Origin of the sequence: Streptomyces sp. 4N124, assembly GCF_052245395.1 — a bacterium.
Taxonomy (GTDB): Bacteria; Actinomycetota; Actinomycetes; order Streptomycetales; family Streptomycetaceae; genus Streptomyces.
In genome coordinates this window covers 1-56,186 of sequence record NZ_JBQQBS010000029.1, presented here as the reverse complement: position 1 = coordinate 56,186, position 56,186 = coordinate 1, and the positions used below count along the sequence as shown (strand labels likewise).

Here is a 56,186-nt window from a genome sequence, read left to right as displayed (position 1 = left end):
CGCCGTCGTTCGTCCCCGGCTGGGCGCCGGCCTGCGCGGCGCTCTTCGGCGGCACCAGCTCGCCCACCGGCTGCACCTTGCCGGCCGCCTTGAACCCCCAGTCGAAGAGCGCGGCGGTCTCCTTGTAGACCTCGTTCTGCGCGTCCTTCTCCGGGTTCATGACGGTGACCAGCAGCACCTTGCCATTGCGCTCGGCGACGCCGGTGAAGGTGGAGCCGGCGTTGGTGGTGTTGCCGTTCTTGACGCCCGCGATGCCCCGGTACTGGGCGAGGCCGCTGTCGCCGGTCAGCAGCCGGTTGGTGTTCTGGATCTCGAAGGTCTCGCGGACCGTCTTGCCCTTCTTGTTCTTCGTCGTCTTGCCCGGGAACTTCGCGGACACCGTGGAGCAGTACTCGCGGAAGTCCTTCTTCTGCAGCCCGGAGCGGGCGATCAGCGTCAGGTCGTACGCGGACGAGACCTGCTCGGGGGCGTCGTAGCCATCGGGGCTGACCACGTTCGTGTCGAGGGCCTGGAGCTCCTCGGCGTGCTCGTTCATCTCCTTGACGGTGTCCGCGACGCCGTCGTTCATCGCGGACAGCACATGCACCGCGTCGTTGCCGGAGCGCAGGAAGACGCCGAGCCACAGGTCGTGGACCGTGTACGTCTCGCCCTCCTTGATCCCGACCATGCTGGACCCGGTGCCGATGTCGGCCAGGTCGCTGGGCGCCACGGTGTGCTTCATGGTCTTCGGGAACTTCGGCAGCACGGTGTCCGCGAACAGCATCTTGAGTGTGCTCGCCGGGGGCAGCCGCCAGTGCGCGTTGTTCGAGGCCAGCACGTCACCCGACTCGGCGTCGGAGATGATCCACGACCGCGCGGACAGATCCTTGGGGAGCACCGGCACCCCGCTCGCGAGATTGACCTGCGGCCCCGCCTTCCCGAGCCGTGCGCCGCCCACGGTCGACATGTTCGCCGGTGGAGTGGCCGAGGGCGAGGGCGTCGGCTTGGGCGCCGCGAGAACCGGCGCGGCGGTCAGCGAAACGGACAACAACGTGGCGGAAGTGACCAGCAGGGATCGCCTGGCGGTCTTCATGGGTGCGGGCACGATCGAGAACGTACCTGTCGCGGGCCGGGAAGTCCCACCGCCCGCCCCACCCCGGCGGCGGATCCGGACAGGTGGCGGCGATACTGAAGGCATGAAGCTCAGCCGCCCCCTCTCCTGGTTCCTGCTCGCCTTCGGGGTGTGGAGCTGGATCATCTGGATCACTTTCGTCAAGAACCTCGTCAAGGACGGCAGCGGGCTCGCGTTCGACGACGCGGGCGACCCGACCGCGTACTTCTGGGTGCACCTGCTGCTCGCCGTCGTTTCCTTCGTATTGGGGACGGTCATCGGCGGCATCGGGTTGCGCGGAATTCGCGCACTGCGCCGAACGTCATAGTTGATAAGCCGTACGGCACCGTCGACAACTGAGGGATACGACACCGTGGTCATCGTCTTCGCGCTCGTGGCGCTGCTCGTGCTGGGCGCGTTGGTGACGGGCAACTGGTTCGTCTGGCGCCGCCTGTTCCGCGACACGACACGCGGTCCGGGCCTGGTGCGGCGTACGGGCGCGGTGGTGATCGCCGGCGGCTGGACCCTGACGGTCACGGCCTTCGTGGCCGAACGCTCCGGCGCCCCGTTCTGGCTCCAGCAACTCCTGGCCTGGCCGGGCTTCCTTTGGCTGGCGCTGTCGATATATCTGCTTCTGGGTGTGCTGGCGGGGGAGCTCGTACGACCGTTGCTGCGGCGGTGGCTGGAACGGCGGGCGTCCGCCGAGACGGCCGTATCGCGGGAGGAGCCGGTGCCGGTGGGAGCGGCCATCGGTGTATCCGGCCCCCCGCAGGACCCGGCAGCCGACGTGCCCGCCTCGGAGCCGGTGCCCGCCCCCTCCCGCCGCCTCTTCGTCTCCCGAGTCATCGGCGGCGCCGCGGCCGCAGCCGCCGTCGGTACGGTCGGAGTCGGTACGTACGGCGTCCTGAACGGCCCCAGTGTGAAGCGGGTCACCGTCCCGCTGGCCAAACTCCCGCGCGCGGCGCACGGTTTCCGGATCGCCGTCGTCAGTGACATCCACCTGGGCCCGGTCCTCGGCCGGGGCTTCGCGCAGAAGGTCGTCGACACGATCAACGCGACCCAGCCCGATCTGATCGCGGTGGTCGGCGACCTGGTGGACGGCAGCGTCAAGGACCTGGGCCCGGCGGCGGCACCCCTGGCGCAGCTGACGGCACGGCACGGCGCGTACTTCGTCACCGGCAACCACGAGTACTTCTCCGGCGCCGAGCAGTGGGTCGAGGAGGTACGCCGGCTCGGCCTGCGCCCGCTGGAGAACGCCCGTACGGAACTGCCCCACTTCGACCTCGCGGGCGTCAACGACGTCGCGGGCGAGAGCGAGGGCCAGGGCCCCGACTTCGCGAAGGCGCTCGGCGACCGGGACACGGCACGCACGTGCGTGCTTCTCGCCCACCAGCCCGTCCAGATCCACGACGCCGTCGACCACGGCGTCGACCTCCAGCTCTCCGGCCACACCCACGGCGGCCAGCTCTGGCCCGGCAACCTCATCGCCGCAGCCGCCAACCCGACCCTCGCGGGCCTGGAGCGCTACGGCGACACCCAGCTCTACGTCACCCGCGGCGCGGGCGCGTGGGGGCCGCCGACGCGGGTGGGGGCGCCGTCGGACATCACGGTGGTGGAACTGGCGTCACGCCAGGCATAACCGCCCCTTCGGGGCGCTGGATCTGACGCGATCTCGTTGCCTTGTCTTGTGCGCAAGTGACTCCGGGCAGCTTCTCTACACAGCACCATGTGACGGAGGTGTGTGGGATGAGGAGCAGACGTGGTGAGACGCAACTCCTTCCGGCTGCCCCGGCATCCGGCTTCCGTCGGTCTCGCCCGGCGGAGGGTGCGGGACCATCTGGCCGACTGGGGACACGGTCCGCAGGACCCGGCGCTGGCCGACGCGGTCCTGCTGGTGTCGGAGCTGGCCACCAACGTCGTACGCCACGGTCCTTTGCTGGAGCGGGAGTTCGAGGTGGCGGTGACCGCTCTCGCCGACGGCTCCTGCCTGATCGAGGTGTCGGACGAGGGCCAGGTGGAGCCCCGGCTGCGGGTGGTGGGCGAGGGGGAGGAGACCGGCCGCGGGCTCCAACTCGTGGAGAACATCGCGGCGGCATGGGGGGTGTGGAGCCGCGGCAGACACGGCAAGACCGTCTGGGCGCTGGTCCCTGCCCACTCCTAGGCGCTACGACGGTATGGGCGCCCGCACCGGCAGGGTGACCGTCACCGCCAGCCCCTCACCCGGCGCCGTCCGCACCGCCACCTCGCCCCCGTGCGCCCGTACGACACCCTGCACGATCGCCATCCCCAGCCCGCTGCCCGCGCCGCCCCCGGCCCGGAAGAACCGGTCGAAGATCCGGGCCGCGTCCTCCTCGGCGAGCCCCGGCCCCTTGTCCTCGACGCGCAGCCGTACGACGCCGTCGCTCCGCTCGACACCCAGCCGGACCGGCACATCGGCCGCCGTGTGCGTGCGTACGTTGCCCACCAGGTTGCCCAGCACCTGCCGCAGCCCCGACTCGTCGGCGTGCACCAGCAGGGAGCCGTCGGCGTCGACGCCGATCGGCCGGTCCGGCTGCTGCACCCGCAGATCCTCGGCCGCGTCGCGCACCAGACGGCTCAAGTCGACGTTCCTCAACCGCAGTTCGGGCTGCTGGTCGAGGCGGGCGAGGGTGAGCATTTCGTCGACGAGCCGCCCCATCCGGTCGGACTCCGCCATCACCCGCTCCCCGGCACGCTTCCGCTCGGCGGGGTCGGTCAGCATCCCCTTGTCGAACAGCTGGAGATAGCCGCGTATCGCGGACAGCGGGGTGCGCAGCTCGTGCGAGGCGTCGGCGACGAAGCGGCGCAGCTGGGCCGCGCTGCGTTCACGCGTGAGATACGCCGACTCGACCTGGTGGAGCATGGAGTTGAGGGCGAGCCGCAGCTGCTCCACCTCCATCGTGGCCTCCCGGCTGGACGGCACACGCCGGGTCAGGTCGCCCTCGGCGATCGCCGACGAGGTCTCCACCATGTCCTCCAGCGGCCGCATCCGGCGGCTCACGCTGAACATGGTCAGACAGGCGAGCAGCGCCAGCAGCAGCGTGCCGAAGGCGAAGTCCATCTTGAGCGCCTTGGCCATGCCTTCGTGCAGGGCCTCGGTGGAGGTGGCGATCAGCACGACCGTGCCGTCGGACAGCTTCGCCCCGACCATCCGGTACGACTCGTCCCCGACCCGCACGTCCCGCGGTTCCGTCTCGGCGGCGAGCGCGGCCGGGTCGTCCGCGGCCTCGGCGACCGCCCGCTGCCGCTCCGTGGGTGCGAGCGGCCCGAGCGCCACCGGGCTGCCGGTGCCGTCGACGGCGACGAACACCGAGGCCGCCGTATTGGGCAGCGCGTCGGTGTCGTTGGCGGTGAAATTGTCGAGGGCGACGGCCATTTCGCCGAGCGACTCGATCTGCTCCATGTTGAAACCGGCGCTCTGCAGCGAGGTACGCTCGCTGATCAGCTCGGAATCCACCTTGTCGAGCAGATAGTGCCGTGCGGCCATCAGGCTCACCGCGGTCGCCATGACGATGCCGAGCGCCAGCAGCGCCACGTTCGCCAGCGTCAGCTTGGCGCGCAGCGAGTGCATCCCGCCGCGCTTGCACCTGAGCGGCCCGACTGTCATGCCAGCCCGTATCCGACGCCCCGCCGCGTGGTGATCACCGGCGCGCCCAGGGCGTCCAGCTTGCGCCGCAGATAGCTGATGTAGGTCTCCACCACGGTCGATTCGGGCGGATTGTGCTCGTACTGCCAGACATGGCGCAGGAGTTGCTCCTTGGGGACGATCCGGCCGCCGTTGCGCACCAGGAAGCGCAGCAATGCGTACTCGGTGGGGGTGAGCTCGACCGTCCGGCCCGCGCGGTGCACGCAGTACGTCGTCTCGTCCAGCTCCAGATCGCCGTACCGCAGTGGTGGGCGCTGCGGGAGGACGTCCGACGAGCGGGTACGCCGCAGGACCGCCGCGATCCGTGCGACGACCTCGTCGATGTTGAACGGCTTGGTGATGTAGTCGTCGCCGAAGCCGAGGGCGCCGACTATCTCGGCGGGCGAGTCGCGTGCGGTCAGGAACACCAGCGCCAAATCGGGCCTCTTGGCCCGCAGTTCACGGCCCAGCGCCCGGCCGTCGCCGTCCGGCAGCATCACGTCGAGCAGGGCGGCGTCCGGACGCGTCCGCTCGGCGAGCGTGAGTGCCTCGCGGACGGTGCCCGCGATCATCACCTCGAACCGGTGGTAGCGCAGCGCTATGGCGAGGACGTCCGCGATGCTCTCCTCGTCCTCGACGACCAGCACAGTGCCTGGAGCCTTCGACATGCCCCCAGTATCGGCGCGGGCACCGACAACGGGGCCGGTTCCGGTCTTTGGAGTTCCTTGAGAGTCATGGGCGGGTCATGTCCACGCACGCGTGCGCCGCCAATCCTGTTGCCCAGGACCTGGGGGACCAACCGAACCGAGCGACGAAGGAGCTTGAGCGTGGCGGCATTGGCACGCTGGTGCTATCGGCACCGGCTGGTGGTCCTGTTGCTGTGGGTGGGGGCACTGTTCGGCGTGGGCTTCGCGGGATCGGCCGCGGGCACGGACTACGCGAACGTCTTCTCCCTGCCCAACACGGACTCCAAGAAGGCGTACGACCTGATGGAGAAGGCCTTCCCGGAGAGTTCCGGCGACACCGACACCATCGTGTGGAAGGTGGATGGCAAAGACGGGGCCTCGGTGCGGGACGAGACCGTACGGTCCCGGATCGAGCCCGCGCTGAACGAGATCGCGGGCATGGAGGGAGTCGGCGAGGTCACCAGCCCGTACGCGGCTGAGGGCGGAGCGGCGCAGATCAGTGAGAACGGGCGGATCGCCTACGCCCAGGTCACCTTCACCGAGCAGGCGAACGCCGTACCCAAGGAGCTGGTGGAGGACGTCGTCGACACGGCGCAGGACGCCGAACGCGCCGGCTTGCAGGTGGAGTTGGGCGGCCAGGCGATCACCCGGGTCCAGGAGGCGGCCCAGGGTACGTCCGAGCTGGTCGGCGTCCTGGCGGCGGCGATCGTCCTCTTCCTCACCTTCGGCGCGTTCTTCGCGATGCTGCTGCCGATCGTCGTGGCGGTCGTCGCGCTGGGCATCGGCATGATGGGGACGGGGCTGCTCAGCCATGTCACGAACGTCCCCGATGTCGCCCCGCTGCTCGGCTCGTTGATCGGCCTGGGCGTGGGCATCGACTACGCGTTGTTCATCGTCACCCGGCACCGGCGCGGCATCCTGCGCGGGATGAAGCCGGAGGAGGCCGCGGTGAAGGCTCTCAACACCTCGGGACGTGCCGTGTTGTTCGCGGGTGGCACCGTGGTCATCGCTCTCGCCGGCATGCTGGTGATGAACCTGCGCTTCCTGGACGGCGTGGTCATCGCGACGTCCCTGACGGTCGTGCTGGGCGTGCTGGCCGCGGTCACCCTGCTGCCGGCGCTTCTCGGACTGCTCGGCATGCGGGTCCTCAGCCGTCGGCAGCGGCGCCGGCTCGCCGCGGCGGGACCGGAGCCGGAGCACGCGAGCGGGCCCGCGGCGCGCTGGTCGGCGTTCGTCGAACGACGCCCCCGCTCCATCGCCGCTGTGGCCCTCCTCGTCATGGTGGGCCTCTCGATCCCCGTCCTGTCGATCCGGCTCGGCACCTCCGACCAGGGCAATCACCAGGAGTCGACGACGACCCGGCAGGCGTACGACCTGCTCGCCGAGGGCTTCGGGCCCGGCTTCAACGGGCCGCTCCAGGTGGTGGTGGACGGCGAAGCCACGACAGGGCTCGTCTCGAGCATCGAGTCGACCGAGGGCGTGGCGGCGGTCGCCGCACTGCCGCCCGCGAACGGCATCTCCGTGATCCAGGTGGTTCCGACCACGTCACCACAGGATGTGGAGACCGACCGGCTGATCGACCGCTTGCGCGAGGACGTCATCCCCGCTGCCGACGTCGAGGCGCACGTGGGTGGGGTGACGGCGGTGTCCAAGGACTTCGCGTCGGTGACCGCCGACCGGTTGCCGTACTTCATCGCGGCGATCATCGCGCTGGGCTTCCTGCTCCTGATGGTGGCCTTCCGTTCGCTGGTGGTGCCCCTGACGGCCGCGGTGATGAACCTCGTCGCGGCGGCCGCGTCCTTCGGTGTACTCGTGGCGATCTTCCAGTGGGGCTGGGGCACCGAAATCCTCGGCCTCGGCAAGGAGGGCCCGATCGCCGCCTTCCTGCCGGTGATCATGCTGTCCCTGCTCTTCGGCCTCTCGATGGACTACCAGGTGTTCCTGGTGAGCCGGATGCACGAGGAGTGGGTGCACACCAAGGACAACGCGCGCGCGGTCCGCGTGGGCCTGGCGGAGACCAGCCGCGTCATCAACGCCGCGGCCCTGATCATGATGTGCGTCTTCAGCGCCTTCATCCTCAGCGGTGAGCTGGAGGCCGCGATGGCGGGCGTCGGCCTCGCGGGAGCGGTCGCCCTCGACGCCTTCATCCTCCGCACGGCCCTGGTACCGGCCGCGATGCATCTGCTCGGCAACTCCAACTGGTGGTTGCCGGCCGGCCTGGAGAAGCGGCTGCCGCATCTGGCGGTGGAACCGCGCGAGGAAGAAACGGAGACCGCCATGGAGGGTGGTTCCTCAGTCGTCCACGGCTTCATCCGCACGGCCGACGGCGAACCGGTCGCCGGCGCGGCGGTGACGCTCCTCTCGAAGGGCGGCCGTCAGCTGGACCGGGTGACCTCTCTGGCCGACGGTTCGTACATCCTGTCCGTCCCGGCGCCGGGGGCGTATCTACTGGCGACGACTGCGGCGGCGTACGGGTCGCGGGCACGGCATGTGGTGGTGGAGGACGGGCCGTTGGTGTTCGACGTGGAGCTGGCGGAGGGGGAGGTGGACGCGGTCAATTAGTCCTTGGCTGACCGGCTTTGAGGATCTCGTCGACATCGAGGGTGACCTTGGCGCCGAGGGTGTCGGGGAGGGTGGCGATTTCGCCGGGGACGTACGGGCGATGGTTCTCGTACGTGTCCCCGGCGGGGTCGGTGAGGACGTGCAGGCGCTGGTGCTTGCGGTTGACGATGACGTAGACCGGAATCCTTGCCTGGGCGTAGGCCTTGACCTTGGCGCGCAGGTCGGCTTGCCAGTTGCTGGAGGTGACCTCTAGCACGAGGCGGAAGGCAGCCGGGTCGTAGCAGTTGTTCTCAATGAGCTGGTCGTCGATGTCGGCGTCCACGACACAGAGATCCGGGATCGCATAGTCCTCGGGGCCGTCAGGCAGCCAGACGCCGATGCCCTGGTGTACTTCGGTCTCGTCTTCGTCGAGCCCGGCGGTCTCGAACGGGCGGGCCAGCTTCTTGAGCGCTCTGGCATGACCGAGGTCCGGGGGTGGGGTCACGACGATCAGCCCTTCGATGATCTCGACGCGTTGGCCCCGGAGGCGTTCCATGACGCGATTCGCCTCCGCGATCAGCGGCCTATCGTCATGTGGCTGCTCGACAGGTGCTGCGGACATCACGTGCCTCCCAAGGGCTGGTGTCGAGAGCATCATCGTAGGCAGGCCGGGCGCCCGATGTCCCCTTCGAACCCGTTCACCCGAAAGTGATCACTCGCCCTGTCGCCCCTTGCCTCCCCCCGGATCCGGCAGCACCTTCGTCATCCCGGGAAGGAAGTCCGTGAACAGCTCATGCACCTCCCGCACCAGCGGCCGCAGCATCCGGAACCGGGCCAGCGACACACCGCGCGCGGTGAGCCGTGCCCCCCGCTCGGCGAGCCGATAGCTGCGCTCGCGTCCCTCGGTCCGGTCGAAGATCCAATACAGTACGAGCCCCATCTGGGAGAGCCACATCAACTCGGGGAGGATGTCCCGCAGTTCCTCCGGGACCTTGGTCTTCGTGGCACCGGCGAGCACCTCGCGGTGGACGGAGATGGCCTCCACGCGCGCGTGCTCCGACTCCGGGGAGAAGGGGCTGAGCGGGCTGTCGGGATCGGCGGCGTTCTTGAAGAACTGCACCGCGAACTCGTGGTACGGCTGCGCGACGTCCAGCCACGCCTTCAGGACGCCCGCGAGCCGTGCCTCCAGGTCGGTCTCCCGGTCCAGGACCTCCCGGACCGCCACCTGGTGCTCGGCGGCGATCCGGTCGTAGAAGCCCTGGATCAGGTGCTCCTTGCCGGCGAAGTAGTAGTACGCGTTGCCGACGGAGACCCCGGCCTCCTGGGCGATGGCCCGCATGGTGGTCTTGTCGTATCCCCGCTCCTGGAAGAGCCGCATCGCCGTCTCCAGGATCACCGCGCGGGTCTGCTCGGACTTGCTCGGGGTACCGCCCTCATCGGGGCCGTCGTTGTTCGCAGGCACGGAACAAGAGCCTAATCAGCGGCGCAGGCACCGTCGGCGCACCCCGGCGGATTGTAGAACCACCCGAGGTTCGGCTCGTAGATCCATCCGTCCGCGCGACGGTACCCGCTGCCGCCCCACTGGCTCCCGCCCGCCTGACCACCGCCCCACTTGGCCCCGCCCCACTGGCCCCCACGCCATTTGGCGGCGGTGAGCACCGCGCCCCTCGCCAGCCTCGACCCGGTCGGGGTGCTCAGCCGATGAGCGAGCGGCCGGTGCTCGCGCAGCGCCCACAGGACGACGATCCAGGCGGCGGTGTCCCGGTAGACCTGTCCGGAGTCGCCGACGACGGTGATCTCCTCAAGGGTCGCGCGGTGATCGAGCCCGGGAAACCGCCCTCGGGCCTCCTGCGATCCCGCCGGCACCATGTCCAGCGCCACCAGCTGCGGCTGCCGTACGAGCCAGTCGCGCAGGAAGGTGCACAGGGAGCACTCGGCGTCGTACAGGACGGTGAGCCGGCGGACCGGGATCCGGTCCGCCGTATCCGCCGTCATGCCTGGACCCAGTCCTGTGGTGCGACCGGCGGCACCTGCTCCCGCTCCATGACGCCCCGCCGCCGGATCCGGTTGAGCACATACACGTTGCCCAGGTGCATGACCCCGAGCACCAGCAGCACCACGCCCACCTTGGTGGACAGAGCCTCGAAGATCCCGCGGGTGTCCGCGATCGTCTCGTCGCCGCTGAGGTACAGCGCGACGAACCCGAGGTTCACGAGGTAGAAGCCGACCACCAGGAGGTGGTTGACGGCGTCGGCGAGCTTCTCGTTGCCCTTCAGCACGTCGGCGAGGAAGATCCGCCCGTTCCGGCTGAGGGTGCGGGCCACCCAGACGGTGAGCGCGATGCTGACGAGCAGGTAGATGACGTAGGCGACGACCGTGCGGTCCATGCGCCTCCCCCTTCTTGAACGCGTTCAAAACGCTGACAGGAGAGACTGTAGACCTGCTTTTGAACGTGTTCAACTCGCTTGCGGGGGAGCTGCGTCACACCTTCCGTGCCGCCTCAGGCCCTCCGTGCGAGCTCGGGCCGTTTCGTGTAGTCGGTGAACCCGATGACGTTCCCCCACGGGTCGGCGACCTCGACGGTCCAGCCGGTGGCCACGGAGAACGGCTCGTCGAGCAGGGCGATACCGGCACCGAGCAGTGCCTGAGCGGCGACCCGGGCGTTCGGCACCTCCAGCCACACCTTGGGCGAGGGCCACGTCGGCGGCCGGTGCCCGAACTCCTCCTCGGCCCGCAGCAGAATCCCCGGCGTCTCGCCCCCGACCTTCAGCAGGGCGATCCCGGCCTCGTCGAACCGGAACGCCACCGCGAACCCGGCCCGCTCATAGAAGTCGACGGCCTCACCGAGGTCCCCGACGGGCAGCAGCACGTTGTCGAACCCGAGCAGTTCGTACGACTCGTCATCTGACATGCGATCAGATTAGGTGCGGGGGGTCCGGTGCTGTCGGGGGCTGACCGAGGGGTCACTCGGCTGGGGGAGGAGGCCGACCGTCACGTGCGACGGGCGGCCATACTGATGGGCGTCATGAGACGTAAGGGGTAAGCGGGGCGCAGGGGAGGCGGCTTCGTGCGGCGGCTGCTGACAGTCGGTTTCCTGCCGTGCGGGCTCTTCATCACCTGTCTGTGGGCTCTTGTGCGTGCCGGAAGTTTCACCGGGCGCGGTCGCTGGGACCAGGTGATGCCACAGGGTGCCGGGCACACGGCCGTGATGTTGCTTGTCCTCAGTGCGGGCGCGTCGCTTCTTGCGGTGCTCCTCCAGCCGTTCCAGGTCCGGGCCGTACGTGTGCTGGAGGGCTACTGGGACCGGTGGCCGCTGACAGCGGGGCTGGCCACTGTGCTGATCGACATGCAGCGGCGGCGCTGGGAGTCCCTGCGAAAACGTGCCGTCATGGCGGCGGACGCCGATGCGACGACGAGACGTGTGCGGGCCGATGCGGCACGACGGCTGAGTGCCCGCCCGCCCATGGATGTCCTGATGCCGACGGCGCTCGGCAATGCGTTGCGCGCCGGCGAACTGAGGGCCGGTGAGCGGTACGGCCTTTCCACCCTCGCGTCCTGGTCACGCATCCATATGCAGATCTCGGATCGCGCAGCCGAAGTGCTGCACTCGACGAGGGACGCCCTCGACGCGGCGGTCAATCTCTGTTGGTGTCTTCTGGCACTGACTCCACTGTCGTGGGCTGCCTTGTACGACGAGCCCGGCCTGTGGTGGGTGTGCGCCTGCGTGCCCTTTCTCGCCGCTGTCGCCTACAAGGGGGCTGTCACCGCCGCCCAGGCGTACGCCTCGCTGATGTACGTGGTGTACGACCTCCACCGGTTCGACCTGGCGGAAGCGCTGCACTACCGGCTTCCTGCCGGCCCGCAGGACGAACGCGAGCTGTTCGGCCGGGTGTCCGACCTGCTCAGCGGTCGTGGCATGCCCGATCTTCCGTACGAGCACGGCGCCGCTCCGGACACGAACGACTAGGGCCTGTCCTGCTGCCTGGCCTCCCACAGCCTCCTGCGGACACGGTTCGCGATCGTGATGTCCCGTTGCCACAGCGCGATGGGCGGGAGGTCGGCATAGGGGCAGGTGGGCGTGTGATTGCCGGTTCTGTCATGGGAGTCCCGGAAGACATGGTCCGCACGTACACCGCGGGTGGGCAGGTCCCTTTCCCAGGCCTCCAGTTCTCCTTCGGCATAGCTCGTCCAGTCCGCGTCCGTCGGAAAGATCAGTTCCATGCACCCGATGCAGCGCGGCCGGAAGTCTGGGGGCGGGAATCCCGGGAGTTCGGTCGACGTCAGCATGGTCAGCCCCTTCCGATGAGGTGACGAAGAGCGTGCAGGATCCTGCTCGGGCGGTGGGCCACCTTCAACTGCAGATAGGTGATCCATATGGCGTCGGCGACGGTGGCTATCAGCACCACGACGGCAGCGGTCCAGCGCCATTCGGTCTGCATGCTGCACTTGGGGGGCACCAGAGCCGCGGCGATCCCGACGCCCAGCAGTACGGTCCCCGTGTTGAAACAGCGCACCGCCAGGGAGTTGTACGTTTTCCACTGTTCCTGGGCCTCGTGCTGTTTCTGGTACAGGACCAGCTTGTTCTTCTCGACGAAGTCGTCGGAGTACCAACTCACGAGATCATCGTGCGAGTACAGATAGAGGCGACCGTGGTAGTTGATCTGGATGCTCGCGACCAGCGCCAGGGCCGCGAAGACGAGGATCAGCAGAATCGGACCGGGCCAGCGAAACTCGTCGTCCGCCCCACCCACCACACCCGCCAGCGAGAGAGCGGCCGCGGTCAGCAACGGAGCGGCGATGAACAGGGCAGCCGCGTCCGCCTGCGCATATCCCAGTGGAGCCGGCGCGTTCCAGGGAATGTCCCCCGGTCCGGGATCTCTGTACTCCCCCACGTCACCCCTCTCCGGAAGCGTCGGTGCGCACGCGTATCGGAGTGTGACGGCGGAATCCTCAGCTCGGTAGGACGGCAAACCGGCCAAAAACACCAGAGGGCCCTGTTCCCGAAGTGACGGAAACAGGGCCCTGATGCGGAGCTGGAAAGCTCAGAACCGCCGGGTGATCAGCGCCTTCTTGACCTCCGCGATCGCCTTCGTGACCTCGATACCGCGCGGGCAGGCGTCCGTGCAGTTGAAGGTCGTGCGGCAGCGCCAGACGCCGTCCTTGTCGTTGAGGATCTCCAGGCGCTGTTCGCCCGCCTCGTCACGGCTGTCAAAGATGAAGCGGTGGGCGTTCACGATCGCCGCCGGGCCGAAGTACTGGCCGTCGTTCCAGAACACCGGGCACGAGGAGGTGCAGGCGGCGCAGAGGATGCACTTCGTCGTGTCGTCGAAGCGTTCGCGGTCCTCGGCGGTCTGCAGGCGCTCGCGCGTCGGCTCGTTCGTGTCCTTCGTGATGAGGAAGGGCATGACGTCGCGGTACGCCTGGAAGAACGGCTCCATGTCGACGACGAGGTCCTTGAGGACCGTCAGGCCCTTTATGGGCTCGACCGTGATCGGCTTCTCCGGGCTGAGGTCCTTGATCAGCGTCTTGCAGGCCAGACGGTTCTTGCCGTTGATCCGCATCGCGTCGGAGCCGCAGATGCCGTGGGCGCAGGAGCGGCGGAAGGTGAGTGTGCCGTCCAGCTCCCACTTGATCTTGTGCAGGGCGTCGAGGACGCGTTCCTTCGGGTCGATCTCCACCTGGAAGTCTTCCCAGGCCGCTTCCGCCGAGACCTCGGAGTTGAAGCGGCGGATGCGGAAGGTGGCCGTGATGTACGGGGAGTCGGCGAAGCCGGGCTCAGGCGTGCCGGCCGCGTCCGCCTTGTCCAGGGTCGGGGTTGCCATCAGTACTTACGCTCCATCGGCTGGTAGCGGGTCTGGACGACCGGCTTGTAGTCGAGACGAATGGACTCCGTGCCGTCGTCGCCCACCTCGCGGTACGCCATGGTGTGGCGCATGAAGTTGACGTCGTCGCGGTTCGGGTAGTCCTCGCGGTAGTGGCCGCCGCGGGACTCCTTGCGGGCCAGGGCGGAGACCGCCATGACCTCGGCCAGGTCCAGGAGGTTGCCGAGTTCGATGGCTTCCAGCAGGTCCGTGTTGAACCGCTTGCCCTTGTCCTGGATCGAGACGTTCTTGTAGCGCTCACGCAGCTCCGCGATCTTCTCGACCGCCGTCTTGATCGTCTGCTCGGTGCGGAACACCATGACGTTCGCGTCCATGGTCTCCTGCAGCTCGCGACGCAGGGTCGACACACGCTCCGTGCCGGTGGAGGAGCGCAGGTGCTCGACCTGCTCGACGACCAGCGAAGCCGGGTCCTCGGGCAGCTCGACGTGGCCGACCTTCTGCGAGTAGTCGGCGGCGGCGATGCCGGCCCGCTTGCCGAACACGTTGATGTCCAGCAGGGAGTTGGTGCCGAGGCGGTTCGCTCCGTGCACGGAGACACACGCGACCTCGCCCGCCGCGTACAGGCCGGGGACGACCGTCGTGTTGTCGGCCAGCACCTCACCCTCGACGTTCGTCGGGATGCCGCCCATCGCGTAGTGCGCCGTGGGCTGGATCGGGATCGGGTCCGTGTACGGCTCGATGCCCAGGTAGGTGCGGGCGAACTCGGTGATGTCGGGCAGCTTGGCGTCCAGCTGCTCCGGGGGAAGGTGCGTCAGGTCCAGGTAGACGTGGTCACCCTCGGGGCCGCAGCCCCGACCCTCGCGGATCTCGGTGTAGATCGACCGCGACACGACGTCACGCGAGGCGAGGTCCTTCATCACCGGCGCGTACTTCTCCATGAAGCGCTCGCCGTCCTTGTTGCGGAGGATGCCGCCCTCACCGCGGGCGCCCTCCGTCAGCAGGATGCCCATGCGCCAGATGCCGGTCGGGTGGAACTGGAAGAACTCCATGTCCTCCAGCGGCAGCCCGCGACGGTAGACCGCCGCCTGGCCGTCACCCGTCAGCGTGTGCGCGTTCGACGTCACCTTGAAGAACTTGCCGCAGCCGCCGGACGCGTAGATCACGGCCTTCGCCTGGAAGACGTGGATCTCGCCGGTCGCCAGCTCGTACGCCACCACGCCGGCCGACCGCTTCACGCCGTCGACCTCGGTGATCAGCTGGTCGAGGACGTAGAACTCGTTGTAGAACTCCACGCCCTCCTTCACGCAGTTCTGGTACAGCGTCTGGAGGATCATGTGGCCGGTGCGGTCTGCCGCGTAGCACGAGCGGCGGACCGGGGCCTCGCCGTGGTTCCGGCTGTGACCGCCGAAGCGGCGCTGGTCGATCGTGCCGTTCGGCGTGCGGTTGAACGGCAGGCCCATCTTCTCCAGGTCGAGGACCGAGTCGATGGCCTCCTTCGCCAGGATCTCGGCGGCGTCCTGGTCGACCAGGTAGTCACCGCCCTTGACCGTGTCGAAGGTGTGCCACTCCCAGTTGTCCTCCTCCACGTTGGCCAGCGCGGCGGCCATGCCGCCCTGCGCGGCGCCCGTGTGGGAGCGGGTGGGGTAGAGCTTGGTGAGGACGGCGGTGCGGCTGCGCTTCGTCGACTCGATCGCGGCGCGCATACCGGCGCCACCTGCGCCGACGATGACTGTGTCGTACTTGTGGATCTTCATGAGTGGTTCTCTCAGTCCCTCAGTCCCGTGCGCCTAGCGGATGTTCGGGTCGAAGGTGAAGATCACCAGCGTGCCCAGCAGGATGGTGAACACCGTGGCGGTGTAGAGCAGGCCCTTCAGCCACAGCCGGGTGTTCGCGCGCTCCGCGTAGTCGTTGATGATCGTGCGCAGGCCATTGGCGCCGTGCAGCATCGCCAGCCACAGCATCAGCAGGTCCCAGACCTGCCAGAAGGGGCTGGCCCAGCGGCCGGCCACGAAGGCGAAGCCGATCTTCGAAACGCCGCCGTCCAGCACGAGCTGGATCAGCAGGTGGCCGAGGACCAGGACGACCAGCACCACGCCGGACAGGCGCATGAACAGCCAGGCGGCCATCTCGAAGTTGCCCCGTGTGGACTTCGGGGTCTTCTTGGTCCGCTTGCGCGGGGCTTCGATCAGCGGCGCCGGGTTGTCGACGGTGTAGAGGGACTCGCCCTCTACGGGGCCGATCCCGGCAGCGGTCTTTTCGGTGGTGGACATACGCGTCAGCTCCCGAACAGTTCACGAGCGGCGTGACCGAGGACGGGGTAGATCGCCCCGAGCATCAGTACGAGCCACAGGCCGACGACGGACCAGAGCATCTGCTTCTGGTAGCGCGGACCCTTGGACCAGAAGTCGACGGCGATGACACGCAGGCCGTTGAGCGCATGGAAGAGGATGGCGGCGACGAGGCCGTACTCCAGCAGCGCGACGAGCGGCGTCTTGTACGTGGCCACGACGTCGTCGTAGGCCTCGGGAGAGACACGGACGAGAGCGGTGTCCAGCACGTGAACGAACAGGAAGAAGAAAATGAGGACGCCGGTGACTCGATGAGCCACCCAGGACCACATTCCTTCCCGGCCGCGGTACAGCGTTCCAGCCGGCACGGAAGTTCCTCCGGGAGCGGGGATTGGGGCCGCGCCGGCTTGTGCTGTCGGTCGGGCCCGGCCGGGTACGGTCCACCGGCCCCCAGCATCGTAGCGACGGTTGCCTGCGGCGCTTACGCCGGGCCCGTCGGTGTGATCAATGTGGCAGGCGAACGGGCTATTGGGGGTGGTGTGTGCGGTTATGTGCCGGGTGCGGCGGGGTGGGGGCTGGTCGCGCCCACGCGGCGGAGCCGCAAATTGTCACAGCCCCGCGCCCCTCAGGGCGTCTCTCAGACGTCCTCTTGCCAGGCGGCGGAGTTCCTCTGCTGCCACTACCCGTTCCTCCTCCGGATCGTTTGTCAATCGTGACCGGATTCCCGCCAGGATCTGGTCGAGGACTTCGGTGGGTGGCAGGTGGTCGACAGAGATGATGAACGCGTGTCCGAATCGCGCCTCGTACGCGGCGTGCGCGGCGCTCAGTGCGGTGTGGGCGGCTGAGTACGTTCCGTGGGGGAGTTCAGGAAGCGTTTCTGCTGACAGTGCCGCTGCCAGGTCTGCCGCCGTCAGGTCGTACGCCGCTTCGTCGGCGGCGGCCAGGAGGGACTCGAGGTCCGGGTAGGGGCGGTGGTCGGCTACCCGGTGGGCCCAGTGGGGGCTGTGGAGGCAGGTCAGCAGGGTGTGGTGGACGTCTTCGAGGGGGGCCGTGTTGAAGCGGCCCAGCGGGGAAGACGTGTCCCGGGTCTGCTCGGGTATGGCGACTTGGCCAGGGAGGTGTGTGGGCGTCACGTGATTCGGCAGGGGATGGTGTGAGAGATGTGCCACCACGTTATCGAGAACGGACATGACGTGTCCGACGGATGCCCGAATTTCACCCGCACGGGAGAGTTTCGGAACGCGTGGTGGACGGATGTCGCGTGACTCAGGCCCTAGGTTGGCGCCCGTGAGTCAGCACAGGCGCAGGATCTCGGCATGGACGGACAGGCGGCGGATGCTCGTTGCGGCGGCGACCGTGATGGCGGTCGGGCTCGGTCTCGGGATCTGGGCGGCCGCGGGGGACGAGGGTGATCCCGGGCCGGGTTCGGCGTCCCGGCTGCCCGCGGCCGGAACGACGACGACGTCCGCGGCGGCCCCGTCGGAGAAGCCCAGTCCCCGGCCCAGCCCGAGCCGCACCTACCCGTTGTCGAAGACGCCCCGCACCATCCCCGCCGTACGCGCGCACACTCCCGCCCGTGGGCCCGGCTGGAAGCCGGCGCGCGGTCAGCGGGTGGTCGTGAACGACGCCGAACTCGTCGACGAGGGGCGGCTGCTCGCGGGTGAGCTGGGGCTGTCGTACGCGGGGGAGAAGGACGACGTGCGCGCCGGGGACGTACGGCTGGCGCTGAACGACGACGAGGGCGCGGATCCGGAGTCGTACGCCATGACCGTGCGCGGCGGGCGGGTGAACATCAGCGGGCCCGCGGACTCGGGCGTGTTCTACGGCACCCGGACGCTCAAGCAGGCGGTGCGCGGCGGTGGTACGGCGCCGGAGGGCGTCGTACGCGACGAGCCGGCGAAGCCGCAGCGGGGGCTGATGGTCGACATCGCCCGCAAGCACTTCACGGCCGGCTGGATCGAGGACCGGGTGCGTGAGCTGGCGGACCTGAAGTTCAACCAGCTGGGGCTGCACTTCTCGGACGACCAGGGGTTCCGGATCGAGTCCGACAGCCATCCGGAGATCGTGTCCAAGGAGCATCTGACCAAGGCGCAGGTGAAGAAGATCGTCGAGCTGGGGGAGCGGCTGCATGTGACGGTCGTGCCCGAGATCGACTCTCCGGGGCATCTCGGGGCCGTGATCGCCGCGCATCCCGAACTGCAGCTGCGCAGTGCGCAGGGGGCGGCGCCGCGGGGTGCGATCGACATCTCCAAGGACGAGGCCGGCGCCATCGTCGACGATCTGCTGAACGAGTACGCCGACCTGTTCCCGGGCGGCTACTGGCATCTCGGCGGAGACGAGTACGCGGCGTTGACGTCGGACAACCCCGAGGCCGCCTATCCGCAGCTGGCCTCCGCCGCCACCGAGGCGTACGGCTCCGGCGCCACCGTGGCCGACCTCGCCACCGGCTGGCTCAACGACCGCGCGGACACGATCCGTACGCACGACCGGACGATGCGGGCGTGGAACGACGGCTTCTACGCCGGTACGTCCGTCGAGGCGGCCGAGGATCTCCAGGTCGCCTACTGGACGGGCAAGGAGATCGGGGCGCGGCTGCCGGTGGAGTATCTGAGCGCCGGGCGCGACCTCGTCAATTACAACGACGAGTTCCTGTACTACGTCCTCGGTCAGCCGCAGACCTTCGTCTATCCGACGGGGCAGCGGATCTACGAGCAGTGGACCCCGCGGGTGGTGCGCGGTACGCAGGCAGTGGCGGTGCGGTACGAGGACAAGATCCTCGGCGGCTCCTTCGCCGTGTGGTGCGATCTCGCGGACGCGCAGACCCAGGACCAGGTCGCGGCCGGGATCCGGATGCCGCTGGCGGCGACGGTGCAGAAGCTGTGGAACCCGGGCCGGCCGCAGCTGTCCTGGGCGGAGTTCAAGGCGCTGGCCGAGCGGGTGGGATGACGCCTGGAGTTGTGCGGACACGCGCGAATTGTCCGGTGCTGCTGCGAACTCCCGTGCGACTGTGATGTATTCGGCGCGAGTCGAAGCCAGGAGGGGGCCGGGATGGGTTACTGGGGGTACTTCGTCGTGGGTCGCAGCGAGCGGCCGCTCGAGGAGTTGGCGGCGCTGTCCAGCGCGAGAGGGATGAGCTTACGGGCGTCCGCGCCCGGGGGCTGGCAGGTGTGGGAGTACCCGAGCGGGGACGGCGACGTCGGGAGCATGAACGCGCTGGCCCAGGAGAGCGGGGCGCCCGCGCTCTTCGGATACGTCATGGACAGCGACTGTGTGGTCATCGAGGCGGCGGGGCCGGAGAGCGGGGCGTGGTCGACCTGTCTCGCGCGGGGCGCGATGGCCGGGTACCTCGGCGCCGACGACGAGGGGCTCATGCTGGAGGACTACTTCCTCGAGCCGCGTGACGCCGCCGAGCGGGCCGTCGCCTGGGCCGCGGAGGCCGGGCACGAGGTGTCCGACGGGCCGTTGCTGGACGTTCTCACCGCCGATGCCGATCCGTTGGCCGAAAATCTATTCTTCCGTATGCTCGACCGGCTCGGCGTCGTCCCCCTGTGACACTCCCGGGCCGTCGCACGCAGTAAGGGGAAGTGCGGGCTCCGTAAAGGTAGGCGCCCCGCGAAGCCCCGCAAGGGAGGCGTGGATGAGCCTGGTGGAACTGATCGCGCAGGCCGACGAACGCGGCCTGGCGGCCAGCGGGTTGGCTTGTTTGGATCGCTGCGTACCGCTGCTGGGCGGTGACGACGAGGTGCTGCGGCCGTTGTGGGGGAACCTCGCGGACGGCGGGGACTCCGCCGCGTGGGGCGAACTGCTGGAGCAGGCGCGCGGAAAGCTGGGCATCTCGGATGTCGTGGACGATGCGGATGTCGAGGACGAGGCCGCGCTGCTCGTGAGGCGCATGCTGGCCGCCGCGCCGGCCGTCCGGTCCGCCGCCGAGGCGCGGATGTGGGCCGACGCCTGCTCCGTCGCCGCCCTGCAGATCCACCGGCTCCTCGACGTCGCGGACGACGACGCCTCGCTCGACGCCCGCCGCGAGGGCCGTACGGAGGGCATGCCGCCGCTCGTCGCCGCCGAACTGCGCCGCCAGGTCGCCGTCCTGGAGCTGCTCGCCGGGCATGGCGCGAGCGGCCTGCGCCATGCGCTGGAGGTGTCGACGGAGGGGCGGCGCGTGCTGCGCGCGGTCGTGTCGCGGCGGGCGCGGGGGCGGCGCTGAGCGTTCGGCTCAGGTGACCAGCCACTTCACCACCGCGTCGCCGTACTCCGCCGTGCGGGTGTAGAACGCCGTCAGATCGCGGTGGGACGCGGCGAAGACGCCGTGGACTTCCGGCTCCGTGTCGGGTCCGCCGTACCGCGGCAGCAGCTTGTCGCGCACCGGCCGCCACAGGGCGTCGAAGTCGGCACCCGTGAGGAACGCGGCGACCCGGGCCACCTGCGCGGCGGTCAGCATCAGGAACGGGGGCCTGTCCGGCTCGGGATGGAGCACCGGCCGGCCGCCCAGGACCACATGGGCCCAGGGTCCCTCCTCGGCGTGGTGCGGGGGCGTGCAGGCGTAGAGGAGCTGGTGGTCGAGGTAGTGCTTGTCGAGCATTTCCTCGCGGTGCCGGTCGAGGCGCCGGCGCACGGTGTCCCAGTCGTCCTCGAAGAGCTTCTGCTGCCAGGTGGCGCTGTTGCGCAGGGCCGCGGGTGGTACGGCGCGCAAGTGGAAGTACATGCTCATCGGTGACAAGAGCGCACGGACGCCCCGAATCGTCACTGGGGCGTCAACCTGTCTCACTGAGCGAATCCTGTGCGGGTCGTGCAGGCGGTGGGGCGGTCCTGCACCGGTCTCGCGCAGTGGCCCGATCAGCGTGACGAAATACTCGCTGACCTCGCTCTCCCGTATGTGACGACACAGCAGGAGAGCAGGCCCCACGCTGCGGCGAAGCCGGTGCGGTGGGCGGCGGACGCGGTCGCGACCATGCGCGAGGGCGCGCGGCTGCGGCTCGACTACTCGGCGCAGAGCCTGTGGCGCGTCGACCGGATGATCGAGGAACTGCGCCGCGAGGGCACGCCGTACCCCGCCGTGGAGACCATGCTGCGCGGCTTCGGGGCGTACGCCGGTGAGGTCGTCGTCCGCCAGACCGGCGCCGAGTGGTGGGCGGGCGGCGGCGACCACTGGGTCCGCACGCCCGACGGCCGGCTGTGGGACCCGATCGACGAGGCCCGGCGCTGTTTCGCCGGGGACGGCTCGCTGCGGCTGCTGTGCCGGGACGCGACCCGCGGAACGGCACGCAACTGAGACCGGCCGGGGCCCTGCCCACTGCACAGGACCCCGGCCGACCCGCCTTGCCTACGGCGCCAGCGTCTGGCCCAGCCGGCCGCCCGTCGGCGTGCCCAGCGCGGACTTGCTGAACACGGCCGTCGACGAGTACCCCAGGCCCGCGCTGTTGCTCGGGGTGTACATGAGGATGCCGTCACCCGCGTCCTCGCCCGCCACGCCGAACGTGAGGTCGGCCCGCCCGAACCCGGACAGGTCCGTCAGCGACACCGACGTACCGAACGCGTCGCTGCTCTCGGTGGAGCCGGGCACGCCGGTGGTGTCCTGCGAGATGCCGACCGAGCCGGAGCCGGTGAGGCCGGACGCGCTGCCCTTGATCAGGAGCGCCTGGCCCGCGTTGACCTGGTTGACGCCGCCGCGGGTGATGTCCTCGTTCGGGACGCCCGCGAGCGCGTCGGCGTAGCCGTCGGCGTTGAAGTCGCCGACCGAGACGGAGACGCCCATCGCGTCGTTCGTCTCGTCGGCTCCGGGAACTCCCGTGCTGTCCTGGTGGATCGTCGTCATCCCGGTGGTGGTGAAGCCGGTGGACGAGCCCGGGACCATCGTGACCTGGCCGCCGGTCCTGCCGCCGGACTCGGCGGCGATGGGCTGGCCGATGACGATGTCGTCGTAGCCGTTGCCGTTGACGTCGCCCGCGGTGATGGAGCGACCGCCCTTGACGGAGATCACGCCCACCTTGGCCAGGCCGGTGGCCGAGCCCGCGAAGCGGACGACGCGGCCGATGCCGCCGGTGTCGCGGTAGTTGAGCGCCACGTCCGTGTAGCCGTCCCGGTTGAAGTCGCCGGTCGCGGCGTCCAGGTAGGCGAGCGAGCCGGATGCGGTGGTGAGGGTGCCGTACTTGTACGCGCCGCCGGTCTGCCGGACGTTCCAGTTGCCGCCCTTACCGGTGCCGGCCGAGAAGACGTCCGCTCTGCCGTCGGCGTCGAAGTCGCCCACGGCGACCGTCGTGCCGAGCTTGGCGCCCGCCGCCGTGACCCCAGTCGTGGTGTACGAGAAGCCGGTTGTCAGGGCGGGGCCGTACATCACCGTGACCTGGCCGCGGTCGGCGTTGCCGCTGGTGTCGTCCTCGCCGGGGGAGCCGATCGCGAGGTCGGCGTGGCCGTCGCCGTTGACGTCGCCCCAGGCGGTCGCGGTGCCGAAGGCGTCGCCGGTCTCGGAGGTGCCGGGGACGCCGGCGCTGTTCTGGGTGAGGCCCAGCTTCGCCGTGGCGGCGGGGCCGTCGATGCCGCCCGGGACCACGGTCACCCGGTTCGCCTTCGGGGTGCCGGCGACCAGGTCGTCGATGCCGTCGCGGTTGAAGTCGGCGGTCGGGATCGCGGAGTTCTTGCCCGCGCTCGCCGCGAAGCGCCGGATCTCGGCCAGCTTGGCGTAGAGGTTCTTGCCCGGGCAGGCGGTGGCGAAGCCGTCGCGGTGACCGGAGATGGTGTTGAGCGTGGCCTGCTGGCCCTCGTCCCAGACGCCGGTGTCGGCGCCCGCGGTCAGCGTGACCTTGCCGGTCGGGTTGCCGCCGTACTGGCCGAGCTTCCAGGCGGCGACGCGGGCCACGGACTCCAGGGTGGCCCGGGTCGGCCGGCCCGCGGGCTTCGCGGGAGTGGTGGCCGTGGCGGCGGCGCCCTCGAAGTCGCCGAGGACGGCGATGCCCGTCGAGTCACCGTTGAAGCCGTACGTGTGCGCGCCGCGCACCGGCAGGTCGACGCCGCCCGCGCGGCCCTCGAAGATCCGGCCGCACTTGTCGACCAGGAAGTTGTAGCCGATGTCGTTCCACTGCTCGGTCTCGACGTGGTACGCCATGATGCCGCGCACCAGCGAAGCCGACTCGGCGCAGCTGTAGTTGTTCGTGCCGACCGTGTGGTGCACGAAGACCGCGCTGACCTTCTCGATGTACTCCGCCGGGTCGTCGACCATCGACTCGTCGGCGCCCCACTGGGCGCGGGAGATGATCGGCGGCCGGTGGACGGTGGAGGGCGGAGCGGTGGGGACGGTCGCCGTGGGAGTCGGGCTGGCGCTCGCGCTGGGGCTCTGGCTCGCGCTCGGGCTTGAACTCTGGCTCGGGGACGGGCTGTTGCTCTCAGCTGGGGAGGTCGAGGCCGACCGGGACGGTGATCCGGTGTCGGACGGCGACCCGCTCGGGTCCTCGACGACGAAGGCCGCGGCCTCCATGTCGGAGCCTGAGCCGTCGAGCGCCTTGTTCTTCGCCTCCGCGGCGGTCACGCCGGGGTCGACGAGGTTGATCTCAAGCCCCTTGGGCAGACCGGCACTCGCCGATCCGTCCGCCGCGACGACACGGGCCTCGACGCCGTCGGACGGCCCGACCCAGAGCGGTTCGGAGCCGCCACGGGCGTCCTCGGCGCCGGGCTCGGCGCGGTCGACGGGGTGCGCCTCGTCGACGTCCAGGTCCTGCCAGCCGGTCCACTCGCCGGTCTCGACGCTCCGGGTCCGCACCTGCGCGGTCCCGTCGAGCGCCTGGGCGTCCTCGGCCCAGGTGACGCCGAGCAGCGAGAACTGCTGGGTGCCGGTCCTGGCGAGTGCCCGCTTGCCGGTGCCGGCGGCCTTCATGGTGAGGTCGTGGACCCGCACCGGCCGCTTGTCGCGGGCGACTTGGGCCGCCTCATCGGAACTCGGTTCGGCGACCGCGTAGGTCACGACTCCCGCGCCCCCCAGTACCACTGCCCCGATGGTGAGCCACGCTCTTCGCTTGAGGCTCAGTGGTTTGTATGCATGGGTCGTCTTGCGACTCAAATGTCCCACCCCTAGGAATCAACACAAGGCCCACCCGTCACACAGGTCGGCGATCCTTACAGCGCCTGACGATCTGTGAACATCACGGGATGGGGATGTGTCCTGCGTCACTCCCTTCACCGGCGGGACGCCGGAGGCGCTGTGACACTTCTGTGAAGCCCGGCGCTGATGACCGTGGGGGCTGTTCGCGCGGCGGTGACGTCGCGCCGGGCGGTCCGCCACGGACTCGGTACGAACGAGGACAGTTCTTGGGCCAGGGAAAGGAACCCCGCCGCGTGCACGCGTACGACGGGGAACTGGGCGTGGCCGTCGCGCGGGCCCAGGACGGTGACGAGGCCGCTTTCGCGGTCGCGTACCGGATCGTGCAGCCCGGACTGCTCGGCTATCTGCGCGGGATCGTCGGCGACGACGCGGAGGACGTGGCCTCGGACGCGTGGCTGGAGATCGCCCGGGACCTCGGGCGGTTCCAGGGCGACGGGGCCGGGTTCCGGGGCTGGACGGCGACCATCGCCCGGCACCGGGCGCTGGATCATCTGCGCAGGCAGAAGGTGCGGCCCCGGTCGACGGCGACGGAGCAGGACGTACTGGATCTGCCCTCCGCGCACAGCACGCACGACCAGGCGCTGGAGGCCATCTCCACCGAGTACGCCCTGGAGCTGGTCCGCGGGCTGCCGCGCGAGCAGGCCGAGGCCGTACTGCTGCGGGTGGTGGTCGGCCTCGACGGCCCCGCCGCCGCCCGCGTCCTGGGCAAGCGGCCGGGCGCGGTGCGCACCGCCGCGTACCGGGGGCTGAAGCGCCTGGCGCAGCAGTTGGGAGTCGAGGGTGTGACGGATGACGGCTCCCGGACGCTGGGGGAGTCGACATGAGCGATGACGCCGGCGGGCCGCCGGACAGGCCGGAGGGCCGGACGAGGAACGGGATCGGACATGGGTGAACGGCAGCGCGGAGACCGGGCCGCATCCGGCCGCCGGGGTGCGCGACCGGGCGACGCCGTGTCCGGACCCGGGCGGGCACACGACGGGGCCGGTCTGGAGGCACTGCTGGCCGCCGCGATCCGCGAAGGCGGTGTCGACGCGGCGGGCGAGCAGCGAGCCGTGGCCGCGTTCCGGGCCGCCCGGGACGCCGGCGAGCACCGGGCTCGCACCCGCCACCGCGACGACTGGCGGCCCCGGGAGCGGCGGGGCGTGAAGCGCTCGCTGAAGGCCACGCTCTCCCTGTTCCTCGCGAGCCTCACGCTGGGCGGGGTCGCGGTCGCCGCGATCGGCACGGCCGGGTCCTCCTCCGACGACGCCGACGGCGGCCACCGGCGCCCGCCCGCCTCTTCCGGCCCGGCCGACGCGCCGGCCGCGGAGCCTTCGGTGACGGAGTCCGTACGTCCGGACCGTCCCGCCACCGCCCAGGACACCGAGGCGCACTGCCGCGCCTACGAGCACGTCAAGGGCAACGGCAAGGCCCTGGAGTCGACCGTCTGGCAGCGCCTGATCGCGGCCGCGGGCGGGGAGCGGAACGTCGCCGCTTACTGCGCCGGGCAGCTGACCGACAGTGAGAAGGGCAACGCCGACAACGCCGACAACGCCGATAACGCCGACAAGGCGGACAAGAACGGTAAGGGCGGCGCTCAGGCCGGGGTCGGCAACCCCAAGGGGAAGAAGCAGTAGCCCCGCCCGACCACCTCATGCGCCCCCTGCATACGCACTAGTGTGTTGCGGCAGAACAGCCCTGTGACGCATGGGACTTGGAAGGGTGACAGGCGATGCCGCTGAGCACCGACGAGCCGGAGTCCATCGGCGCGATAGGCGGCTACACGCTCGTTCAACGCCTCGGCAGCGGCGGCATGGGGGTCGTCTACCTCGCCCGCTCCGCCTCGGGCCGCCACGTCGCCGTCAAGGTCGTACACGCGCAGTACGCGCAGGACGAGGAGTTCCGCACCCGCTTCCGCCAGGAGATCGCCGCGGCGCGGCGAGTCAGCGGGGCGTTCACCGCCCCCGTGGTGGACGCGGACCCGGACGCCGAACTGCCGTGGATGGCGACGCTGTACGTGCCGGGCCGCACTCTGGATGACATCGTTGCCGAGCAGGGCCCACTCGGCGGGCCCGGACTGCGCACGCTGGCCCTGGGGCTGGTGGAGGCGCTGCGGGACATCCACCAGGCCGGTGTCGTGCACCGGGACCTGAAGCCGAGCAACGTGCTGATGGCAGACGACGGCCCGCGCGTCATCGACTTCGGCATCTCGCGGGCGGCCGACAACGAGGCCCTCACCGTGACCGGACGACTCATCGGCACCCCGCCCTTCATGTCCCCGGAGCAGTTCGCCTCGCCCAGGGACGTCACCGCCGCCTCGGACGTCTTCTCGCTGGGCTCGCTCCTGGTGTACGCCGCCACCGGCAACCGCCCCTTCGACGGCGGCAGTCCGTACATGACGGGCTATCAGGTGGTGCACGAGCAGCCGACCCTGAGCGGCGTCGCCGAGCCGCTGCTGGGCGTCGTCGTGCGCTGTCTGGCCAAGGACCCGGCCGACCGGCCTCAACTCGCCGAACTGCACCGGCTGTTCAGGTCCCTGCCGGACGTGGCCGACGCCCCGGCGGTGAGCGCCCCGCCGACCGTGCCGGGACACCGGAGGCGCTCCCGGGGTGCCGGCGACACCACCGCCGCTGGGCGCGCGGGCCGCGGACGCCGCACGCGGCGGCTGGTTCTCCTCGCCGCCGCCCTGGCCGTCACCGGGGTGTCCGTGTCGGCGTACCACCTCATGTCCAGCGCCCGGACCACCGAGGCGGGTCCCGGGGTGAGCGCCTCCGCGTCCTCGCCCCCGGCACTCCCCGACGGCTGGCGGCCCTGGCAGACGAAGCTCACCCGAGCCGTACGGGATGACTCGCAGAGCATCAACGTGGACAGTGTGGACGCCGGCTGTGTGTCCGCCGGATCCGCCCTGTACTGCCCGGGCACCGGCTTCACGGTGGCCCGTCTCGACGCCGCGTCGGGCCGTGTCGCGTGGCGGTACGGCAACAGCGCCCAGGCGGCCGAGCGGCCCCTGGGCGTGCGGGACGGGATCGTGTACACGTACGAGCAACCGGACGAGGTGTACGCGGACCAGCGGGTGATCGCTCTCGACGCCGACACGGGCAAACGCCTCTGGACCCGGGACGTCGACGCGAGCCACCGCGTCGCCCTGTTCGACGGCGGTGTCCTGACGGTGTCGGACACCGCGAACGCGTTCGTCGCCCTCGACCTCACGTCGGGCCAGGAACTTTGGCGCGCCCCGGCCAAGTCGTCGGCGGGCAGCCTCTGTTCCCCGGTGGTCCTCGGCGACGCACCCTACGGCCTGTGCGCCGACGCGAACGACCCCGGCACGGGCCCGGCCGGCTTGTTGCTCCTCGACCCGGACGTCGGAACGGCTCGTGAACTCGACCCGCTGCCCGCGGGCGCGACCCCGCTCGGCACCCTCGGCGGGTGGCCGCTTTTCGTGTTGCCGAAGAGCACCACCGAGTACGAGTCGGACGACGGCCGGGACGAGTCGTACACCACCCTGCTGCGGGTGAACCCGACCACCGGCACCGCCACCAGGATCTTCCTGGAGGGCGCCCCGCGCGGCACGCCCACCGTGATCGACGGGACCGTGTACTTCGCCCGCCCCGACGGAACGGTCACCGCGGTCAAGGCATCCAACGGCGCCCGGCTGTGGCAGCGGGACACACAGATCGAGAACCTGTCGGCTCCGGTGCGCTCGACGGCGTACGGCACCGTCCACTTCGCCAACCGCTACGGCCGCCTCGTCGCCTTGGCCCAGGACACCGGGGCCGTCCGCTGGACCACGGCCAAGCTGGATGATCCGGGCACTTCGGCCGAGAACACGATCCCGAGCGTGCTGCTGGTGAAGGACGCGATCGTGGCCGTGGCAGGTGACACGGCCTTCTCCGTGCGCCCCGATCAGGAGTGAGGGACGACGCGGAGACGGCCGGGGCCGCCACCCCCCACAGGAGAGGCCCCGGCCGTCGCGCGGCACGGGCCGCGCGGCGGCCCGTATCTCCTACAGCGCCATGAGTGCGTTTTCTGTCACACCACGCGCCGTCCCGAGGTGGTTGCATCTTGTACGGACATGGACGAGCAGCGGTTTCAGGTCGTAACGTGCCTTTCGCGCCGGACGGGGAAGGTGACTGATCACGGTGAGCCGTGGCTGAGAAGCCGCGGCGGCTACTGACCATCTACCGAGGAATGCGGGTGCTGGGGGACGACGCGGAGCTGACTGCCGCGGTGCTTGCGGCACAGGACGGGGACGAGACCGCTTTCCGGACTGTGTACCGCGCGGTGCACCCGCGGCTGATCGGGTACGTCCGGACGCTCGTCGGCGAGTACGACGCCGAGGACGTCGCCTCCGAGGCCTGGCTGCAGATAGCCCGTGACCTGGAGCGGTTCAGCGGGGACGCGGACCGCTTCCGCGGCTGGGCCGCCCGGATCGCCCGCAACCGCGCGCTGGACCACATACGGATGCGCGGCCGGCGCCCGGCGATCGGCGGCGACGAGACCGAGCTGACCGGGAAGGCCGCCGAGTCCGACACGGCCGGCGAGGCGATCGAGGCGCTGGCCACGGACAGCACGCTCTCGCTCATCGCCCGGCTGCCGCAGGACCAGGCCGAGGCCGTCGTCCTGCGCGTGGTGGTGGGCCTCGACGCCAAGACCGCCGCGGAGACCCTCGGCAAGCGCCCGGGTGCGGTGCGCACGGCCGCGCACCGGGGCCTGAAGCGGCTCGCCGAACTGCTCGGCGCCCCTCCGGAGGCGGATCCGGAATCGATCGGCGGGCTCGACGCGCTGCCACCCCAGAGAGAACCGCAGGACCGTGCGGTGACGTCCGCGAGTGTGACGCATACGCGTGCGCGGACGCAGAAGGACATGTGATGGCCGACGAGCAGTACAGATGGCTGGACCGCGAAACGGCGGAACTCCTCCTGCGCGGTGAGTCACTGGAAGCTGTCGACCCCGCTGACCACGAACAGGCCGCCCGGCTCGCCGAAACCCTCGGTGCGCTGTCCGCCGTACCCCCACAGGCCGACGACGCCGAACTCCCCGGTGAGGCCGCCGCGCTGGCCGCGTTCCGCAAGGTGCGCGCCGAGAAGGGCGAGCCGGCGGTCGTCTTCGGCGGTGCCCGGCACGGGGCCGCCGACGCGGGCCTGGTCCGGATCGGCGTCCCCGCCGGCACCGACCGGCGTCCCCGCTGGGCCCGCCCGTTGCGCCTGGGCCTGGCCGCCTCGGTGGCCGCCGTCATGGTCGGCGGCGTCGCCGCCGCGGCCGGAATCGGGCTCCTGCCCACCCCGTTCGGCGGTGACGAACCGGCGCCCGGCGCCTCGGTCTCGGCCGCCGTGAGCCCCGACCGCCCCCTGGTGTCGACTCCGCCGAGAGACACCCCGGACGGCGGAACCGGAACGCCCGAGCCGAGCGGGCCCCCGAGCGGCCCCGGCGCCGGCGCACCCCCGCAGAACACCCAGCCCGGCGACAAGGCTCCCGACGAGACCCCCGGCACCGAGCACCACGGGGACGGCTTCCGCAACTGGTGGGGCTCCGTCACCGACGCCTGCCGCGACGTGCGCGCCGGCAAGGAACTGCCCCCCGACCGCCGACGTGCGCTGGAGGGCATGGCGGGCGGCTCCGGGCGCGTGACGAAGTACTGCAAGGCCGTCCTGAACACGGCCGACGGCGACGGTGGGTCCGGCGACTCCGACGACCGCTCCGGCAGGGACAGGGGCGACAGGAGGGGCGACGACGAGCAGGACCGCGGCGGTGACGACGACGGCGGTGGCATAGCGCCCGGCGACACGGGGGGCGACAATCCCCTGCTGCCCGGCCTCACGCCGCTGCAGCCGAAGCGGGCGACGACGACCTCCCCGGAGGCGGAACCGACGCCGTCCTCTCCCGCGCCGACGCCCAGCCCCTCGTACAGCGCCCTTGGCTCCCCTGAGCCTGATTCGGGCCTCTGACCTGCGATTTTGCCGGTGCTGGAGCTTTTCTCGCGGCGAGTGTGACATTTTCGGCCGCCCTGGCGCAGTAATGAATGAGCCGACTGGTCATCGGCCGTCGCACGGAGCCGGGGTTCCCCCCGTACCTACGGCTCGTGCAAACGGCGCGGGCGGGACACGTTCCCCCAGTCCCACCCGCGCCCCACACACCGCTTCTCACCAGTGGACGACGACCTTGTCGCCGTTCCTCACCTGCGCGAACAGACGCGCGATCGCCGCCTCGTCCCGTACGTTGACGCAGCCGTGCGAGGCACCGGCGTAACCGGTGGCCGCGAAGTCCGACGAGTAGTGCACGGCCTGGCCGCCGCTGAAGAACATCGCGTACGGCATCGGCGAGTCATAGAGCGTCGACACGTGGTGCCGCGACTTCCAGTAGACGCTGAACACACCTTCCCGGGTGGGCGTGTACTGCGAGCCGAACCGCACCGGGACCGTCAGGACGGTCCGTCCGTCGATCATCCAACGCAGGGTCCGGCTCGTCTTGCTGATGCACAGCACCCGGCCGGTCATGCAGCGCGTGTCGGGGGCGTCGGCCGGCTGGCCGCCCATCAGATACAGGTCCCACTGGCCCGGCTCCCGCGTCATGTTCAGCAGCCGCTGCCAGGTGACGGCGTCGGTCTCCCCGGTCCGGGGCAGCCCGCGTTTGCCCTGGAAGCCCTTGACCGCCTGCTCGGTCAGGTCGTCGTACGTCCCCGTCGGCCCGTCGAACAGCCAGGCGACCTGCCGCAGCCGGGCCTGCAGCTCACGCACGTCCCGCCCGGTGTCGCCGGGCTTCCACAGGACCTTGGGCTTGGGAGGGATGGGGGAGGGCGTGGACGGCTTGGCGCTGGGGGCGGAGCCGGCCTTGTCGTCGGCCGCCGGGGTACGGGACAGCTCTATGCGCACGGGCGGCGGCTGTCCGCCCTCCGAGCCCGCGGCCTGCACCGTGCACCCGGTCAGCACGCACACTCCGGCGAGCGCGCCTGCCCACGATCTCTCCATGCCCCTGTTACGCATCCAGACCCCCGTCGTCTCACGGCCCGAGCTGTAGGTCACCTGAGATGTTCCCCGCGGGTGACGGGTCGCGAACTTGGCGGCATGGTGGAGATCGGGGCCGAGCAACGCGGGAGGCACACGCATGACGCGCGAGTCGGAGTCCGGACTGCCCATCGAGCCGGTGTACGGGCCGGCGGCGCTCGACGGCTGGGACCCGGCCGAGAAGCTGGGCGAGCCGGGGTCGTACCCCTTCACCCGGGGCGTATACCCGTCCATGTACACGGGCCGCCCGTGGACCATGCGCCAGTACGCCGGTTTCGGCACGGCGGCCGAGTCCAACGCCCGCTACCGGGACCTGATCGCGCACGGCACGACCGGCCTCTCGGTCGCCTTCGACCTGCCCACCCAAATGGGCCACGACTCCGATGCGCCGATCGCGCACGGCGAGGTCGGCAAGGTGGGCGTGGCGATCGACTCGGTCGACGACATGCGGGTGCTGTTCGGCGGGATCCCGCTGGACCAGGTCTCCACGTCCATGACGATCAACGCGCCCGCGGCACTGCTGCTGCTCCTGTACCAACTGGTGGCCGAGGAGCAGGGGGTGAGCGCCGACCGGCTCACCGGCACCGTCCAGAACGACGTACTGAAGGAGTACATCGCGCGCGGGACGTACATCTTCCCGCCGAAGCCCTCCCTGCGGCTGATCGCGGACATCTTCAAGTACTGCCGGGCCGAGATCCCCAAGTGGAACACCATCTCGATCTCCGGCTACCACATGGCCGAAGCGGGCGCCTCACCCGCGCAGGAGATCGCTTTCACCCTGGCGGACGGTATCGAGTACGTCCGTACGGCGGTGGCGGCGGGCATGGACGTCGACGACTTCGCCCCCCGTCTGTCCTTCTTCTTCGTGGCGCGTACGACGATCCTGGAGGAGGTCGCCAAGTTCCGCGCGGCGCGCAGGATCTGGGCACGGGTCATGCGGGAGGAGTTCGGCGCGCGGAACCCGAAGTCGCTGATGCTGCGCTTCCACACCCAGACGGCGGGCGTGCAGCTCACCGCACAGCAGCCCGAGGTGAACCTGGTCCGCGTCGCCGTCCAGGCCCTGTCCGCGGTGCTCGGCGGCACCCAGTCCCTGCACACCAACTCCTTCGACGAGGCGATCGCGCTGCCGACGGACAAGAGCGCGCGCCTGGCCCTGCGGACCCAGCAGGTGCTGGCCTACGAGACGGACGTGACGGCGACGGTGGACCCCTTCGCCGGCTCCTACGTCATCGAGTCGATGACCGACGACGTGGAGGCGGCGGCGGTCGAGCTGATGACGAAGGTCGAGGAACTCGGCGGTGCGGTCGCGGCGATCGAGCGGGGCTTCCAGAAGGGTGAGATCGAGCGCAACGCGTATCGGATCGCCCAGGAGACGGACTCCGGCGAGCGGGTGGTCGTAGGCGTCAACCGCTTCCGCCTCGACGAGGAGGAGCCGTACGAGCCCCTCCGCGTCGACCCGGCCATCGAGCGCCAGCAGGTGGAACGTCTCGCCAAGCTGCGGGCGGAGCGGGACCAGCGGGCGGTGGACTCGGCCCTCGCGGCCCTGAAGAAGGCCGCCGAGGGACAGGACAACGTGCTGTATCCGATGAAGGAGGCGCTGCGGGCCCGGGCGACGGTCGGGGAGGTGTGCAACGCGCTTCGGGAGGTGTGGGGGGCCTATGTGCCGAGCGACACGTTCTGAGCGGCCTGGCCGACGCGGGCCAGGTAGTCCGTGAGCCCGGCCGCCCGGTCACCGGCCCAGCCGACGTAACCGTCCGGCCGTACGAGAAACAGCCCGGTCCCGTACGTCCCCAGCCCCGCCCCGCCGACGACCCGCACCGACTCCGGAACCCGAGGGGCCGGGGCGCCGATGGCCAGCAGCGTCCAGTGCGGCCCGCGGAAGGCGTCGAAGAGGCGTACGCCGTCCAGCGTGCCGTCGGGTGCGCGGTCGCCCGCCCGCACCGGGCCCGGGGCGTCACGGGTCTCCCTCGTCAGTGTCGAGTCCCGGTAGCCCAGCCCGAGTTGGTGGGTTGCCGCGCCACGCCGTACCTCACCGCGGTGCACGCTCGTCGACAACCCCAGCATCTCCGCCGCGACGGCCCGCCGCTCCTCCTCGTAGGTGTCGAGCAGTTCCTCGGCCGCCCCCTCCCGTAGCACCGCGCCCAGCTTCCAGCCGAGGTTGTAGGCGTCCTGCACGCTGGTGTTGAGCCCCTGCCCGCCGGCCGGCGAGTGCACATGCGCCGCGTCGCCCGCGAGGAACACCCGGCCGTCGCGGAAGCGGTCCGCCAGGGCCGCCCGCGGGCGGAAGTCCGAGGCCCAGCGCACTTCGGTCACGTCGTCGGGGGCGAGGTGCGAGCGGTCGGCGACGAGTTCGCGGATGCCGTCGAGGGACAGGTCGGGATCGGTGCCCTCGGGGAAGCGGGCGGTCAGCTGGAAGTCCTCGGTGCCGGCGAGCGGGCAGATCGCGAGGTAGTCCTCGCCCTCGCGCGGCGGGAAGAGGTGCCAGTTGTCGCGGTCGAGGCCGGTGATCCGTACGTCCGCCACAAGCGTCGGGCTCGGATCCACCGTCTCCCCGGTCATGCCGATGCCCAGCGCCCGGCGCACGGCCGAACGGCCCCCGTCGGCGGCGACCAGGTAGCGGGCGCGGATCTGGTCCCCCGAGGCGAAGTGCGCGGTCACGCCCGCCGGATCCTGCTCGACCGAAGCGACCTCGCGGCCGAACTCGACCCGCCCTCCGAGTTCCACCAGCCGGGCGAAGAGGATCTCCTGGGTGCGCCACTGCGGCACCATCCACGGCCTGTTGTACGGCGCGTCCTCCGTCGCCTCGACCGGGTCGAACATCTGGTGCTCGCCCGCCCGTCGGCCGTCCTGCCAGATCATCCCGACCGGGTAGCCGCCGCTGGCCGCGCGGATCGCGTCCAGCACGCCCAGGTCGTCGAAGACCTCCATCGTGCGCGGCTGGATGCCCTTGCCGCGTGAGCCCGGGAACAGCCGGTCCGCCCGCTCCACCACCAGGGCGTCCACACCACGCCGGGCCAGGTCCACACCGAGGGCCAGTCCGGTGGGGCCCGCGCCGACGATCAGCACGTCCGTGGAAACAGTCATGATCCACTCTCCTTAACGCTGTTAAGTTCCGTTGATGACGAGAGTGCCCTTAACGCTGTTAAGCTGTCAAGTGTGAGCACGGAACGCCGAGCGCCCCTCGACCGCAAGCGGGTCGCGGACACCGCCCTGAAGCTTCTGAACGAGGTCGGTCTGGACGGGCTGAGCCTGCGCGCCATCGCCAAGGAACTCGACGTCAAGGCGCCCGCCCTGTACTGGCACTTCAAGGACAAGCAGGCGCTGCTCGACGAGATGGCGACCGAGATGTACCGCCGGATGGCGGCCGGGACGTCGCTCGATCCCGGGGACACCTGGCAGGAGCGGCTGCTGAAGTCCAACCGTGGTCTGCGCACGGAGCTGCTCCGCTACCGCGACGGCGCCAAGGTGTTCAGCGGCTCACGCTTCACCGCTCTGGAGCACGCCGGGCAGATGGAGGAGAACCTGCGCCTGTTCACGGCCGCCGGGTTCACCCTCGCCCAGGCGGTCCGCGCGACCCAGACGACGTACCTCTACACCCTCGGCTTCGTCACCGAGGAACAGGGCGTCCAGCCGCTGCCGGGCGAGCGCCGCGAGGGCTTCGACGTAGCAGAACGCGCCCGCCTGATGGCCGACTTCCCTCTGTCGGCCAAGGCGGGCGCGGAGCTTTTCCAGGATTTCGGCCAGCACTTCGAGGAAGGGCTGGCCCTGATCATTTCAGGGATCGAGGCACACTACGACGCCGGCTGACGAAGCGCCCCAAAGGGGCGCGGGGAACTGCGCGACCAGCCACGACGGCGCAGCAGCCGAAGGACGACACAGCGCGGCACTACCCGCGGAGCGCCCTGCGCGCCGCCCGGGTCACAATCGGCGGCAACAGGTCCCGGCCGATGCGCCGCGCGAGCGACGGCCGGCGCTTCGGGGCGGCCGGAACCACCGGCTCCGGCTCCTTGTAGTAGCGGGAGCGCGGGAAGTCCGGCGGCTGCATCCCCTTCTTGGCGCGGGTGCGCACCAGCCGGTGCCCGGCGGCCTCCTGGATGCTCAGCCCGACGTCCGTGCGCTCCCGGATCATGGTGAGCAGCTCCTCCTGGACGGGCCCGGGGTCGCCCCAGGTGCCGTACAGCTTCTGCGTGCTGAGGCAGATCGGGCGCAGCCCGCGGTTGAGGACGGCCTCCCAGGTGGCGACCGAGACGCCCGGGGTGTGCTCCGAGCGGAAGTCGTCGAGGACGACGATGCCGTCGGGCAGCAACAGGTCGTGCGCGGCGCCGATGTCGTCGCGGACGTGCTCGTACAGGTGCGAGGCGTCGATGTGGAGGAAGCGGCAGCTGCCGGGGTCGACCTCCTTCGAGATCAGGGAGCTGGGGCCCTGGATCACCTTCGGGAGGGTGTCGTGGAAGGCGAGGTAGTTCCGCTCGAAGGCCTGCCGGGTGAGGGACCCGTACGACTTGTTGTGCTCGGCCCGGTTCGCCCCGTCGGGAGCGTCGCTCTCGAACAGGTCGCACACCGTGAACTTCTCGCCGTCCCCCAGGTGCTGACCCAGCAGGATCGCGCTTTTGCCCATGAAGACGCCGAGTTCCACCAGGTCTCCGGGTTGCCCCAGTCTTTCCTGCCGGTCCAGGAACCAGGTGAAGAGCACCTGGTCCAGTGGGGGGAACCAGCCAGGGACGTCCTTGAGTTCTCCGGGATCCGCGGAGATCTGCTGTGGATTTGCCATGAAGCGAGCCTGCTCAATCAGTGCCGGGCAATCTATCTGCGGACTGAACGTCAGGTGAACAAAATCCCCCAAACGGACAGCCCTGCGGCCACCAGCGTAGGGGGACGAACCCCCTCAGCGCGTCTTGGCGAGCGCGGTTCGCAGCCGCGGTGTGAGTGGCTTCTCGACGAAGCGGTGCAGCAGCCAGGCCAGCAGCAGCATCGCGGCGACCGTCAGGATGAACGTCAGCCCCGACGATACGTACATCTCCTTGTGGAGCGCGTGTATCACCACCCAGCCGAGGTGCTCGTGGACCAGGTAGAAGGGGTACGTCAGGGCTCCGGCCACGGTCAGCCAGCGCCAGTTCGCCCAGTTCAGCCAGCCCAGCGCGATCGCGGCGACGGCCACGAAGCCGAACGTCACGATGGCCACGATCACCAGCTGGGAGCGGTTGGCGAAGGCGTCCGGGCTGGGCGCGCGCCACAGGCTCTCCACCACGGTGTGCTGTCCGATCAGCCAGCTCACCGCCACGATGCCCCAGCCGTAGACGTCCTTGCGGTCGCGGTGGATGAGGTAGAGGCCGACGCCGCCGATGAAGAAGGGCGCGTACTCGGGCATCAGCACGATGTCGAGGAATGGTTCCTTCGCACCCTTCGCGATCGCCGCCAGCAGCGTCCAGCCCGCGCAGAACATGATCACCCGCTGCCGGGTCGCCCCCGGCAGCACGACGCACAGCGCGAACAGCGCGTAGAAGCGGACCTCGGCCCACAGAGTCCAGCAAACGCCGAGCACCCGGTCCACGCCCAGCGGATACTGAAGCATCGTCATGTTGACCAGGGTCTCGCTCGGCGACAGCGCCTTGTAGGTGACCATCGGCAGGGCGAACACGGCCGTCACGATCAGGATCGCGGCCCAGTACGCGGGCAGCAGCCGGGAGGCACGCGAGGCGAAGAACGACTTCAGGGGCCGGCCCCAGCCGCTCATGCAGATCACGAAGCCGCTGATGACGAAGAAGATCTGGACGCCGAGACAGCCGTAGGAGAACCAGGTGTGGAGGGTGGGGAACTGGTGCTTGGCCGAGCCGCCCCAGGCCGTGGTGACCTCTCCGCCCCGGCCGCCGTAGTGGTAGGCGGCCACCATCAGGGCGGCGACGAGCCGCAGGCCGTCGAGGGCGCGCAGTCGGGTTTCGCGGCGTTTCGTCCGTTCTGGCTTCCGGTCCGGGACTGGGGCCGTCTCGGACGCGGGTCGGACGGTCATGCTGGTCACGAAATTCCCCTCGACGGGTTCTCCTGTGGGTGGCCCCAGCACATTAGTCCGAATCACAGACTAGCCTTGGTTGACGCGGCTACGATTATCCGTCTGGTTGCAGGGAGTTCACCTTCAGGTCGTTTTGACTTCCTAATTTTTTCCTCCATCCCCCCACGGATGCGCAAACAGTTTCAAGATCCCCCCACTTGCCTGTACACGGCAGCAAACATGAAGCATTGGCTTGGCAAAAAAACAGGAGCGCCATGACGAGGGTCCAGAACAGACGGGCACGTGCGCGTGGGGGGGAGCTGGACGACTGCTTGCGCGCGTGCGCTGTACACAGCGGCAAACTCGTCGGAAGCATCGACCGCCGCCGCATCGACCTCTCCGAGCAGTTGCGGAAGCTGCTGGTGGTGTGGGGAACAACACCCGCCGCGACGGCGCCCGCCCCGGCGTCCGGTGCCACGGCGCTGCTCAAGCGTGCGGTCAAGGGTTCGGCGGCGGCCCCCAGCGGCGGCATCGCCCCTGAACTGCTCGACGCCCTGCTCGCCGTCGCCAACCAGGCACTCAAGTGCGGCTACGACGACGAGCTCAACCTCGCCCTGGTGATCAGCGACACCGTGCTGGCCCACCGCAAGAACTCCCGCGCCGGCTGGCGGCTGCGTGCCCGCCTGCTGGAGGCCCTCGGCGAGGAGACCGAGGCGCAGGAGGCCTACGAGCGCTACCTCGGCCTCACCGACGAGGACGGCTTCGGCGTCACCGCGAAGATCGCCGGCCTGAAGGTCGCCGCCGACCGCGAGCGGCAACTGCTGGAGCTGCTGAAGCGTCAGGTCCCGGGCGCCGAGGCGTTCGCCCGCGGCAACCCCACCGAGATCTGGGCCGAGGGCCTCACCGCGCACGCCCTCGGTGACTGGGCCGCGGCCGAGCCCCGCATGGTCGGCGCGCTGCTCGCGCTGGCGGACGACGGCGCCCCCGTCGCCGACCGCCAGGACCTGCTCAGCCAGTACCTGGACCTGCGTGTCACCGTCGACAGCGATGTCACCGCGCTCACCGAGGTGCTCGCGCTCTACGCCGAGCAGCGCCGCAGCCGGATGCGCGGCCCGGTCGCCGACCCCTCGATCGGCGGGGTGAAGTGGATCAGCCTGGGCGAGTTCCGTAACCGGATCGCCGGCAAGTCCGTCTGCCTGATCGCCAACTCCGGCCGGGTCGGCGCGAGTTCGATGGGCGCCGAGATCGACGCGTACGACATCGTGGTGCGCTTCAACTCGTACAAGATCGACCCGAAGCACACCGGCAGCCGTACCGACATCCACGCCACGATCCACAAGCACGGCTTCAACTGGGAGAAGCCGGTCGACACCCGGCTCGTCTTCGGCGGCATCTCCGGCGACTGGAAGTGGTCGCTGCGCAACCGGCTGGTGCCCGGCGCGCAGACCCACCTCGGCGACGAGTCGCTGCGCTGGCCCGTGCGCAACATCGGCCGGCTGTCCAGCGACCAGTGGTCCGGCATCCCGACCACCGGCTTCAACATGCTGTTCCTGCTGGACTTCCTGGACGTCAGCCCCACCCTGGACCTGATCGGCTTCGACTTCTACGAGAGCGGCGCCTACCGCGTCCAGGAAGCGATGAAGCTCGCCATCACGTCCGTCCACGAGTACACCAGCGAGAAGGCATGGGTCATGGAGCGGGCCCAGAGCGTGACCGACATGAGGATATCCCTGCGATGACGACGACTTCCCTGACCGGGGCCCCCACCGAGGCCACGCACTCCGCGGCCGACCTCACCGGCAAGCGGCGGATCGCCTTCGCGTCCTACGTCGACGAGAACTACCTGCCCGGCTTCCTCGTCCTGCTGCGCAGCCTCGCGCTGTCCAACCCGAGCGTGTGCGAGGACTTCGTCGTTCTCTACGACGACCTGCGCCCCGGCTCGATCGCCAAGATCCGCGCCCTGCACCCGCGCATCGTGCTGCGCCGCGTCAACGACGCGCACTACGACTCGTACAAGAAGGGCGACCAGGACAACTACCTGGTCCGCAAGGCGTACTTCATCCTCGATGTCTTCCGGATGCGTGAGTACGACACCGTCATCACGCTCGACACCGACATGGTCGTCCTCGGCGACCTGGGCGAACTGCTGAAGCTGCGCGAGGGCCTGGCGGCCGTGTCGCAGTTCTTCTACGGGCAGCACAAGCTCAACTCGGGTCTGCTGGTCATCCAGCGCGAGTACCTGAGCGACGAGTTCTGCGCCAAGCTCGACGCGACCGGACGCAGCGGCGACTACGAGCTGGACAAGCACGACCAGGGCATCCTGAACGCGGTGCTCGACGGCGACTTCATCCGCCTCGACGCGCGCTACAACTTCGTCAAGCGGCGGCTCTCCGGCGACCTGCCCGTCCCCGAGGACACCGCGATCCTGCACTTCACGGGCCGTCACAAGCCGTGGCAGGGCGGCGAGTCCGGGTACAGCCTGGCCGAGGAGAAGTGGCGCGAGTACGAGCTGGACGACGCCGACTTCCACGCCGCCTACCTCTCCTCCTCCGGCGGCCTCCACCACGACCTGGTCGTGCACTACGGCACCCCGCACGTCGCCCGCACCGGTGACGTCGAGACCGCCCGCAAGGTGGCCGCCGCGCACATCGCGAAGGGCAACTACCAGGACGCCGTGGACATCATGGAAAGCGTCCGCATCCCGCTCGACGCGGCCTGGCCGCACGAGGTGCTCGGCCACGCCCTGATGAGCGTCTCCCGCTACGACGAGGCCAAGGCGCAGCTGCTGATGGCGACGGCCGCCCCCAACCGGGCCGCCACCGCCTACGCCCGGCTCGCCCAGGTGGCCTGGGTGCACGGCGACAACGCCTCGGCGCTGAAGTACGCGACGAGCGGCCTGTCCGTCGACATCACCCACCGCTCCAGCCGCCTGTGGGCGCAGCGCGCGTCCGCCGTCCCCTCACAGGAGCAGGGCTCCGCCGAGGACCAGCTCGCGCACGTCGCCTTCTACATGGACCGGCAGGGCAACGCGGGCGACAAGCTGCTCCCGGAGAGCGTCCGCAGCGCCTTCGGACCGGACACCACCTCCCGCCGCTGGCACTCCGTGCACGCCCACCGGCTGTTCGACGAGGCGGCGCTGGAGCGCGTCAACGCCCGCCGCGGCCTGGTCATCGGCGGTGGCGGCCTGTTCATCCCGGACACCATGCCGAACGGCAACAGCGCCTGGCAGTGGAACGTCCCGGACGACCTGATGCGCCGCATCGACGTCCCCGTAGCGGTGTACGCCGTCGGCTTCAACGCCTTCGACGGACAGTCCTACCGGGCCAACCGCTTCCGCGACTCGCTCCGCCTGCTGGTCGAGAAGTCCTCCTTCTTCGGGCTGCGCAACCACGGCTCGATCGAGAAGGTGCGGTCCATGCTCCCGGCCCACCTGCACGACAAGGTGCGCTTCCAGCCGTGCCCGACCACGGTGACGCGCCAGCTCGTGCCCGGCTGGCAGGACCCGGCGACCCGCGACGACACCATCCTGATCAACGCCGCCTACGACCGCGCGGGCCTGCGCTTCGGCCATGACTACGCCTACTTCCTGGCCCAGATGGCGAAGGCCGTACGGGACTTGGGCGAGCTGGCCGAAGTCCAGTGCGTGGCCCACTCGCTCGACGACGAGAAGATCGTCTTCGACCTGCGCCGCGAGCACGGCATCTCGATGCCCGTCATCCCGATGTACGACTTCGACAACGACGGCATCCGGGACCTGTACGCCCGCACCAAGCTCGTGATCGGCATGCGCGGCCACGCGGGAATGATCCCGTTCGGCTGCGGCACACCCATCATCAGCCTGATCTCGCACCCGAAGATGGCGTACTTCCTGCGCGACATCGAACGGCCCGAGTGGGGCGTCTCCGTCCACGACCGCAACCTCGCCGCGGTCCTCGTGGAGCGCTCCAAGGACCTGCTCAAGGACCACGCGGCGACGGTTGCCGACGTACACGGCCGGCAGCAGGAACTGTGGAAGGTCACCGAGGCGAACGCCGCCGATCTGCGCGTGATCCTCGGCGGCTGATCCATGCCCGACGTCCTCGTGGAGGATGTCGACGACGCCCCCGCGGCAGCTTTGCCGCGGGGGCGTCGTCGCTCCGCAGCCAGGCGTCCGGGGTCAGGGGTGCCGCACAATGGTCCGGTGATCGACGATGCTGCGCCGACAGCGGCCCAACTGCCGCCCCCGTTAGTCCAGGACGAAGAGTTGACCGGCCATTCCGTGGTGGCCAACAACGTCATGAACCGCGAACGGGTCCTGGCGGGCGTCAACAGCTACAGTCGCGAACTCGGCTTCGATCCCGCCGAGTTCCTGTCCAGCCACGGCCCCGCCCCGTCCTGGCTGGACATGTGCAGCGGAGAAGGGCTTGCCCTCCACGCGGCGGCGCGGCTGCTTCCGCAGGCCACCATCACCGGCGTCGACCTGGTTGGCCCGCTGCTGCCACCGGCGCTGCTCGACGGTCTCGAACTCATCACCGCAGACCTCGGCCGGTGGTCCCCGGAGCGCCGCTATGACCTGATCACCTGCGTCCACGGGCTGCACTACGTCGGTGACCGGCTCTCCCTGCTGGAGCGGGCCGCTTCGTGGCTCACCGAAACCGGCGTGCTGGTCGCTCATCTCGACCCCTCGACCCTGCGGCGCCTCGACGGCAGCGACCTCTCCCGGCCGATCCTGCGGGCATTGCGCGCCGCCGGCTTCCACTACTCGGCCCGCGACCATCGCCTCAGCCTGCGGGGCGGGCGCCGCGTCGCCCTGCCCTTCACCTACCTCGGCGCCGACCCACACGCCGGCCCCAACTACACGGGCCAGCCGGCCGTCGCGTCGTACTACCGCCCCCACGGCAGTTGACCACCACCCGTCGACAACTGCAGAGCATCAGGGCCGGCGATAGATCGTGATCGAGTGCCCGACCTCGTCCACCGCCCTGCTGCTGTCGATCAGCGCGGCCAGCGGGCCCTCTGCGGTGGCGGCCGCGGTGTCCGACACGACGAGCAGTCCGCGGACCTTGCCCGGGGGGACCGTCAACGGGTCGGAGGCGTGGATGCCGTAGTAGGAGGGCTCGCCGCTGCCCTTGTAGACCAGCCAGACCGTCTCGTGCGGGTAGCGCTGCCGCAGGCGCTCGGCGAGCCGGGCGAGATCCTGGCCCCAGTCGACGTTCGAGTCGTGCAGCCACAGGTGGGTTTTCGCAGGACCGCCGAACGCCTCGTTCGCATACGGCAGGTAATACGGGTACGTGCTGAGCGAGCTGACGCCGACGAACACGACGAGCGTCGCCGTTACGGCGTACGCCCACCGCCGCCGGACGGCGATCACGGCCGCCGCCGCGACGGCGAGGAAGAACGGCACGAAGATCGCGTACCGGACGCCGAGGTCGCGGTCGCCGGTCATGGCCGAGGCGAGCAGAACGGCTGTGGGAAGCAGCACGTACGGGACCGCGGGCCGCAGTCGCCGGATCGCACACAGTCCCGCAGCACCGGCCGCCCACAGGGCGAGCATGCCGAGCGGCGTCTTCACCAGCAGGGCGGCCGGCAGGTAGTACCAGAGCGCGCCGTTGTAGGGCCGGCCATAGAGGAAGCCGTCCCGCACCACGATCTCCGCCTTGCCGAACTGGAGCAGCATCCCGTCCCGGTACTCGCGGGGGAGTGGCAGCAGGTCGGCGGCGAGGGCCCGCAGCCCGTGCACCTTGGGCATATCGGCTGGCGCGGTCCAGTGCAGCCGCGGGTCGACGATGAGATAGGAGGCCCACACCACGGCGACCGCGATCAGCGCCATCCCGGCCGCCCACGCGACTCCCAGTGCGAGCGGCCGTGCCATGCGGCGCGGGGCGTGCCGGGGTGCGCGCCGGGCCGCCAGGACGGACAGTACGGCGAGGAGGAGCACCACGGGAACAGCCGGCAGCGTGGTCATCTTGGTGGCCAGGGCCGCGCCGAGCGCGGCCCCCGCCAGCGGGAGGTACACCCCCGGTCGGCGGCGCGCCCGCCAGGTGAGCCAGACCGACGTCAGCACGAAGCCCGCCGCGGGCACGTCGAGGGTGGCCAGTGACCCGTGGGCGATGACGTCGGGCGAGAAGGCGTACAACGCGAGCGCCGCCAGGGCGCCCACGCGGCCGGTGAGATCGCGGGCGAACGCGCAGACGACCAGCCCGAACAGCAACGTCAGCACGATCATCGGCGTACGGGCCCACAGCATCAGCCGCTGCGCGTCGTTGCCGGTCTCGAACAGCAGATGGCGTCCCAGCCTGCTCTGGTCACCGGGAAAGCCCTGCTTGAGATGCGGGTCGGCGACGAGCACGCCGGTCGCGATGATGAGCTTGCCCAGCGGCGGATGCTCCGGGTTGTACCGCAGGCTGTGCTCTTTGAGATAGACGGTGGCCGTGCCGACGTACACCGGTTCGTCGGTGGTCGGGGACTGCTCTCTGGCCGTGGTGACCATCGCCACCGCCATCTGGGCGAGGAGCGCCACGACGGCGAGCACGAACACCAGCTGTCGGTGCCGGCGCAACGCGGCGAAGCGCTCCGCGGGTCTTCGGGGCCTCCCGTCGCGCTCGGTGGCGCTGTCGGCGGTTTCCGTCTGCACGGCCCCAGAGCCCGACCCGGCGGCGCGCGTTCGCGCCGCCGGGCCCTGGATCGCTCGGGGGTCGCTCCGGGCAGCTCTCACCCCTTGCGGACCAGCTTCTTCAGTCTCGACATCGTCGACACCTTCGGCGCGCTCTCGTACGCCTTCTTCAGCTGCGCGAAGTGGTCGGCGCGGGTGCGGCTGAGGTATTCGTCGGTCTGCAGCGGCCTGGCGATCGACCAGGCCCTCTTGTGCTGGCCGTCGTAGTGGCAGACGAACGCCTTGGAGAACTCCAGCACGGACTTGAAGGGGATGCCGCCGGTGTGGTCGCGGTCGACGCGCTCCTGGACGGCGGAGATCAGCTTCAGCTTCTCGTCGACCGAGTAGTCGTCCTCGGTGATCCGGTGCATCACGTCCGTGGGGATCGGCTTGGTCACCTCGAAGGCGAGGGTGGAGCGGATCGGCGGGCCCGCGATCTCGATGTACGGCAGCAGGGCGCCCGTGCTGTGGTGCAGCCAGGGCAGACGCGGTCCCGCGAAGTCCTGGTGGAGGACGACCGTGCCGGGCTGCATGCGGCTCAGGAACCGCTCCGACACGCACTTGAAGACCTTGGCCGTCTTGGCTATGTCGATGTGCAGGAACTCGACCGGGGTGGTGTCCGACGGGTCCGAGGTCTGCCACAGGTCGCCGGCGTGGATCTCCAGGAAGGGAAGGAAGGGGTCCAGACGGCGCCTGAAGTCGTCCAGGAACGAGTCGTCGTCCTCCGGCTTGTGCCCGGAGTCGAAGAACTTCTCCGTGGCGTACGTGCCCTTGCCGACCCGGAAGAAGTCGTACGCGTGCAGCCGTCCCGTCTTCTCGTCGAAGGCCGGGTTCTCCTGCAGGCCCATCGCAAGCGCGTACGTCGATCCGCCGCCGCCGGAGCCCAGTTCGACGATCCGGCCCTTGCCGGTGAGGTGATGCCGCCCCACGAGGTAGAGGAACTGCAGCTCCCACTGACTGCACTGGGTGTAGGGCAGGTCGTCCGGCAGCTTGACGCTGTCGAACATGGAGTAGAGCCGGCCGAGCGTCGTCATGAGTGCCTCACGGTGTTCGAATCAGGCGGTGCCCGTGATCCTAGAGTTCACGGGCACCGCCTCACCATGGAATCCGCGGAGTAGCTGGGTGGCCTGTCGGCGTTTCCCCCGCGTTGTCTCCGCGTTCACTCCTGATTCGCTCAGCGCTTCACGGCCTTCTTCAGAGCCCGGGCCTTGCGCACCACCCGACGTGCCGTCGCGTTGCGCGGCAGGAAGGACAGGCGCTCCGGGATGCCGCCGGGCAGGCCCAGCGAGGTGAGTCGCTTGCGCTTGAAGTAGCGCTGGGTGCGTGGGCCGAAGTGCTCGGAGAGGTAGCGCTCCGCGACCGGGCGCAGGCTCGCGTAGATCTGCGGCTGCATGGTGAACCCTATGGCGGTGACCAGGGCCCACAGCGTGTCCGCGGGGACGGTCTCCTCGCCCTTGCGGTTCTCCAGGTCCGGCAGCACCGCGTCGGCCAGCACCGCGGGGACACGGTTGCTGTTCTGGTACGGCGTCAGCCGCTCCAGGAGCGGCTCGGTGCCGATGCGGGCGACCGGGAGGTCGTAGAACGCGGAGGCGGTGAACAGCGCCGTCGAGAAGCAGCCGACGACCAGTCCGGGCCGGGACTTCTCGAACAGCACCTCGGCGAGGACGGGTGTGTCCAGGACGGTGAGGTCGACGCCGAGCTTCTCGGCCTCGGTCTCCAGGATCCGGCTGTAGCGGGCCGGTGCGGTGGGGTGCGGCTTGAAGACGATCGAGCGGTGCCCGCGCGCCACGGCTCCGCGCATCATCCGCACATGCAGCTCCTCTTCCTCCTTGGAGGAGAGGATGTTCAGCGCGGACAGGTACTGGCCGAGCAGCAGCGCCGCGTTGTCCGGCAGGACCGGCAACTCCGGTACGACGCCGCCGAGTCCGCTGAGCACCTTCAGGAACGCGGGCGCCGGCACGACCTGCGCCGGGACGTCGAACTCGGTCAGCAGCATCGGCGTCAGACCGGGCACCAGGTCCAGGTGCAGCAGGCGCCGTACCCGGGTGCCGACCAGCGGGTCCAGCTTGTTGCGGGTGGGGCCGTAGCTCATCAGGCCGTCGGCGTAGACGTCGATCGGGGCGCCGGTGAACAGCTGGGCCAGTGTGAGCGCCGGGCTGACCTGGATGGACTCCAGGACCAGCTCCACCCGGTCCTCGCCCAAGTCCCACAGCAGCCGCAGATACCGCTCGAACAACGGGATGTCGTCCGGGCGCGGCGTCCAGACACCGGGGTGGAAGGGCTTGATGGCCTCGTTGTAGGACAGCACGCCGTCGAAGTGGTCGCGCAGCGACTCGAAGCCCGGCATCTCGTCGACGGCGGGTGTGGTCTCCGGCGTCCCGGCGTTGTTGAACACCAGCAGCAGTCGGCGGTCCGCCTCGGCGAAGCAGTCCGAGTCGAGCGCGGCGGCCAGCGTGGCCGCTCCGTACAGCGTCGAGGCGCAGAAGATCTGGGTCGTACGGGAGGACGAGGACATCAGGCGGCCGCCTTCGCAGTGGTGACCCTGCGCCGCAGCCGCCGCAGCTTGCTGGCCCGGCGCAGGTCCATCGTGTCGAGCACATCGACGAGCTGGTCCTGCGGCATGCGCTTGATCGCCGCGGCGGACATCGCCCGCAGCTGCTTGGCCACCTCCGGCTCGAACTTCTCGATCTCGGACAGGTGGTGGGCGATGATCGCGCAGTACGTCCGCACCGCCTTCGGCAGCAGACGCTCGGCGTCCTGGTCGGCCGCCGTCTCCTCAATCACCTGGTCGAAGGCACGGATGAAGTCGAGTTGACGGACATCACCGATCTGAGTGAGAGAGGAAGCGACCCCGCGCCGGTAGAAGACACCCAGCAGACCGACCACGGCGAACGACTCCGCCTCGCGGTGCAGCTTCCAGATCCACGGCCGGTCCTCGGCGGTGCGCAGCCCGTGCGTGAAGTGCAGCAGACCCTTGTCCAGCAGCCGGCGGTGGTAGGCGCCGGCCCAGGCGTAGGCGTAGTCCACGGAGGTCGTGCGGTCGACGGGGAGGATCGCCTCGCGCGGGTTGAGCACCTCGTTACGGCGGCCGTGCGGGTGTCGGTGCACCGAGCGGGCGCGGGCGGTGGCCTGGACGTGGTCCGTCCGAATGAAGTCGCAGCCCAGCTCCTCGATGGCCGAGACCAGGTCGGAGAGGTAGCCGGGGGCGATCCAGTCGTCGCCGTCGAGGAAGGTCAGATATTCGCCGGTCGCCGCGTCGAGGCCCGTGTTGCGCGCGGTGGCCAGCCCTCCGTTCTCCTCGTGGCGGATGAAGCGCACCTGGGCGACGTCCGAGAGTTCCTCGGCGGCCCGTTCGAGAATCGCGGGGGTTTCGTCCTTGGATTTGTCGTCGACCAGGATGAACTCGAAGTCGCGCCTGGCGTTCGCGCGCAGGCTTCTGAGCATGTCGGGGGCGTATTGCTGCACGTTGTAGAACGGCACGATCACGGAAAGCTTTGGCACCTGCGAAAGCCTAGGGGGCTCACCGGCGGCAGAACTTTCTGGTGATCGTACTACAGGTGAACTCAGTGTGTCGGAACGGTGCATACCAAGTACTTCCGCAGGTCTGACGGGCCAGTTCGGTTGTCGTGGTGCTGTTGTTAACCTTTTGTTGAGTCGCGGTTGGGCTATACATAGGAAATGCTTCCTAGCGTCTTCGGCGTGCCAGCAAGTACCAGCAAGCCCCCGCGGATCGCCGTGCTCGCGGACTCAGACACCCGCTGGAAATGGGGTGCTTTGACCGCGGGTCGTATCGCTCCGGGCCCGTCCATGGAAACCGGACCGCGAGGCGACACGCAAGTTGCCCCTGCCCTGAGCGGATTTCTGCTACGCGGCCGGGCCACCCCAACCGCCCGCCAGCTGGCGGAAGTCGGCGTCCAGGCCGACTCCCTGCGGGAGGTGACAGCCGTCGAGTTCCTGCGTGCCATGGACCAGGAGGAGTACGACATCGTCGTGCTCGCCCTCGTCGGCGGCGGTGTCCAGGCGATGCTGCACGGTCTCAAGCGAGTGTGGGAGGGCCGCCCGAAGCGTCCCGTCGTCGTCACCGGCTATGTCGGAGTCGTCTACGAGAAGCTCGCCGACGGCCTGCTGCTGCGGCACGGCGCGGACCTCGTCCTCGCCAACTCCCGCCAGGACGCGGACCGTTTCCGGGGTGTGTACGACGGTGTGGGCGCCGACTCCTCGTCGGTCACCGAAGTCGCCCTGCCGTTCCTGGGCGGTGCTGCCTACACGGGTGAACACGAGCCGTACACCGTGGTGTTCGCCGCGCAGCCCTCGGTCCCGGAGAGCCGCAAGGACCGTACGTACCTGCTGGACCGGCTGATTCAGCACGCCCGCAAGCACCCCGAGCGCGAGGTGCTGCTCAAGCTGCGCTCCAAGCCGGGCGAACACACCACGCACATCGAGGAGTTGCCCTACCAGAAGCTGGCGCAGAAGACCGATCTGCCCGCCAACTTCCGCCTGGTGTACGGGCACATGGGCGAGGTCCTCGACCGCACCGACCTGATGGTCACGGTCAGTTCCACGGCGGCGCTGGAAGCCCTGCACCGACGCATTCCCACGGTCATCCTCACCGATCTGGGTGTACGCGAGATGCTGGGCAATCACCATTTCGTGGGGTCCGGCTGCCTCGCCTCCTGGGACCAGCTCGACGAGGGACACCGGCCCACCCCGGACGAGGAGTGGGTGTCCCGGCAGGGCGTCGCGGCCGACGGCTCGTATGAGACCGCGTTCGACGCCGCCCGCGAACGGATCGCCAAGCTGCTCTCCTCGCCCGAACTGCCGCCCCTCACCCCGTACTACACACCGGCGACCGCGCCCGGCTATCTGCCCGGCATACTCGCCCGCCACCACCTCGGCCCGGACGGCAGCCCGCTGCCCGGCGCTCCCGCCGCCGACAAGGATCCCGGCCCGGTCCGGCAGATCGTGCGCCGGGCGGCGCGCGGCGCCTACCGGCACGGCGTCCAGCGGGTCGCGCCCGTGATCCGGCGCATGGGGGAGCTGTGAGCGACCCGACCGGGGCGCCGGGGCGCGTCCCGCACCCCTCGCGAGCAAATGCGGGGCCTTCGCAGGACAACCAAGGCCCTTCGCAAGAAGTCCAAGGAGTTATGTCCATGTCCAACTCGCCAGCAGACCGAGGCGCCTCAGTGCGCCGGGTGCTCGCTGTGATCCCCGCGCGTGGCGGCTCCAAGGGCGTGCCCGCGAAGAATCTCGCACCCGTCGGCGGCGTGCCGCTGGTGGCCCGTGCGGTACGCGAATGCCGTGCCGCGCGACTGGTGACCGACGTCGTCGTCTCCACCGACGACCAGGCGATCGCGGCCGCGGCCCGGCAGGCGGGCGCCGAGGTCGTGCTCCGCCCGGCCGCCATCGCCGGCGACACGGCGACCTCCGAGGCCGCCGTGCTGCACGCCATGGACGCGCACGAGGCGCTGCACGGGTCCTCGGTGGACGTGGTGATGCTGGTGCAGTGCACCAGCCCGTTCATCGCCCGGGAGGACGTGGACGGCGTCGCCGCGGCGATCCTCGACAACGGCGCGGACACCGCGGTGACCGTGGCCGCGTTCCACGGGTTCATCTGGCGGGACGGCGACGAGGGCGCGGACGACGGCGGCCACGGCGTCAACCACGACAAGTCCTTCCGCCCGCGCCGCCAGGACCGCCCCCAGGACTTCCTGGAGACCGGCGCCGCCTACGCGATGGACGCGGCCGGCTTCCGCAAGCACCAGCACCGCTTCTTCGGCCGCACCGAGCTGGTCCGCACGGACCCCGCCCGCGTGCTGGAGATCGACGACCACCACGAGCTGGCCCGCGCCCGCGCGCTGGCCCCCCTCTTCGACGCGGACCGCCCCGGTGCGCTGCCGACCGCCGCCGACATCGACGCGGTCGTCCTTGACTTCGACGGCACCCAGACCGATGACCGGGTGCTGATCGACGCTGATGGAAAGGAGTTCGTCTCCGTGCACCGCGGAGACGGCCTCGGCATCGCGGCCCTGCGCAAGTCGGGCCTGAAGATGCTGATCCTGTCCACGGAGCAGAACCCGGTCGTCGCGGCCCGGGCCCGGAAGCTGCAGATTCCGGTCCTGCACGGCATCGACCGGAAAGACCTCGCGCTGAAGCAGTGGTGCGAGGAGCAGGGCATCGCGCCTGAGCGCGTGCTCTACGTCGGCAACGACGTCAACGACCTCCCGTGCTTCGCCCTCGTGGGCTGGCCCGTGGCGGTCGCGAGCGCCCACGACGTCGTGCGCGGCGCCGCACGCGCGGTCACCACCGTCCCCGGCGGCGACGGCGCGATCCGAGAGATCGCCAGCTGGATCCTCGGCCCCTCTCTCGATTCCCTCACCAAGTAAGGAAAGCCATGAGCACCAACACCCGCATCCGTTCGTTCGGTTCGCGCGAGGTCGGCCCCGGTAAGCCCGTCTACGTCTGCGGCGAGATCGGCATCAACCACAACGGTGAGCTGGAGAACGCCTTCAAGCTGATCGACGTGGCCGCCGAGGCCGGCTGTGACGCGGTGAAGTTCCAGAAGCGCACCCCGGAGATCTGCACCCCGCGCGACCAGTGGGACATCGAGCGCGACACCCCCTGGGGCCGGATGACCTACATCGACTACCGCCACCGCGTGGAGTTCGGCGAGGACGAGTACCGCCAGATCGACGAGTACTGCAAGTCCAAGAACATCGCCTGGTTCGCCTCCCCGTGGGACACCGAGGCCGTCGCCTTCCTCGAGAAGTTCAACGTCCCCGCCCACAAGGTCGCCTCCGCGTCCCTCACGGACGACGAGCTGCTGAAGGCGCTGCGTGCCACCGGCCGCGCGGTCATCCTCTCCACCGGCATGTCGACCCCGAAGCAGATCCGCCACGCGGTCGAGGTCCTCGGCTCGGACAACATCCTCATGTGCCACGCCACCTCGACCTACCCGGCGAAGGCCGAGGAGCTCAACCTCCGCGTGATCAACACGCTGGAGAAGGAGTACCCGAACGTCCCGATCGGCTACTCCGGCCACGAGACCGGCCTGCAGACCACCCTCGCCGCGGTCGCCCTGGGCGCCACCTTCGTCGAGCGTCACATCACCCTCGACCGCGCGATGTGGGGCTCCGACCAGGCCGCCTCCGTCGAGCCGCAGGGCCTCACGCGCCTCGTCCGTGACATCCGCACCATCGAGGCCTCCCTCGGTGACGGTGTCAAGAAGGTCTACGAGTCCGAGCTGGGCCCGATGAAGAAGCTGCGCCGCGTCAACGGCGTCGTCGCCGAGGCGGAGATCGCCGCCGCCGCGGGCGAGCCGGTCCAGGTCTGATCCCCCTCAGACAGCGATTCGGGGCGGACACCGGCCGGTGTCCGCCCCGAACGCCCCCCAGAACGCTTAGAGTTCGCAGCGCGCACACAGCGCCTTACGACGGGACGGTCGTTCGCCGATGAGCCCCCGTGCCGGGTCAGCCGGCCTGAAGACTCTCGCTTTCGTGGAGAGTCCGGTACAGCTCCTGAACGTGCTGGAGTGGGCGCATGCCCAGGCCCCGCCCACCCAGGAGGGCCCCGACGCGGGGCTCACCCTGGTGGTCCTGTCCCCGATCGACCCGATGACCCGCGGCCAGCTGCGACGCATGTCCGAGCTGGCCCGCCAGGAGGGCCACGAGGTCCGCTGGGAGGAGGCGCGGGGCGGCGCCATGGCGCCGTTCCAGACCATCGGCGGTCTGACGGGCATGCTCCGCCGGGCCGACCGGGTCGTTCTGGGGGACCCCTTCTCCCGTTACGTCCAGCTGCTGCTGACCATCACCAAGGCACGTGACCTGGTGGTCGTCGACGACGGCACGGCGACGATGGAGTTCGTCGCCCAGCTGGCCAGCGGTGAGCGCCTGGTGCGCTGGCACCGCAAGGGCGGCCGCCCCGGGCCCAGGGACCTGATCTTCGCCCCGGTGTCGTCCTCGGCCCGCCGCCGCCTCACGCCCAGCCAGAAGCGCCGGGTGGAGATCTTCTCGTCCATGCCGATGGAGGAGACCCCGGCCGGCGTGACGGTCACCGCCAACACCTTCGCCTGGACCCGCGCCCGCTTCGGCCCGCCCCGCATCGCCAAGGGCGCGGACATGGTCGGTACGTCCCTGGTCGAGACCGGCGTCGTGGACAACGACCGATATCTGGAGGCCGTCCGCTCCCTCGCCAAGGCCCACGGCGCCACCCGCTACTTCGCCCACCGCCGGGAGGGCACGGAGAAGCTCCACCGGCTGGCCGTCGAGACGGGACTGGAGATCGTACGGCCGGACCTTCCGCTGGAGCTGATCGCCCGCCGGGGCCCGATCGGACGGACGATCCTCAGCTTCCCCTCCACCGTCGTCCACACCCTGCCGCTCGCCCTGTCCGGCACGGAGGTCCGGGTCGCCGTGTGCGACATCGACCCCGCCTGGCTGACGGAAAGCGCCTCGCCCCGCGCCCAGGGCTTCCTGTCCGGCGTCACCGGCACGGCACGGGACGTGCACCGGCTGTCGGCGGTCACGGTGGTGTGACGTCGGCGGCCGGCACGGGGCTGTTGAGCTATGCCGGCGTCCGGGCCGGCTCGCCCCGTGGGCAGAGGCTTTTGTCGGGTGACGGGCACGCACGGGATGTGCACCGGTTGTCGGCGGTCACGGCGGTGTGACGTCGGCGGCCGGCACGGGTGTGTGTGATGTACGCGGTCGATACGGCCGTGTGCGCTACGCCGGCTTGCGGGCCAGCAGGAACGCGCGGGGGCGGCTCTCGTCCTCGTGCGGTTCGCGTACGACGCGTGCGCGGACGTCGAGGCCCGCCTTGGCCAGGTGGTCCGCCACCGTCTCCGGGGTGCGCCAGTAGCAGTCGAGCGCGATCTCCTGCCCGAAGCGTTCCGTGAGGTGCTCGGAGCCGTCGTGCTCGCCGGTCTGGAAGGCGAGCAGCACATGGCCGCCGGGGACCAGGACGCGATGGAACTCCGCGAACGTCGTCGGCAGATGATCGTCGGGGATGTGGATCACCGAGTAGAGCGCGACGATGCCGCCCAGGGTCTCGTCCGGAAGGTCCAGCGACGTCATCGAGCCCACGTGGAAACGGAGTTCGGGGTACGTCCGGGTGGCCAGCGACACCATGCGCGGCGAGAGGTCGATGCCGAACACCGGCAGGCCGAGGTCGTTCAGGCGGGCGGTCACGGCACCCGGGCCGCTGCCGATGTCGGCCACGGGATGCGGCGCGGCGCCCTTCACCAGGTCGGCGAAACCGGTGAGCAGGGCCCGGTCCAGGGGCAGGTCGGCCAGATGGTCGGCGTGACGTTCGCTGTACGGGCCCGCTATGGCGTCGTACGAGGTCCGGGTCGCGTGGAGGAAAGTGGGGGTTTCGGGGTTCACGGGGCGCACGCTAGCGGGGGCGGGCGGGGTCGGGGGCCCGGTTTGGCTGACCGCTGCTTGTCCGGTGCCGGCTGTTTCCCGGCCGCCCGCTTACCGGTCGCGGGCGTGCTTGGTGCGTGCGTGCCTGGTGGGGGCGTGGTCGCGGGGGCGCCGAGTGTCGGTCGTGCGCCGGGTGGAGCTGCGGTCGGGGGGCCGTGGGGGCGTGGTCGGGGCCCAGGTCGGGCGGGGTGTGCCGGGCTCGGGCCGCCGTTCCGACAGGTGAACAGAACCGCCGGGGGCGCGGCGGGCGTGGTATCCGTGGAGAGTGGTAACCGGGATCTCATGATCCACTCGGCCGGAAGTCGGACGAGTTTACCCATCTCAGTCGATAGCCATGCGTCTGGCGGCCAGATTTTCTTCCCCTAACGGGTTGAACTTTTGTTGATCGTGGGTCAGTTGGCCACCCGGGCGTCCTACCCTTCAGAGGGTGAAGCAACTGATGTCACTGGAGTCCGAGGCCGATCTCCCCGGGGAAGCCGTGCTCGCCGGCACGCTGTCCGAGGCGCTGCGTGCCGAACTCGTCGCCTTCCGGCGCGACTTGCACATGCATCCGGAGCTCGGCAACCAGGAGTTCCGCACCACCGCGGCCATCAAGGCACGGCTCGAGAAGGCCGGCCTCGCCCCGCGCGTGCTGGCCATCGGGACCGGGCTCGTGTGCGACATCGGCGACTGGGACGGCGTACGCCCCATGCTCGCGCTGCGCGCCGACATCGACGCGCTGCCCATTCCGGACACGAAGAGTGAGTGCTCGTACCGCTCGACCGTGCCCGATCGGGCGCATGCGTGCGGGCACGATGTGCATACGACCGTCGTGCTGGGCGCCGGGCTCGTGCTGGCCGAGCTGCACCGGCAGGGGAAGCTGCCGCGGCCCGTGCGGCTGCTCTTCCAGCCCGCCGAGGAGGTGCTGCCCGGTGGTGCCGCCGATGCCATCGAGTGCGGCGTGCTGGACGGCGTGGGGCGGATCATCGCCGTGCACTGCGATCCCCGCGTGGACGCCGGGAGGATCGGGCTGCGGGCCGGGGCCATCACGTCGGCGTGCGACCGGCTGGAGATCGCTCTGGATGGGCCGGGTGGGCATACCGCTCGGCCCCATCTGACTACTGATCTCGTGACTGCGGCGGCTCGGGTTGTCACTGATGTGCCCGCTCTTGTTTCGCGGCGGGTCGACTCCCGCAGTGGGCTCGCCGTGACCTGGGGGCGGGTCGAGGCCGGGCACGCGCCGAACGTCATCCCGCAGCACGCCGAACTGTCCGGGACCGTGCGGTGCCTGGACATCGAGGCGTGGCGGCAGGCTCCGGACATCGTGCACGCGGCGATCGACGAGATCGCCAACCTGTACCGGGCCAAGTCCGAGATCAACTACGTGCGGGGCGTGCCGCCCGTCGTCAACGACGCGGGCGTCACCGAGCTGCTCCGGGACGCCATGGTCGCGCGGCGCGGTGTCGAGGCCGTGGAGGACACCGAGCAGAGTCTCGGTGGCGAGGACTTCTCGTGGTACCTGGAGCATGTGCCGGGCGCCATGGCCCGGCTCGGGGTGCGGACGCCGGGGGAGCGGACCGTGCGCGATCTGCATCAGGGGGACTTCGACGCCGACGAGTCGGCGATCACGGTGGGCGTGGAGCTGTTCACCGCGGCCGCGTTGCTTGAGGGTGGGGTGTAGGGCGCGCCTGGCGGTTCGTTCCGGTTGCGGCCCGGGCGGAGCGGGGGCAGCCTGAGCGCATGGCGTTCATGTCCTGGCGCCATCACGCAGACGGCACCCCCGGTACACGGAGCGTGCGGGACCCATGGGTGCGGTGTCCCAAGAACACCTTTCGATCCGGTGGTTCACAAGGACGTAACCGGCCATCGGCACGAATGGATAACGGCCACGCGAAACCCCGTTCCCAGGAGTGTCTACGCGCGTTACTCTGCGCCGAACTCAGCACCCACTGCGGGGCTTGGAGAATGGGGAACTTCACGATGCGTCGGATATCCAAACTGACCCGCGTCGCGGTGGGGGTCGCGTCGCTCGCACTCGCCGCGACCGCGTGCGGTGGCACGAGCAGTGACAGTGGTGACGAGGCCAAGGAGGATCTGGGTCTCGCCATCGCGTACGACATCGGCGGCAAGGGCGACCAGTCCTTCAACGACGCCGCGTACGCGGGCCTGCAGAAGGCTCAGAAGGAGTTCGGCTACAAGACGGATGACGTCGAGCCGACCGAGGGCGAGACGGATGCGGACAAGGAGCAGCGGCTGTCCTCGCTGGCCAAGCAGGGCTACAACCCGGTGATCGGCATCGGGTTCGCCTACGGTCCCGCGATGGAGGCCGTGGCCTCGAAGTACCCGGACACCACGTTCGGCATCGTGGACTCGGTGGTCGAGGGCGACAATGTCGCGTCCCTCGTCTTCGCCGAGGAGCAGGCCTCCTACCTCGCCGGTGTTGCCGCCGCGAAGGCGACCAAGACCAACACCGTGGGGTTTGTCGGCGGTGTGGACATTCCGCTGATCCACAAGTTCGAGGCCGGTTACAAGCAGGGCGTCGCGGAGACCAACGCGAAGGTCAAGGTCGTCTCGCAGTATCTGACGCAGACGGCCGAGGAGGGTGGCTTCTCCAGCCCCGACAAGGGCAAGGCCGCGGCCGAGGGGCAGATCGAGAAGAAGGCCGACGTTGTCTACCAGGCTGCCGGGCTGTCGGGGCAGGGTGTGATCGAGGCTGCGGCGAAGGCCAAGGTGTGGGCGATCGGGGTCGACTCCGACCAGTACAAGCAGGCGGCGTTGGCGTCGTACAAGAACTCGATCCTTACGTCGGCGCTCAAGGACGTCGGTGGTGCGGTGTACGCGCTGGCGAAGTCGGTCGAGGACGGTAAGCCGCTGAATGGCGTGCAGACGTTCGACCTGAAGGTGAACGGCGTCGGGCTCTCCGAGAGCAACCCGGAGTTCGCGAAGATCGCGGGTCTGTCGGATGCGGTGGCCAAGGCGAAGGCGGGGATCATCGACGGGTCCATCAAGGTCAAGACCGAGTAGTACGCGGT

At 69.9% G+C, this 56,186-nt stretch carries 51 protein-coding genes (1 of these 51 running past the window's edge); 25 read left to right on the top strand and 26 right to left on the bottom strand.

Annotated features, from left to right (window positions below):
* On the bottom strand, positions 1-1,084 hold the 5' portion of the coding sequence (locus ACTWQO_RS27065) for a D-alanyl-D-alanine carboxypeptidase family protein (protein WP_443239965.1). Its footprint begins 197 nt before the window's first position; the window shows 1,084 of its 1,281 coding nt (coding positions 1-1,084); the start codon lies at positions 1,082-1,084; its stop codon lies off the left edge, out of view.
* 91 nt (positions 1,085-1,175) lie between these two features.
* Between ACTWQO_RS27065 and ACTWQO_RS27060 the strand changes: the two genes are divergently transcribed.
* The 3 genes from ACTWQO_RS27060 (at position 1,176) to ACTWQO_RS27050 (ending at position 3,251) form a co-directional block, all read left to right on the top strand.
* Positions 1,176-1,418, top strand: coding sequence for an SCO4848 family membrane protein (locus ACTWQO_RS27060; protein WP_443239964.1), 243 nt, complete (start codon positions 1,176-1,178; stop codon positions 1,416-1,418).
* Positions 1,419-1,463: 45 nt separating this feature from the next.
* Positions 1,464-2,729, top strand: a complete 1,266-nt coding sequence (locus ACTWQO_RS27055) for a metallophosphoesterase (RefSeq protein ID WP_443239963.1) — start codon at positions 1,464-1,466, stop codon at positions 2,727-2,729.
* 120 nt (positions 2,730-2,849) lie between these two features.
* Positions 2,850-3,251: an ATP-binding protein gene (locus ACTWQO_RS27050; protein ID WP_443239962.1), complete on the top strand. Its 402-nt coding sequence runs from the start codon at positions 2,850-2,852 to the stop codon at positions 3,249-3,251.
* Between the two features lie 3 nt (positions 3,252-3,254).
* Here the strand turns inward: ACTWQO_RS27050 and ACTWQO_RS27045 are convergent, their stop codons facing one another.
* Complete coding sequence (locus tag ACTWQO_RS27045; protein ID WP_443239961.1) at positions 3,255-4,715, bottom strand: ATP-binding protein; 1,461 nt, start codon at positions 4,713-4,715, stop codon at positions 3,255-3,257.
* Complete coding sequence (locus tag ACTWQO_RS27040) at positions 4,712-5,401, bottom strand: response regulator transcription factor (RefSeq protein WP_443239960.1); 690 nt, start codon at positions 5,399-5,401, stop codon at positions 4,712-4,714. The genes ACTWQO_RS27045 and ACTWQO_RS27040 overlap by 4 nt, the downstream gene beginning before the upstream one ends.
* Before the next feature lie 168 nt (positions 5,402-5,569).
* Between ACTWQO_RS27040 and ACTWQO_RS27035 the strand changes: the two genes are divergently transcribed.
* Positions 5,570-7,981 (top strand): MMPL family transporter, encoded by a 2,412-nt coding sequence (locus ACTWQO_RS27035; protein WP_443240019.1) that lies wholly within the window; start codon positions 5,570-5,572, stop codon positions 7,979-7,981.
* Here the strand turns inward: ACTWQO_RS27035 and ACTWQO_RS27030 are convergent.
* The 5 genes from ACTWQO_RS27030 to ACTWQO_RS27010 form a co-directional block, all read right to left on the bottom strand.
* On the bottom strand, positions 7,974-8,582 hold the full coding sequence (locus tag ACTWQO_RS27030) for a Uma2 family endonuclease (RefSeq protein ID WP_443239959.1): 609 nt from the start codon (positions 8,580-8,582) through the stop codon (positions 7,974-7,976). The two genes, ACTWQO_RS27035 and ACTWQO_RS27030, sit on opposite strands and share 8 nt — an antisense overlap.
* Positions 8,583-8,672: 90 nt before the next feature.
* Positions 8,673-9,422, bottom strand: coding sequence for a TetR/AcrR family transcriptional regulator (locus ACTWQO_RS27025; RefSeq protein WP_443239958.1), 750 nt, complete (start codon positions 9,420-9,422; stop codon positions 8,673-8,675).
* Between the two features lie 11 nt (positions 9,423-9,433).
* Positions 9,434-9,955: a thiol-disulfide oxidoreductase DCC family protein gene (locus tag ACTWQO_RS27020; RefSeq protein WP_443239957.1), complete on the bottom strand. Its 522-nt coding sequence runs from the start codon at positions 9,953-9,955 to the stop codon at positions 9,434-9,436.
* Entirely contained in the window at positions 9,952-10,347 is a 396-nt protein-coding gene (locus tag ACTWQO_RS27015; RefSeq protein WP_443239956.1) for a hypothetical protein, read from the bottom strand. The genes ACTWQO_RS27020 and ACTWQO_RS27015 overlap by 4 nt, the downstream gene beginning before the upstream one ends.
* Positions 10,348-10,460: 113 nt before the next feature.
* Positions 10,461-10,871 (bottom strand): VOC family protein, encoded by a 411-nt coding sequence (locus ACTWQO_RS27010; RefSeq protein ID WP_443239955.1) that lies wholly within the window; start codon positions 10,869-10,871, stop codon positions 10,461-10,463.
* Between the two features lie 297 nt (positions 10,872-11,168).
* Between ACTWQO_RS27010 and ACTWQO_RS27005 the strand changes: the two genes are divergently transcribed.
* Positions 11,169-11,927 carry a hypothetical protein gene (locus ACTWQO_RS27005; protein ID WP_443239954.1) on the top strand — a complete coding sequence of 253 codons (759 nt, stop codon included), beginning with the start codon at positions 11,169-11,171 and terminating at the stop codon, positions 11,925-11,927.
* On the opposite strand, the gene ACTWQO_RS27000 is transcribed toward ACTWQO_RS27005, so the two are convergent.
* From ACTWQO_RS27000 to ACTWQO_RS26970, 7 genes are all read right to left on the bottom strand, one after another.
* A complete protein-coding gene (locus tag ACTWQO_RS27000; RefSeq protein ID WP_443239953.1) occupies positions 11,924-12,247 on the bottom strand; it encodes a hypothetical protein in 324 nt (107 codons plus the stop codon). The two genes, ACTWQO_RS27005 and ACTWQO_RS27000, sit on opposite strands and share 4 nt — an antisense overlap.
* A 2-nt stretch (positions 12,248-12,249) precedes the next feature.
* Complete coding sequence (locus tag ACTWQO_RS26995; RefSeq protein WP_443239952.1) at positions 12,250-12,852, bottom strand: hypothetical protein; 603 nt, start codon at positions 12,850-12,852, stop codon at positions 12,250-12,252.
* Between the two features lie 150 nt (positions 12,853-13,002).
* Positions 13,003-13,782 (bottom strand): succinate dehydrogenase iron-sulfur subunit, encoded by a 780-nt coding sequence (locus tag ACTWQO_RS26990; RefSeq protein ID WP_210578098.1) that lies wholly within the window; start codon positions 13,780-13,782, stop codon positions 13,003-13,005.
* Positions 13,782-15,536 (bottom strand): succinate dehydrogenase flavoprotein subunit, encoded by a 1,755-nt coding sequence (gene sdhA / locus ACTWQO_RS26985; RefSeq protein WP_443239951.1) that lies wholly within the window; start codon positions 15,534-15,536, stop codon positions 13,782-13,784. Before sdhA ends, ACTWQO_RS26990 begins: the two co-directional genes overlap by 1 nt.
* A gap of 33 nt (positions 15,537-15,569) precedes the next feature.
* On the bottom strand, positions 15,570-16,052 hold the full coding sequence (locus tag ACTWQO_RS26980; protein ID WP_443239950.1) for a succinate dehydrogenase hydrophobic membrane anchor subunit: 483 nt from the start codon (positions 16,050-16,052) through the stop codon (positions 15,570-15,572).
* Positions 16,053-16,057: 5 nt separating this feature from the next.
* Positions 16,058-16,438, bottom strand: coding sequence for a succinate dehydrogenase, cytochrome b556 subunit (gene sdhC / locus ACTWQO_RS26975; protein WP_301983468.1), 381 nt, complete (start codon positions 16,436-16,438; stop codon positions 16,058-16,060).
* 240 nt (positions 16,439-16,678) lie between these two features.
* On the bottom strand, positions 16,679-17,203 hold the full coding sequence (locus ACTWQO_RS26970) for a 2-oxo-4-hydroxy-4-carboxy-5-ureidoimidazoline decarboxylase (RefSeq protein WP_443239949.1): 525 nt from the start codon (positions 17,201-17,203) through the stop codon (positions 16,679-16,681).
* Positions 17,204-17,357: 154 nt separating this feature from the next.
* On the opposite strand from ACTWQO_RS26970, the gene ACTWQO_RS26965 reads away from it, so the two are divergent.
* The 3 genes from ACTWQO_RS26965 (at position 17,358) to ACTWQO_RS26955 (ending at position 20,277) form a co-directional block, all read left to right on the top strand.
* Positions 17,358-19,016 (top strand): beta-N-acetylhexosaminidase, encoded by a 1,659-nt coding sequence (locus ACTWQO_RS26965; RefSeq protein WP_443239948.1) that lies wholly within the window; start codon positions 17,358-17,360, stop codon positions 19,014-19,016.
* A 102-nt stretch (positions 19,017-19,118) separates the two neighbouring features.
* Positions 19,119-19,622, top strand: a complete 504-nt coding sequence (locus ACTWQO_RS26960; protein ID WP_443239947.1) for a hypothetical protein — start codon at positions 19,119-19,121, stop codon at positions 19,620-19,622.
* Positions 19,623-19,707: 85 nt separating this feature from the next.
* Positions 19,708-20,277 carry a hypothetical protein gene (locus tag ACTWQO_RS26955; protein WP_443239946.1) on the top strand — a complete coding sequence of 190 codons (570 nt, stop codon included), beginning with the start codon at positions 19,708-19,710 and terminating at the stop codon, positions 20,275-20,277.
* 9 nt (positions 20,278-20,286) lie between these two features.
* On the opposite strand, the gene ACTWQO_RS26950 is transcribed toward ACTWQO_RS26955, so the two are convergent.
* Positions 20,287-20,781 (bottom strand): DUF1877 family protein, encoded by a 495-nt coding sequence (locus ACTWQO_RS26950; protein ID WP_443239945.1) that lies wholly within the window; start codon positions 20,779-20,781, stop codon positions 20,287-20,289.
* A gap of 165 nt (positions 20,782-20,946) precedes the next feature.
* On the opposite strand from ACTWQO_RS26950, the gene ACTWQO_RS26945 reads away from it, so the two are divergent.
* A complete protein-coding gene (locus tag ACTWQO_RS26945; protein WP_443239944.1) occupies positions 20,947-21,342 on the top strand; it encodes a hypothetical protein in 396 nt (131 codons plus the stop codon).
* A 51-nt stretch (positions 21,343-21,393) separates the two neighbouring features.
* On the opposite strand, the gene ACTWQO_RS26940 is transcribed toward ACTWQO_RS26945, so the two are convergent.
* A complete protein-coding gene (locus ACTWQO_RS26940) occupies positions 21,394-23,937 on the bottom strand; it encodes an FG-GAP-like repeat-containing protein (RefSeq protein WP_443240018.1) in 2,544 nt (847 codons plus the stop codon).
* 431 nt (positions 23,938-24,368) lie between these two features.
* Here ACTWQO_RS26940 and ACTWQO_RS26935 point away from each other — a divergent pair, with 431 nt between their 5' ends.
* The 5 genes from ACTWQO_RS26935 (at position 24,369) to ACTWQO_RS26915 (ending at position 30,086) form a co-directional block, all read left to right on the top strand.
* Positions 24,369-24,986, top strand: coding sequence for an RNA polymerase sigma factor (locus ACTWQO_RS26935; protein ID WP_443239943.1), 618 nt, complete (start codon positions 24,369-24,371; stop codon positions 24,984-24,986).
* 60 nt (positions 24,987-25,046) lie between these two features.
* A complete protein-coding gene (locus ACTWQO_RS26930) occupies positions 25,047-25,778 on the top strand; it encodes a hypothetical protein (RefSeq protein WP_443239942.1) in 732 nt (243 codons plus the stop codon).
* A 95-nt stretch (positions 25,779-25,873) separates the two neighbouring features.
* Positions 25,874-28,054, top strand: coding sequence for a serine/threonine-protein kinase (locus ACTWQO_RS26925; RefSeq protein WP_443239941.1), 2,181 nt, complete (start codon positions 25,874-25,876; stop codon positions 28,052-28,054).
* Positions 28,055-28,335: 281 nt separating this feature from the next.
* Positions 28,336-29,010, top strand: a complete 675-nt coding sequence (locus ACTWQO_RS26920) for an RNA polymerase sigma factor (RefSeq protein ID WP_443240017.1) — start codon at positions 28,336-28,338, stop codon at positions 29,008-29,010.
* The gene (locus ACTWQO_RS26915; protein ID WP_443239940.1) at positions 29,010-30,086 is read left to right on the top strand and encodes a hypothetical protein; all 1,077 of its coding nucleotides are present in this window, start codon (positions 29,010-29,012) and stop codon (positions 30,084-30,086) included. Before ACTWQO_RS26920 ends, ACTWQO_RS26915 begins: the two co-directional genes overlap by 1 nt.
* A gap of 195 nt (positions 30,087-30,281) precedes the next feature.
* On the opposite strand, the gene ACTWQO_RS26910 is transcribed toward ACTWQO_RS26915, so the two are convergent.
* Positions 30,282-31,106, bottom strand: a complete 825-nt coding sequence (locus ACTWQO_RS26910; RefSeq protein WP_443239939.1) for a L,D-transpeptidase family protein — start codon at positions 31,104-31,106, stop codon at positions 30,282-30,284.
* A 136-nt stretch (positions 31,107-31,242) separates the two neighbouring features.
* On the opposite strand from ACTWQO_RS26910, the gene ACTWQO_RS26905 reads away from it, so the two are divergent.
* Complete coding sequence (locus ACTWQO_RS26905; protein WP_443239938.1) at positions 31,243-32,823, top strand: acyl-CoA mutase large subunit family protein; 1,581 nt, start codon at positions 31,243-31,245, stop codon at positions 32,821-32,823.
* Here the strand turns inward: ACTWQO_RS26905 and ACTWQO_RS26900 are convergent.
* Positions 32,799-34,226 carry an FAD-dependent oxidoreductase gene (locus tag ACTWQO_RS26900; RefSeq protein ID WP_443239937.1) on the bottom strand — a complete coding sequence of 476 codons (1,428 nt, stop codon included), beginning with the start codon at positions 34,224-34,226 and terminating at the stop codon, positions 32,799-32,801. The genes ACTWQO_RS26905 and ACTWQO_RS26900 overlap by 25 nt on opposite strands.
* A 72-nt stretch (positions 34,227-34,298) precedes the next feature.
* Between ACTWQO_RS26900 and ACTWQO_RS26895 the strand changes: the two genes are divergently transcribed.
* On the top strand, positions 34,299-34,949 hold the full coding sequence (locus ACTWQO_RS26895) for a TetR/AcrR family transcriptional regulator C-terminal domain-containing protein (RefSeq protein WP_443239936.1): 651 nt from the start codon (positions 34,299-34,301) through the stop codon (positions 34,947-34,949).
* Between the two features lie 79 nt (positions 34,950-35,028).
* On the opposite strand, the gene ACTWQO_RS26890 is transcribed toward ACTWQO_RS26895, so the two are convergent.
* Positions 35,029-35,913, bottom strand: a complete 885-nt coding sequence (locus tag ACTWQO_RS26890; RefSeq protein ID WP_443239935.1) for a class I SAM-dependent methyltransferase — start codon at positions 35,911-35,913, stop codon at positions 35,029-35,031.
* A 114-nt stretch (positions 35,914-36,027) separates the two neighbouring features.
* Positions 36,028-37,149 carry an acyltransferase family protein gene (locus tag ACTWQO_RS26885; RefSeq protein ID WP_443239934.1) on the bottom strand — a complete coding sequence of 374 codons (1,122 nt, stop codon included), beginning with the start codon at positions 37,147-37,149 and terminating at the stop codon, positions 36,028-36,030.
* Positions 37,150-37,403: 254 nt separating this feature from the next.
* On the opposite strand from ACTWQO_RS26885, the gene ACTWQO_RS26880 reads away from it, so the two are divergent.
* The 3 genes from ACTWQO_RS26880 to ACTWQO_RS26870 all read left to right on the top strand — a co-directional run bounded on the left by ACTWQO_RS26880 (position 37,404) and on the right by ACTWQO_RS26870 (position 42,013).
* The gene (locus tag ACTWQO_RS26880; protein WP_443239933.1) at positions 37,404-38,867 is read left to right on the top strand and encodes a glycosyltransferase family 29 protein; all 1,464 of its coding nucleotides are present in this window, start codon (positions 37,404-37,406) and stop codon (positions 38,865-38,867) included.
* On the top strand, positions 38,864-41,191 hold the full coding sequence (locus ACTWQO_RS26875; RefSeq protein WP_443239932.1) for a glycosyltransferase: 2,328 nt from the start codon (positions 38,864-38,866) through the stop codon (positions 41,189-41,191). Before ACTWQO_RS26880 ends, ACTWQO_RS26875 begins: the two co-directional genes overlap by 4 nt.
* A gap of 117 nt (positions 41,192-41,308) precedes the next feature.
* On the top strand, positions 41,309-42,013 hold the full coding sequence (locus ACTWQO_RS26870; protein ID WP_443239931.1) for a class I SAM-dependent methyltransferase: 705 nt from the start codon (positions 41,309-41,311) through the stop codon (positions 42,011-42,013).
* Between the two features lie 27 nt (positions 42,014-42,040).
* On the opposite strand, the gene ACTWQO_RS26865 is transcribed toward ACTWQO_RS26870, so the two are convergent.
* The 4 genes from ACTWQO_RS26865 to ACTWQO_RS26850 all read right to left on the bottom strand — a co-directional run bounded on the left by ACTWQO_RS26865 (position 42,041) and on the right by ACTWQO_RS26850 (position 47,260).
* Complete coding sequence (locus tag ACTWQO_RS26865; RefSeq protein ID WP_443240016.1) at positions 42,041-43,792, bottom strand: phospholipid carrier-dependent glycosyltransferase; 1,752 nt, start codon at positions 43,790-43,792, stop codon at positions 42,041-42,043.
* Between the two features lie 26 nt (positions 43,793-43,818).
* The gene (locus tag ACTWQO_RS26860) at positions 43,819-44,793 is read right to left on the bottom strand and encodes a hypothetical protein (RefSeq protein WP_443239930.1); all 975 of its coding nucleotides are present in this window, start codon (positions 44,791-44,793) and stop codon (positions 43,819-43,821) included.
* A 140-nt stretch (positions 44,794-44,933) separates the two neighbouring features.
* Positions 44,934-46,274, bottom strand: a complete 1,341-nt coding sequence (locus ACTWQO_RS26855) for an alpha-2,8-polysialyltransferase family protein (RefSeq protein ID WP_443239929.1) — start codon at positions 46,272-46,274, stop codon at positions 44,934-44,936.
* Positions 46,274-47,260, bottom strand: a complete 987-nt coding sequence (locus ACTWQO_RS26850) for a glycosyltransferase family 2 protein (protein ID WP_443239928.1) — start codon at positions 47,258-47,260, stop codon at positions 46,274-46,276. Before ACTWQO_RS26850 ends, ACTWQO_RS26855 begins: the two co-directional genes overlap by 1 nt.
* 177 nt (positions 47,261-47,437) lie before the next feature.
* On the opposite strand from ACTWQO_RS26850, the gene ACTWQO_RS26845 reads away from it, so the two are divergent.
* The 4 genes from ACTWQO_RS26845 to ACTWQO_RS26830 all read left to right on the top strand — a co-directional run bounded on the left by ACTWQO_RS26845 (position 47,438) and on the right by ACTWQO_RS26830 (position 52,290).
* The gene (locus ACTWQO_RS26845) at positions 47,438-48,802 is read left to right on the top strand and encodes a DUF6716 putative glycosyltransferase (RefSeq protein WP_443239927.1); all 1,365 of its coding nucleotides are present in this window, start codon (positions 47,438-47,440) and stop codon (positions 48,800-48,802) included.
* A 107-nt stretch (positions 48,803-48,909) separates the two neighbouring features.
* The gene (locus ACTWQO_RS26840) at positions 48,910-50,142 is read left to right on the top strand and encodes a cytidylyltransferase domain-containing protein (protein WP_443239926.1); all 1,233 of its coding nucleotides are present in this window, start codon (positions 48,910-48,912) and stop codon (positions 50,140-50,142) included.
* Between the two features lie 8 nt (positions 50,143-50,150).
* A complete protein-coding gene (locus ACTWQO_RS26835) occupies positions 50,151-51,089 on the top strand; it encodes an N-acetylneuraminate synthase family protein (protein ID WP_443239925.1) in 939 nt (312 codons plus the stop codon).
* 118 nt (positions 51,090-51,207) lie between these two features.
* A complete protein-coding gene (locus ACTWQO_RS26830; RefSeq protein WP_443239924.1) occupies positions 51,208-52,290 on the top strand; it encodes a hypothetical protein in 1,083 nt (360 codons plus the stop codon).
* A 186-nt stretch (positions 52,291-52,476) separates the two neighbouring features.
* Here the strand turns inward: ACTWQO_RS26830 and ACTWQO_RS26825 are convergent, their stop codons facing one another.
* Complete coding sequence (locus ACTWQO_RS26825) at positions 52,477-53,136, bottom strand: class I SAM-dependent DNA methyltransferase (RefSeq protein ID WP_443239923.1); 660 nt, start codon at positions 53,134-53,136, stop codon at positions 52,477-52,479.
* Positions 53,137-53,614: 478 nt separating this feature from the next.
* On the opposite strand from ACTWQO_RS26825, the gene ACTWQO_RS26820 reads away from it, so the two are divergent.
* Both ACTWQO_RS26820 and ACTWQO_RS26815 read left to right on the top strand, forming a co-directional pair.
* Positions 53,615-54,835, top strand: a complete 1,221-nt coding sequence (locus tag ACTWQO_RS26820; RefSeq protein ID WP_443240015.1) for a M20 family metallopeptidase — start codon at positions 53,615-53,617, stop codon at positions 54,833-54,835.
* A gap of 299 nt (positions 54,836-55,134) precedes the next feature.
* On the top strand, positions 55,135-56,178 hold the full coding sequence (locus tag ACTWQO_RS26815) for a BMP family lipoprotein (protein ID WP_443239922.1): 1,044 nt from the start codon (positions 55,135-55,137) through the stop codon (positions 56,176-56,178).
* Positions 56,179-56,186: the final 8 nt, after the last annotated feature.

Bases quoted from the DNA above. Each gene is read 5' to 3' on its own strand.
- ACTWQO_RS27030 (WP_443239959.1), bottom strand. From the start codon at position 8,582: ATGTCCGCAGCACCTGTCGAGCAGCCACATGACGATAGGCCGCTGATC.
- ACTWQO_RS27010 (WP_443239955.1), bottom strand. From the start codon at position 10,871: ATGTCAGATGACGAGTCGTACGAACTGCTCGGGTTCGACAACGTGCTG.
- ACTWQO_RS27000 (WP_443239953.1), bottom strand. From the start codon at position 12,247: ATGCTGACGTCGACCGAACTCCCGGGATTCCCGCCCCCAGACTTCCGG.
- ACTWQO_RS27060 (WP_443239964.1), top strand. From the start codon at position 1,176: ATGAAGCTCAGCCGCCCCCTCTCCTGGTTCCTGCTCGCCTTCGGGGTG.
- ACTWQO_RS26940 (WP_443240018.1), bottom strand. From the start codon at position 23,937: ATGAAGGCCGCCGGCACCGGCAAGCGGGCACTCGCCAGGACCGGCACC.
- ACTWQO_RS26815 (WP_443239922.1), top strand. From the start codon at position 55,135: ATGCGTCGGATATCCAAACTGACCCGCGTCGCGGTGGGGGTCGCGTCG.
- ACTWQO_RS26930 (WP_443239942.1), top strand. From the start codon at position 25,047: ATGGGTGAACGGCAGCGCGGAGACCGGGCCGCATCCGGCCGCCGGGGT.
- ACTWQO_RS26900 (WP_443239937.1), bottom strand. From the start codon at position 34,226: ATGACTGTTTCCACGGACGTGCTGATCGTCGGCGCGGGCCCCACCGGA.
- ACTWQO_RS26860 (WP_443239930.1), bottom strand. From the start codon at position 44,793: ATGACGACGCTCGGCCGGCTCTACTCCATGTTCGACAGCGTCAAGCTG.
- ACTWQO_RS26910 (WP_443239939.1), bottom strand. From the start codon at position 31,106: ATGGAGAGATCGTGGGCAGGCGCGCTCGCCGGAGTGTGCGTGCTGACC.
- ACTWQO_RS27020 (WP_443239957.1), bottom strand. From the start codon at position 9,955: ATGACGGCGGATACGGCGGACCGGATCCCGGTCCGCCGGCTCACCGTC.
- ACTWQO_RS26820 (WP_443240015.1), top strand. From the start codon at position 53,615: ATGTCACTGGAGTCCGAGGCCGATCTCCCCGGGGAAGCCGTGCTCGCC.
- ACTWQO_RS26905 (WP_443239938.1), top strand. From the start codon at position 31,243: ATGACGCGCGAGTCGGAGTCCGGACTGCCCATCGAGCCGGTGTACGGG.
- ACTWQO_RS26915 (WP_443239940.1), top strand. From the start codon at position 29,010: ATGGCCGACGAGCAGTACAGATGGCTGGACCGCGAAACGGCGGAACTC.
- ACTWQO_RS27005 (WP_443239954.1), top strand. From the start codon at position 11,169: ATGTTGCTTGTCCTCAGTGCGGGCGCGTCGCTTCTTGCGGTGCTCCTC.
- ACTWQO_RS26885 (WP_443239934.1), bottom strand. From the start codon at position 37,149: ATGACCGTCCGACCCGCGTCCGAGACGGCCCCAGTCCCGGACCGGAAG.
- ACTWQO_RS26840 (WP_443239926.1), top strand. From the start codon at position 48,910: ATGTCCAACTCGCCAGCAGACCGAGGCGCCTCAGTGCGCCGGGTGCTC.
- ACTWQO_RS26980 (WP_443239950.1), bottom strand. From the start codon at position 16,052: ATGTCCACCACCGAAAAGACCGCTGCCGGGATCGGCCCCGTAGAGGGC.
- ACTWQO_RS26925 (WP_443239941.1), top strand. From the start codon at position 25,874: ATGCCGCTGAGCACCGACGAGCCGGAGTCCATCGGCGCGATAGGCGGC.
- ACTWQO_RS26890 (WP_443239935.1), bottom strand. From the start codon at position 35,913: ATGGCAAATCCACAGCAGATCTCCGCGGATCCCGGAGAACTCAAGGAC.
- ACTWQO_RS27040 (WP_443239960.1), bottom strand. From the start codon at position 5,401: ATGTCGAAGGCTCCAGGCACTGTGCTGGTCGTCGAGGACGAGGAGAGC.
- ACTWQO_RS26950 (WP_443239945.1), bottom strand. From the start codon at position 20,781: ATGAGCATGTACTTCCACTTGCGCGCCGTACCACCCGCGGCCCTGCGC.
- ACTWQO_RS27015 (WP_443239956.1), bottom strand. From the start codon at position 10,347: ATGGACCGCACGGTCGTCGCCTACGTCATCTACCTGCTCGTCAGCATC.
- ACTWQO_RS26990 (WP_210578098.1), bottom strand. From the start codon at position 13,782: ATGGCAACCCCGACCCTGGACAAGGCGGACGCGGCCGGCACGCCTGAG.
- ACTWQO_RS26845 (WP_443239927.1), top strand. From the start codon at position 47,438: ATGCTTCCTAGCGTCTTCGGCGTGCCAGCAAGTACCAGCAAGCCCCCG.
- ACTWQO_RS27045 (WP_443239961.1), bottom strand. From the start codon at position 4,715: ATGACAGTCGGGCCGCTCAGGTGCAAGCGCGGCGGGATGCACTCGCTG.
- ACTWQO_RS26960 (WP_443239947.1), top strand. From the start codon at position 19,119: ATGGGTTACTGGGGGTACTTCGTCGTGGGTCGCAGCGAGCGGCCGCTC.
- ACTWQO_RS26855 (WP_443239929.1), bottom strand. From the start codon at position 46,274: ATGTCCTCGTCCTCCCGTACGACCCAGATCTTCTGCGCCTCGACGCTG.
- ACTWQO_RS26835 (WP_443239925.1), top strand. From the start codon at position 50,151: ATGAGCACCAACACCCGCATCCGTTCGTTCGGTTCGCGCGAGGTCGGC.
- sdhA (WP_443239951.1), bottom strand. From the start codon at position 15,536: ATGAAGATCCACAAGTACGACACAGTCATCGTCGGCGCAGGTGGCGCC.
- ACTWQO_RS26830 (WP_443239924.1), top strand. From the start codon at position 51,208: ATGAGCCCCCGTGCCGGGTCAGCCGGCCTGAAGACTCTCGCTTTCGTG.
- ACTWQO_RS26875 (WP_443239932.1), top strand. From the start codon at position 38,864: ATGACGACGACTTCCCTGACCGGGGCCCCCACCGAGGCCACGCACTCC.
- ACTWQO_RS26880 (WP_443239933.1), top strand. From the start codon at position 37,404: ATGACGAGGGTCCAGAACAGACGGGCACGTGCGCGTGGGGGGGAGCTG.
- ACTWQO_RS26955 (WP_443239946.1), top strand. From the start codon at position 19,708: ATGAGCCTGGTGGAACTGATCGCGCAGGCCGACGAACGCGGCCTGGCG.